Source organism: Ruegeria sp. PrR005 (assembly GCF_010500245.1).
Taxonomy (GTDB): domain Bacteria; phylum Pseudomonadota; class Alphaproteobacteria; order Rhodobacterales; family Rhodobacteraceae; genus Ruegeria_B; species Ruegeria_B marisflavi.
The window spans coordinates 1-53,929 of the sequence record NZ_JAAGOX010000003.1; the positions used below are offsets into that span (position 1 = coordinate 1).

Annotated in this window: 62 protein-coding genes, 1 tRNA gene and 2 pseudogenes; 25 read left to right on the forward strand and 40 right to left on the reverse strand. The window is 62.3% G+C overall.

The features are described 5' to 3' along the window. Positions 1-416: 416 nt before the first annotated feature. Positions 417-491, reverse strand: a tRNA-Phe gene (locus G0P99_RS01940). Between the two features lie 298 nt (positions 492-789). Further along, positions 790-933 (reverse strand): annotated as a pseudogene (locus G0P99_RS25015) (DDE-type integrase/transposase/recombinase); the annotation flags it as partial. On the opposite strand from G0P99_RS25015, the pseudogene G0P99_RS24400 reads away from it, so the two are divergent. The 3 genes and pseudogenes from G0P99_RS24400 to G0P99_RS01960 all read left to right on the forward strand — a co-directional run. Beyond that, positions 932-1,030 (forward strand): annotated as a pseudogene (locus G0P99_RS24400) (integrase core domain-containing protein); the annotation flags it as partial. The pseudogenes G0P99_RS25015 and G0P99_RS24400 sit on opposite strands and share 2 nt — an antisense overlap. Before the next feature lie 244 nt (positions 1,031-1,274). Further along, the gene (locus G0P99_RS01955; RefSeq protein WP_164127178.1) at positions 1,275-1,991 is read left to right on the forward strand and encodes a sulfite exporter TauE/SafE family protein; all 717 of its coding nucleotides are present in this window, start codon (positions 1,275-1,277) and stop codon (positions 1,989-1,991) included. Positions 1,992-2,538: 547 nt separating this feature from the next. After that, positions 2,539-3,102 carry a hypothetical protein gene (locus G0P99_RS01960; protein ID WP_239059641.1) on the forward strand — a complete coding sequence of 188 codons (564 nt, stop codon included), beginning with the start codon at positions 2,539-2,541 and terminating at the stop codon, positions 3,100-3,102. Between the two features lie 72 nt (positions 3,103-3,174). Here G0P99_RS01960 and G0P99_RS01965 read toward each other — a convergent pair whose 3' ends face one another. After that, the gene (locus G0P99_RS01965) at positions 3,175-3,942 is read right to left on the reverse strand and encodes a sulfite exporter TauE/SafE family protein (RefSeq protein ID WP_164127179.1); all 768 of its coding nucleotides are present in this window, start codon (positions 3,940-3,942) and stop codon (positions 3,175-3,177) included. A gap of 143 nt (positions 3,943-4,085) precedes the next feature. Here G0P99_RS01965 and G0P99_RS01970 point away from each other — a divergent pair, with 143 nt between their 5' ends. Beyond that, on the forward strand, positions 4,086-5,780 hold the full coding sequence (locus G0P99_RS01970; RefSeq protein WP_164127180.1) for an acyl-CoA dehydrogenase family protein: 1,695 nt from the start codon (positions 4,086-4,088) through the stop codon (positions 5,778-5,780). A 53-nt stretch (positions 5,781-5,833) separates the two neighbouring features. Here G0P99_RS01970 and G0P99_RS01975 read toward each other — a convergent pair whose 3' ends face one another. Next, positions 5,834-7,219: a multicopper oxidase family protein gene (locus G0P99_RS01975; RefSeq protein WP_164127181.1), complete on the reverse strand. Its 1,386-nt coding sequence runs from the start codon at positions 7,217-7,219 to the stop codon at positions 5,834-5,836. 183 nt (positions 7,220-7,402) lie between these two features. Here G0P99_RS01975 and era point away from each other — a divergent pair, with 183 nt between their 5' ends. Genes era through recO form a run of 3 tightly spaced genes read left to right on the forward strand, consistent with a single transcriptional unit; the run spans position 7,403 to position 9,448 of the window. Next, on the forward strand, positions 7,403-8,308 hold the full coding sequence (gene era / locus G0P99_RS01980) for a GTPase Era (protein WP_164127182.1): 906 nt from the start codon (positions 7,403-7,405) through the stop codon (positions 8,306-8,308). Between the two features lie 25 nt (positions 8,309-8,333). Further along, positions 8,334-8,663 carry a DUF1491 family protein gene (locus tag G0P99_RS01985; RefSeq protein WP_164127183.1) on the forward strand — a complete coding sequence of 110 codons (330 nt, stop codon included), beginning with the start codon at positions 8,334-8,336 and terminating at the stop codon, positions 8,661-8,663. 59 nt (positions 8,664-8,722) lie between these two features. Next, positions 8,723-9,448, forward strand: coding sequence for a DNA repair protein RecO (gene recO / locus G0P99_RS01990; protein ID WP_164127184.1), 726 nt, complete (start codon positions 8,723-8,725; stop codon positions 9,446-9,448). Here recO and G0P99_RS01995 read toward each other — a convergent pair. From G0P99_RS01995 to folK, 10 genes are all read right to left on the reverse strand, one after another. Then, positions 9,432-9,824, reverse strand: a complete 393-nt coding sequence (locus G0P99_RS01995; protein ID WP_164127185.1) for an META domain-containing protein — start codon at positions 9,822-9,824, stop codon at positions 9,432-9,434. The two genes, recO and G0P99_RS01995, sit on opposite strands and share 17 nt — an antisense overlap. Next, on the reverse strand, positions 9,824-10,513 hold the full coding sequence (rnc, locus tag G0P99_RS02000) for a ribonuclease III (protein ID WP_164127187.1): 690 nt from the start codon (positions 10,511-10,513) through the stop codon (positions 9,824-9,826). The genes G0P99_RS01995 and rnc overlap by 1 nt, the downstream gene beginning before the upstream one ends. Further along, positions 10,510-11,346 carry a signal peptidase I gene (gene lepB, locus G0P99_RS02005; protein WP_164127189.1) on the reverse strand — a complete coding sequence of 279 codons (837 nt, stop codon included), beginning with the start codon at positions 11,344-11,346 and terminating at the stop codon, positions 10,510-10,512. The genes rnc and lepB overlap by 4 nt, the downstream gene beginning before the upstream one ends. A 34-nt stretch (positions 11,347-11,380) precedes the next feature. Next, positions 11,381-11,827 (reverse strand): holo-ACP synthase, encoded by a 447-nt coding sequence (gene acpS, locus G0P99_RS02010; protein WP_164127192.1) that lies wholly within the window; start codon positions 11,825-11,827, stop codon positions 11,381-11,383. Continuing rightward, on the reverse strand, positions 11,824-12,444 hold the full coding sequence (locus tag G0P99_RS02015) for a LysE family translocator (protein WP_164127194.1): 621 nt from the start codon (positions 12,442-12,444) through the stop codon (positions 11,824-11,826). The genes acpS and G0P99_RS02015 overlap by 4 nt, the downstream gene beginning before the upstream one ends. Beyond that, complete coding sequence (locus G0P99_RS02020) at positions 12,441-13,187, reverse strand: pyridoxine 5'-phosphate synthase (protein WP_164127196.1); 747 nt, start codon at positions 13,185-13,187, stop codon at positions 12,441-12,443. The genes G0P99_RS02015 and G0P99_RS02020 overlap by 4 nt, the downstream gene beginning before the upstream one ends. A gap of 37 nt (positions 13,188-13,224) precedes the next feature. Further along, positions 13,225-13,881 carry a DUF2062 domain-containing protein gene (locus tag G0P99_RS02025; protein ID WP_164127198.1) on the reverse strand — a complete coding sequence of 219 codons (657 nt, stop codon included), beginning with the start codon at positions 13,879-13,881 and terminating at the stop codon, positions 13,225-13,227. Between the two features lie 31 nt (positions 13,882-13,912). Continuing rightward, positions 13,913-16,045, reverse strand: a complete 2,133-nt coding sequence (locus G0P99_RS02030; protein WP_164127200.1) for a bifunctional (p)ppGpp synthetase/guanosine-3',5'-bis(diphosphate) 3'-pyrophosphohydrolase — start codon at positions 16,043-16,045, stop codon at positions 13,913-13,915. A gap of 28 nt (positions 16,046-16,073) precedes the next feature. Beyond that, a complete protein-coding gene (rpoZ, locus tag G0P99_RS02035; protein ID WP_164127202.1) occupies positions 16,074-16,427 on the reverse strand; it encodes a DNA-directed RNA polymerase subunit omega in 354 nt (117 codons plus the stop codon). 85 nt (positions 16,428-16,512) lie between these two features. Next, a complete protein-coding gene (gene folK / locus G0P99_RS02040) occupies positions 16,513-17,088 on the reverse strand; it encodes a 2-amino-4-hydroxy-6-hydroxymethyldihydropteridine diphosphokinase (protein WP_164127204.1) in 576 nt (191 codons plus the stop codon). Positions 17,089-17,222: 134 nt separating this feature from the next. Here folK and G0P99_RS02045 point away from each other — a divergent pair, with 134 nt between their 5' ends. From G0P99_RS02045 to G0P99_RS02075, 7 genes are all read left to right on the forward strand, one after another. Next, entirely contained in the window at positions 17,223-17,795 is a 573-nt protein-coding gene (locus G0P99_RS02045) for an NYN domain-containing protein (protein ID WP_164127206.1), read from the forward strand. A 205-nt stretch (positions 17,796-18,000) separates the two neighbouring features. After that, on the forward strand, positions 18,001-18,951 hold the full coding sequence (ispH, locus tag G0P99_RS02050) for a 4-hydroxy-3-methylbut-2-enyl diphosphate reductase (RefSeq protein WP_164127208.1): 951 nt from the start codon (positions 18,001-18,003) through the stop codon (positions 18,949-18,951). Beyond that, positions 18,948-19,595 (forward strand): glutathione S-transferase family protein, encoded by a 648-nt coding sequence (locus tag G0P99_RS02055; protein ID WP_164127210.1) that lies wholly within the window; start codon positions 18,948-18,950, stop codon positions 19,593-19,595. The genes ispH and G0P99_RS02055 overlap by 4 nt, the downstream gene beginning before the upstream one ends. Before the next feature lie 122 nt (positions 19,596-19,717). Then, positions 19,718-20,170 (forward strand): DUF3429 domain-containing protein, encoded by a 453-nt coding sequence (locus tag G0P99_RS02060; RefSeq protein ID WP_164127212.1) that lies wholly within the window; start codon positions 19,718-19,720, stop codon positions 20,168-20,170. Continuing rightward, positions 20,167-20,760, forward strand: coding sequence for a class I SAM-dependent methyltransferase (locus G0P99_RS02065; RefSeq protein ID WP_164127214.1), 594 nt, complete (start codon positions 20,167-20,169; stop codon positions 20,758-20,760). The genes G0P99_RS02060 and G0P99_RS02065 overlap by 4 nt, the downstream gene beginning before the upstream one ends. Beyond that, positions 20,753-21,220 carry a ribonuclease HI gene (gene rnhA / locus G0P99_RS02070; protein ID WP_164127216.1) on the forward strand — a complete coding sequence of 156 codons (468 nt, stop codon included), beginning with the start codon at positions 20,753-20,755 and terminating at the stop codon, positions 21,218-21,220. The genes G0P99_RS02065 and rnhA overlap by 8 nt, the downstream gene beginning before the upstream one ends. Next, the gene (locus G0P99_RS02075) at positions 21,217-21,846 is read left to right on the forward strand and encodes a trimeric intracellular cation channel family protein (RefSeq protein ID WP_164127218.1); all 630 of its coding nucleotides are present in this window, start codon (positions 21,217-21,219) and stop codon (positions 21,844-21,846) included. The genes rnhA and G0P99_RS02075 overlap by 4 nt, the downstream gene beginning before the upstream one ends. A 65-nt stretch (positions 21,847-21,911) precedes the next feature. On the opposite strand, the gene G0P99_RS02080 is transcribed toward G0P99_RS02075, so the two are convergent. From G0P99_RS02080 to def (G0P99_RS02105), 6 genes are read right to left on the reverse strand one after another with little or no spacing between them, the layout of a single operon-like run. Beyond that, complete coding sequence (locus tag G0P99_RS02080; protein WP_164127220.1) at positions 21,912-22,151, reverse strand: GlsB/YeaQ/YmgE family stress response membrane protein; 240 nt, start codon at positions 22,149-22,151, stop codon at positions 21,912-21,914. A 1-nt stretch (position 22,152) separates the two neighbouring features. Further along, positions 22,153-22,389 (reverse strand): hypothetical protein, encoded by a 237-nt coding sequence (locus G0P99_RS02085; RefSeq protein WP_164127222.1) that lies wholly within the window; start codon positions 22,387-22,389, stop codon positions 22,153-22,155. Positions 22,390-22,403: 14 nt separating this feature from the next. Continuing rightward, positions 22,404-23,309 (reverse strand): methionyl-tRNA formyltransferase, encoded by a 906-nt coding sequence (gene fmt / locus G0P99_RS02090; protein ID WP_164127224.1) that lies wholly within the window; start codon positions 23,307-23,309, stop codon positions 22,404-22,406. A 4-nt stretch (positions 23,310-23,313) separates the two neighbouring features. Continuing rightward, entirely contained in the window at positions 23,314-23,811 is a 498-nt protein-coding gene (gene def, locus G0P99_RS02095; protein ID WP_164127226.1) for a peptide deformylase, read from the reverse strand. After that, positions 23,808-24,305: a peptide deformylase gene (gene def / locus G0P99_RS02100; protein WP_164127228.1), complete on the reverse strand. Its 498-nt coding sequence runs from the start codon at positions 24,303-24,305 to the stop codon at positions 23,808-23,810. Before def (G0P99_RS02100) ends, def (G0P99_RS02095) begins: the two co-directional genes overlap by 4 nt. After that, positions 24,302-24,820 carry a peptide deformylase gene (gene def / locus G0P99_RS02105; protein ID WP_164127230.1) on the reverse strand — a complete coding sequence of 173 codons (519 nt, stop codon included), beginning with the start codon at positions 24,818-24,820 and terminating at the stop codon, positions 24,302-24,304. The genes def (G0P99_RS02100) and def (G0P99_RS02105) overlap by 4 nt, the downstream gene beginning before the upstream one ends. Before the next feature lie 99 nt (positions 24,821-24,919). On the opposite strand from def (G0P99_RS02105), the gene G0P99_RS02110 reads away from it, so the two are divergent. Next, a complete protein-coding gene (locus G0P99_RS02110) occupies positions 24,920-26,092 on the forward strand; it encodes a MalY/PatB family protein (RefSeq protein ID WP_164127232.1) in 1,173 nt (390 codons plus the stop codon). A 50-nt stretch (positions 26,093-26,142) separates the two neighbouring features. Here G0P99_RS02110 and G0P99_RS02115 read toward each other — a convergent pair whose 3' ends face one another. Beyond that, entirely contained in the window at positions 26,143-26,493 is a 351-nt protein-coding gene (locus G0P99_RS02115; protein ID WP_164127234.1) for a hypothetical protein, read from the reverse strand. Between the two features lie 205 nt (positions 26,494-26,698). Between G0P99_RS02115 and G0P99_RS02120 the strand changes: the two genes are divergently transcribed. After that, a complete protein-coding gene (locus G0P99_RS02120) occupies positions 26,699-27,688 on the forward strand; it encodes a glutathione S-transferase family protein (protein WP_164127236.1) in 990 nt (329 codons plus the stop codon). Here the strand turns inward: G0P99_RS02120 and G0P99_RS02125 are convergent. Continuing rightward, positions 27,670-28,032, reverse strand: a complete 363-nt coding sequence (locus tag G0P99_RS02125; protein WP_164127493.1) for a response regulator transcription factor — start codon at positions 28,030-28,032, stop codon at positions 27,670-27,672. The genes G0P99_RS02120 and G0P99_RS02125 overlap by 19 nt on opposite strands. Positions 28,033-28,213: 181 nt before the next feature. On the opposite strand from G0P99_RS02125, the gene G0P99_RS02130 reads away from it, so the two are divergent. From G0P99_RS02130 to G0P99_RS02140, 3 genes are read left to right on the forward strand one after another with little or no spacing between them, the layout of a single operon-like run. After that, a complete protein-coding gene (locus G0P99_RS02130; RefSeq protein ID WP_164127238.1) occupies positions 28,214-29,203 on the forward strand; it encodes a threonine-phosphate decarboxylase in 990 nt (329 codons plus the stop codon). Beyond that, a complete protein-coding gene (cbiB, locus tag G0P99_RS02135; protein WP_164127240.1) occupies positions 29,200-30,120 on the forward strand; it encodes an adenosylcobinamide-phosphate synthase CbiB in 921 nt (306 codons plus the stop codon). The genes G0P99_RS02130 and cbiB overlap by 4 nt, the downstream gene beginning before the upstream one ends. 30 nt (positions 30,121-30,150) lie before the next feature. After that, positions 30,151-31,314, forward strand: coding sequence for a lytic murein transglycosylase (locus tag G0P99_RS02140; protein ID WP_164127243.1), 1,164 nt, complete (start codon positions 30,151-30,153; stop codon positions 31,312-31,314). A gap of 9 nt (positions 31,315-31,323) precedes the next feature. On the opposite strand, the gene G0P99_RS02145 is transcribed toward G0P99_RS02140, so the two are convergent. The 4 genes from G0P99_RS02145 to G0P99_RS02160 form a co-directional block, all read right to left on the reverse strand. Then, positions 31,324-31,686, reverse strand: coding sequence for a hypothetical protein (locus G0P99_RS02145; protein WP_164127245.1), 363 nt, complete (start codon positions 31,684-31,686; stop codon positions 31,324-31,326). A gap of 56 nt (positions 31,687-31,742) precedes the next feature. Continuing rightward, a complete protein-coding gene (locus G0P99_RS02150) occupies positions 31,743-35,198 on the reverse strand; it encodes a chromosome segregation SMC family protein (RefSeq protein WP_164127247.1) in 3,456 nt (1,151 codons plus the stop codon). Positions 35,199-35,321: 123 nt separating this feature from the next. Beyond that, positions 35,322-35,726 (reverse strand): hypothetical protein, encoded by a 405-nt coding sequence (locus G0P99_RS02155; protein ID WP_164127249.1) that lies wholly within the window; start codon positions 35,724-35,726, stop codon positions 35,322-35,324. A 37-nt stretch (positions 35,727-35,763) separates the two neighbouring features. Beyond that, complete coding sequence (locus tag G0P99_RS02160) at positions 35,764-36,984, reverse strand: PLP-dependent aminotransferase family protein (RefSeq protein ID WP_164127251.1); 1,221 nt, start codon at positions 36,982-36,984, stop codon at positions 35,764-35,766. 145 nt (positions 36,985-37,129) lie between these two features. Here G0P99_RS02160 and G0P99_RS02165 point away from each other — a divergent pair, with 145 nt between their 5' ends. Next, positions 37,130-37,900 carry a FadR/GntR family transcriptional regulator gene (locus G0P99_RS02165; RefSeq protein WP_164127253.1) on the forward strand — a complete coding sequence of 257 codons (771 nt, stop codon included), beginning with the start codon at positions 37,130-37,132 and terminating at the stop codon, positions 37,898-37,900. Positions 37,901-37,966: 66 nt separating this feature from the next. Here G0P99_RS02165 and G0P99_RS02170 read toward each other — a convergent pair whose 3' ends face one another. The 5 genes from G0P99_RS02170 to G0P99_RS02190 form a co-directional block, all read right to left on the reverse strand. Beyond that, entirely contained in the window at positions 37,967-38,527 is a 561-nt protein-coding gene (locus G0P99_RS02170) for a F0F1 ATP synthase subunit B (protein ID WP_164127255.1), read from the reverse strand. Between the two features lie 5 nt (positions 38,528-38,532). Next, entirely contained in the window at positions 38,533-39,078 is a 546-nt protein-coding gene (locus tag G0P99_RS02175) for a F0F1 ATP synthase subunit B' (protein ID WP_164127257.1), read from the reverse strand. A gap of 86 nt (positions 39,079-39,164) precedes the next feature. After that, complete coding sequence (locus G0P99_RS02180; protein WP_011048925.1) at positions 39,165-39,389, reverse strand: F0F1 ATP synthase subunit C; 225 nt, start codon at positions 39,387-39,389, stop codon at positions 39,165-39,167. Positions 39,390-39,466: 77 nt separating this feature from the next. After that, a complete protein-coding gene (locus G0P99_RS02185) occupies positions 39,467-40,174 on the reverse strand; it encodes a F0F1 ATP synthase subunit A (protein ID WP_164127495.1) in 708 nt (235 codons plus the stop codon). A gap of 65 nt (positions 40,175-40,239) precedes the next feature. Continuing rightward, positions 40,240-40,584, reverse strand: coding sequence for an AtpZ/AtpI family protein (locus tag G0P99_RS02190; protein WP_164127259.1), 345 nt, complete (start codon positions 40,582-40,584; stop codon positions 40,240-40,242). Between the two features lie 230 nt (positions 40,585-40,814). On the opposite strand from G0P99_RS02190, the gene G0P99_RS02195 reads away from it, so the two are divergent. Further along, positions 40,815-41,156 (forward strand): metalloregulator ArsR/SmtB family transcription factor, encoded by a 342-nt coding sequence (locus tag G0P99_RS02195; protein ID WP_164127497.1) that lies wholly within the window; start codon positions 40,815-40,817, stop codon positions 41,154-41,156. A gap of 13 nt (positions 41,157-41,169) precedes the next feature. Here G0P99_RS02195 and G0P99_RS02200 read toward each other — a convergent pair whose 3' ends face one another. Continuing rightward, entirely contained in the window at positions 41,170-42,075 is a 906-nt protein-coding gene (locus G0P99_RS02200; RefSeq protein ID WP_370462680.1) for a DMT family transporter, read from the reverse strand. Next, a complete protein-coding gene (locus tag G0P99_RS02205) occupies positions 42,063-42,941 on the reverse strand; it encodes a LysR family transcriptional regulator (protein ID WP_164127261.1) in 879 nt (292 codons plus the stop codon). Before G0P99_RS02205 ends, G0P99_RS02200 begins: the two co-directional genes overlap by 13 nt. 116 nt (positions 42,942-43,057) lie before the next feature. Between G0P99_RS02205 and G0P99_RS02210 the strand changes: the two genes are divergently transcribed. Together G0P99_RS02210 and G0P99_RS02215 are read left to right on the forward strand one after the other, a co-directional pair. Continuing rightward, entirely contained in the window at positions 43,058-43,639 is a 582-nt protein-coding gene (locus G0P99_RS02210) for an FMN-dependent NADH-azoreductase (protein WP_164127263.1), read from the forward strand. A 69-nt stretch (positions 43,640-43,708) separates the two neighbouring features. Next, positions 43,709-44,455, forward strand: coding sequence for an aspartate/glutamate racemase family protein (locus G0P99_RS02215; protein ID WP_164127266.1), 747 nt, complete (start codon positions 43,709-43,711; stop codon positions 44,453-44,455). A gap of 4 nt (positions 44,456-44,459) precedes the next feature. Here G0P99_RS02215 and G0P99_RS02220 read toward each other — a convergent pair whose 3' ends face one another. After that, complete coding sequence (locus G0P99_RS02220; protein ID WP_164127502.1) at positions 44,460-45,014, reverse strand: YqgE/AlgH family protein; 555 nt, start codon at positions 45,012-45,014, stop codon at positions 44,460-44,462. 144 nt (positions 45,015-45,158) lie between these two features. On the opposite strand from G0P99_RS02220, the gene G0P99_RS02225 reads away from it, so the two are divergent. Both G0P99_RS02225 and G0P99_RS02230 read left to right on the forward strand, forming a co-directional pair. Next, positions 45,159-45,971: a protein-disulfide reductase DsbD domain-containing protein gene (locus G0P99_RS02225; protein ID WP_164127268.1), complete on the forward strand. Its 813-nt coding sequence runs from the start codon at positions 45,159-45,161 to the stop codon at positions 45,969-45,971. 3 nt (positions 45,972-45,974) lie between these two features. Next, positions 45,975-46,394, forward strand: a complete 420-nt coding sequence (locus tag G0P99_RS02230; protein WP_164127270.1) for an NUDIX hydrolase — start codon at positions 45,975-45,977, stop codon at positions 46,392-46,394. Between the two features lie 9 nt (positions 46,395-46,403). Here G0P99_RS02230 and G0P99_RS02235 read toward each other — a convergent pair whose 3' ends face one another. The 6 genes from G0P99_RS02235 to G0P99_RS02260 form a co-directional block, all read right to left on the reverse strand. Further along, positions 46,404-49,805 carry an efflux RND transporter permease subunit gene (locus G0P99_RS02235; protein WP_164127272.1) on the reverse strand — a complete coding sequence of 1,134 codons (3,402 nt, stop codon included), beginning with the start codon at positions 49,803-49,805 and terminating at the stop codon, positions 46,404-46,406. 6 nt (positions 49,806-49,811) lie between these two features. Further along, positions 49,812-51,269, reverse strand: a complete 1,458-nt coding sequence (locus G0P99_RS02240; RefSeq protein ID WP_164127273.1) for an efflux RND transporter periplasmic adaptor subunit — start codon at positions 51,267-51,269, stop codon at positions 49,812-49,814. 96 nt (positions 51,270-51,365) lie between these two features. Further along, a complete protein-coding gene (gene moaB / locus G0P99_RS02245) occupies positions 51,366-51,908 on the reverse strand; it encodes a molybdenum cofactor biosynthesis protein B (RefSeq protein ID WP_164127275.1) in 543 nt (180 codons plus the stop codon). Between the two features lie 6 nt (positions 51,909-51,914). Further along, positions 51,915-52,535 (reverse strand): LysE family translocator, encoded by a 621-nt coding sequence (locus tag G0P99_RS02250; protein WP_164127278.1) that lies wholly within the window; start codon positions 52,533-52,535, stop codon positions 51,915-51,917. Next, positions 52,532-53,131 carry a metallophosphoesterase gene (locus G0P99_RS02255; protein ID WP_164127280.1) on the reverse strand — a complete coding sequence of 200 codons (600 nt, stop codon included), beginning with the start codon at positions 53,129-53,131 and terminating at the stop codon, positions 52,532-52,534. Before G0P99_RS02255 ends, G0P99_RS02250 begins: the two co-directional genes overlap by 4 nt. Beyond that, positions 53,131-53,907: a uracil-DNA glycosylase family protein gene (locus G0P99_RS02260; RefSeq protein ID WP_164127282.1), complete on the reverse strand. Its 777-nt coding sequence runs from the start codon at positions 53,905-53,907 to the stop codon at positions 53,131-53,133. The genes G0P99_RS02255 and G0P99_RS02260 overlap by 1 nt, the downstream gene beginning before the upstream one ends. Positions 53,908-53,929: the final 22 nt, after the last annotated feature.

The following is a 53,929-nucleotide window of genomic DNA, read 5'->3' on the forward strand; positions in this document are numbered from 1 at the left end:
CGGGGAAAGGTTCACATGGCTCAGTTCTCAGTGGAAATTATCCGCCGGCCCGGCTCACTTCTGGGTGGAAATCAACAATCGGGACTTCTCGGCAGCGTGCGAAGTGTTCTGCTCGACTTGTAGTCAGCGAGAATTTCTTCCGCGACCTCGGCAGCGTCCAAGCGACTGGTTTCTTAGGTCTATTTGCCAACATACTGGCACTTCACGGAATCATAGAGGAGCGCATGCCAGAACGGCGACCGACCCGACTTGTAGATGCTGAGTCCGCGCCGCAGGTGCTTGATCTGTTTCTTCGCGTTCGGTGATTTTCCGGTCAAACCAAAGACTTACCCCGAGTGTCCAACTTTGTCTAGGTATAGAGCACGCAGATAGCGTCGGCGAAACGATAATAGTATCGGTTTTTTGTCAGTATGTTGTGGTGCCCGGGGGCGGAATCGAACCACCGACACGAGGATTTTCAATCCACTGCTCTACCCCTGAGCTACCCGGGCACGGGAACGGCTTATCCGTTGGGTGCTGGCCTTCTAAGCCGAGAAAAAAGTAGTGTCCAGAGGGTTCTTCAAGTTTTTCAGCCATGCAGTGATTGATCCCCTTAACGCTGGATACTGAGGGACCTTACACTGCTCTGCCCTCTGGAAGCTGGATCGTTTGAAGCTGGAGCTTTCCGCTAGGAATCCTTGGGTGGGAGAAGAGAGAAATTAGATGAAAGTTTCGAACTTCACGGAGGCGCAGAAGGCGTTCATTCTGAAGCAGGGCGAGCAGGGAGCACAGGCAGCCGAGATAAGGAGGATGGATCAACTTGTCCGTCTCTGATAGCGCCCGCTGGCAGATAGCTTGGTTCAGAGCATCAAGGACGAAACCGGTGGTTATTGAGGTCGAGACGCACCAGCCGACAATCTTGCGGGCGAAGACGTCGATGATGAAGGCCACATATGCCAACAACGTCATGCTGGGCTTCTCGCAGCCCTGGAAACCCACGGACAACGGCTTCATCGAGGCGTTCAACTGCAAGTTCAGGGCGGAATGTCTTTTGCTGGACCGAAGTTTCAAAAAAACGGGTTTGGCTCATCAACCTTGAAGCGCCAGCGCAAAAGTTGGAGGCTCAGCGCGACGTCGAGGCCGAGGTGGCACGGCACTGCGTCAAGATAAACAAGGCAGAGACTGTGAGGCAGGGCATCCTTGTCCCAAACCCAAGAGCCTCGGTAAATGCCGTGGTGCATTGATAGCACAGCTGTTTGAAAACAAGGGGCACGCGTGTGGAAGAAGGACTTGTAATGGCCTTTGTGGCCTTTGCGGCCGGCGGGTTGCTGAAAGGCGCGATAGGAGCGGGCACTCCGGTGATCGCAGTGCCTATCATGTCGATTTACTACGGAGTCCCGTTTGCCGTCGCGGTGTTCGCACTGCCCGCCTTTCTGTCCAACCTGTGGCAACTCTGGCGATATCGTACCCAGTTGCCATCGCGCCGCTTTGTTCTGACCATGATGGTGGCCGCCTCGACAGGAGCGGCAGTAGGCAGCCTGGCTCTGGCCAGCCTGCCGTCGCGATTGCTGATGGGCTGCGTCGCAGCAATGGCGCTTGTTTATGTAGTTTTCCGTCTTGCGCGGCCTTCGTGGCATCTGCCCTGGCAAACGGCCGAAAGGGTTGTTGGCCCGGTGGCTTTGGCCTCGGGTGTTTTGCAGGGGGCTGCGGGCATTTCGGCCCCGCTTTCGTTGACCTTCGTCAGTTCATTGGGACTGGAACGGACCGCATTCATCGCCACCATATCGGCCTTTTTCCTGTCGATGTCGGTACTTCAACTCCCCACCCTTTGGACATTGGGCATTTTAACCCCGGAGAGGTTCCTCATCAGCGCGGTCGCGTGTTTGCCCTTGTTCGGAGCCATGCCGATCGGGGCTTGGCTGGCGCGTTTTGTCGATCGACGCAGTTTTGACCGGATCGTGTTGGTGTTGCTGACAGGTGTGGCCTTGCGGCTTTTAGCCGAAGTCTTGTGAAGAAAAGCCCGGCACCATCTCTGGCACCGGGCGTTAGAATTTGAAAACGCTTTTCAGCTGCCACCACTCACACTAAATCGCAGCCATATCGTACTGAGATTTTACGAGTTTGACCACGAGTGTCAACATGATACCAGCAAGCGGATATCAGTAAGTTGAAGCGGTAAAGGTTGCGCAAAACTGCAAACTTGGTAATCAGCCAACCGGTAATCGAGAAACATCTTTGAGCCTGAAAACGAACATTCTATGTACAAAATATCCAAACTGGCGGAACTCCGAAAACTCGTGCACGGCATGGAGCGGTCTCTTGGGTTGCAGGAGTTAAGCCCGGTGGAACGGGACTTGTACTATGCGGCGAGCGAGCTTTCCGAAGACTTCAGACAAGTCCGTACCGTTGGTCTGATCGAGCATTCCTTGTTGACGGACGTCTCGCGCCCCACTTTCTTTAGGGCCCTCAGGTCACTTGTCAGCAAAGGGTACCTGTCGCAATGCTCGTCGGCAAATCGCGGGTGCTATGTTGTAAACCAACCCAAGTCATGAGCGAGTGATGCGGCTGCACACGGGTCGCATGCACGACTTCCTTTTAGAAACGACGATTGCCTCGTCGGTTTATTTCTTCACCGTAGTGATCACATTTCTGATCGTGATCCCGGTGCAGAACATCTTGTTCCCCGAGTATCCCAGCCGCGCCAGCCTGCTTTTCCTTCCGCATGGTGTACGGGTTCTAAGCGCGTGGCTGATGGGATGGAGGGCAATTCCGGCCCTGCTGCCCGGTGTGATCGCCGCGTTTGTCTATGTGGCCGGTTGGGACGCGTTCCTGCCAAGTCGCCTGGTGGCAATTGTTGTGGCGGTAAGTGTCGCCCCCTTCACTTTCCTGGCCCTGAAAGCTGTCGGATACAACCTGTTTCCCTCAGTCGGGCGATCGCCCTGCTGGATCTGCATTCTGGCGGTTGGCGCGATAACATCCATTCTGATATCGGCCCTGACCAACCTTGCCTTCGGCACCAGCACCGTTGAATTCGTGGCCTACCTGATCGGCGATGTGTCGGGGTTGTTCTTTGGATTGCTGGCGCTGATCTACCTGTTTCGTTTTCTTGATCGGGTCCGATAAGTTAACTTGTCATTATTCTGACCAAATGGACATTCATGCAAAGGTAGGCGCAACCGCTTGCCGGTCTGTTGACTATCCTGACAATGCCCGCCGCAAGAGGTTGAGACCCGCAACCAAAAGCACCAGCAACGTGATCTTGCGGAACATGACCTGGTCGATCCGGTCCTGGGCCAGTCCCCCAATCCACATGCCAATGACAGCGGGAACCACCAGAAAACACGAAAACAACACCGTTTCGACCCGCAGAATTCCGGATACCAGATGAGCCCCGACCAGTCCCAGCGCGCCCAGGCCATATATAACGCCCTGGATCCGCATCTGATCCCTCTTTTCCGTGTTCAACGCGGTCAGATAAGCGACCGTGGGCGGCCCCCAGACACCGGACATGCCACCAACCGCCCCGGCCACCGCGCCGACAATAGCTTCGACAGGAAGCGATTGCTGGGACAGGGTGAACCCCAGACCCAGCAGTTGCATCCCCGCAAACAGGACCACGGGAACTGCGATCATCAACAAGAAGGTCTCGGGCGCGACCCGCGTTACCAGTTGGGCACTGATCACAAGGAAAACGAAGCCTACGATCAGGAACACCCGAAAACGCTTTACCGAGTCGATTGCCGCCGACGTGCCTTGCCGCAGGGCCTGCATGCCATTGGTCACAAGGGTCGGCATGATCAAACCTGCCAGCGCCCAGTCCGGCGGAAGCACCATGCTGAGCCCCGAAATCGAGATCATCGGCATGGCAAAACCGACCATGCCCTTGATGCAACCGGCCAACAGCACGATCACAATGGCAAGGATCCAGTTTTCCGGCGAAAGCAGGTCGAGAAAGCTCATCATGCCTTCTCATAGCACTCTCAAGCGGCGCTGCACTGCAAAAGTTTGAGCGCAACATTGAAACGTTTTCAGAGCAAATCACGCATTTTTGTTGCGCTGCATGTGCAAAATGATATGACCGGGCGGACCACGAGAGGATGTGATTCATGGCCCATGACGGACAGGACCCGATGACGATGACCACGCAACCCGTTCTATTGCCCGACCTTCTGCGCCTGACCGGCGCAGCACTTGCCCCAGTGGATGCGCTGTTCGAGCGCGCCCGCGACTCCGTGCGCGAGATGGTGAGCGAAGGCGGCCGCGTGTCCGGGGCCCTGATCGACGCCAATCAGACCGCCGCGCATGGCCTGTCCTGGCTGGCCACCTATCAGCAATCGCTGCGCCAGATGCAGCGCTGGGCCGAGGCGTTGCAGGCCGAGGGCAAGTTCGGCGAGATCGAACAGCTGATCCACCAGATCGCTTTTGGCGAATACCTGCACCAGATGGCCGGTGGCATTCCGATGAACCAGGGCGAGGTGGTCCGGCTTCAGGATCTGGGCCTGGGTTGGGACGCCCTGTCGGGTTTCCAGGCCGCCGAAGTGCAGACCCTGATGGCGAAGGCCAATACACAGGCCGCCCGCACCCGTCTGGTCGAGCTGATGCAGGACCAGGCCGGCGCCACCATGTTCGGCGCCTCGGGTCTGGACGAAGAGTTGGAGATGATCCGCGACCAGTTCCGCCGTTACGCGGTGGAAAAGGTCGAGCCCTTTGCCCATGACTGGCACCTCAAGGACGAGCTGATCCCGATGGAAGTGATCGAGGAACTGGCCGAGATGGGCGTGTTCGGCCTGACCATCCCCGAGGAGTTCGGCGGCTTTGGCCTCTCCAAGGCCTCGATGGTGGTGGTGTCCGAGGAACTCAGCCGTGGTTACATCGGCGTCGGCTCGCTGGGCACCCGATCCGAGATTGCAGCCGAGCTTATCATCGCGGGCGGCACCGACGAACAAAAGGCCAGCTGGCTGCCGCGCATCGCCAGCGCCGAGATCCTGCCCACTGCCGTCTTTACCGAGCCGAACACCGGTTCGGACCTTGGCAGCCTGCGCACCCGCGCGGTCAAGGGCGAAAACGGCGATTACAAGGTCACCGGCAACAAGACCTGGATCACCCACGCCGCGCGCACCCATGTGATGACGCTTTTGGCGCGCACCGATCCCAACACCACGGATTATCGCGGCCTCAGCATGTTCCTGGCCGAAAAAACACCCGGCACCGATGCCGAGCCCTTCCCCACCCCCGGCATGACCGGCGGTGAGATCGAGGTTCTGGGCTATCGCGGCATGAAGGAATATGAGCTGGGCTTTGACGGGTTCCACGTCAAGGGCGAGAACCTGCTGGGCGGCGAAGAGGGCAAAGGCTTCAAACAACTGATGGAGACCTTTGAAAGCGCCCGCATCCAGACCGCCGCCCGCGCCATCGGCGTGGCGCAATCGGCGCTGGATATAGCCATGCAATATGCGCAGGACCGCAAGCAGTTCGGCCGCGCCCTGATCGCGTTTCCCCGCGTCTCCAGCAAGCTGGCGATGATGGCGGTCGAGATCATGATCGCACGCCAGCTGACCTATTTCAGTGCCTGGGAGAAGGATCACGGCCACCGCTGCGATCTCGAGGCCGGGATGGCCAAGCTGCTGGGCGCCCGCGTGGCTTGGGCTGCGGCCGACAATGGGTTGCAGATCCATGGCGGCAACGGGTTTGCGCTGGAATACAAGATCAGCCGCGTGCTTTGCGATGCGCGCATCCTGAATATTTTTGAAGGGGCCGCCGAGATTCAGGCCCAGGTGATCGCCCGCCGCCTGCTGGGCTGATCAATCTTCAAAGGTTTGAATAGCCCGGCCTTACGCCGGGCTTTTTCTTGGCTTCAGGTCACCCGCAGGAACCCGGTCAACCCGGTCTTCTGATGCTCGATCACATGGCAATGGAACGCCCAGTCGCCCGGATTGTCGGCCACCAGCGCGATGTCGATCACCTCGTCCTTCAACAGCAGCATCGTATCGGTCCAGAGCGGCGGCAGGCTGCGCCGGTTCGACGCGATCGGCACGAAGGCCAGCCCGTGCAGGTGGATCGGATGAAGGTTGGGCGATTCGTTGCGCAGCCGCAGAACATAGCTCTTGCCGCGTTCCAGCACCGCCAGCGGCGCCGTGCCCGTCGCCGCATCACCAGCCCAGGCTGCGCGATTGATCGACCAGAACGTATAGCCCAGCGTGCCGCAAAACCCATCATTGGGCGCATTCCCCTCTGGCGTCCAGCCAAAGACGAATTCGTGCATCTCGGCCCGATCCAGATCGGGCTGGGTCAACGGGTTGCGCGGCAGCGGTTTCAATTCGGCCAGATCGCGCGCGGGACCGTTGCCCGTGGCACGCAGCCCGGCCATCAACCGGGGCGGCTGCCCAGGCAGGTCGGCCATCAATCCAACCTGCCGCCCCTCCTCCACCGGCATCGCCACCGCCAGATCGACCCTCTGGCCGGGCGCCAGCAGCAGCGGCGCGCCTGTGCGCGGCACCGGCATCTCGATGCTGACTGGGTGCCCGTCCCAGGCAATGATCCGCGCCACCCCGCCATCGAGATAGAGTTTGTAGATCCGCGTCGTGTCGGTATTGACCACCCGCAGCCGCACCAGCGATCCGGCGCTGTGGTCATAGACCGGCCCCTGCCGCCAGTTTGCGGTCTGCACATTGCCCATGGTGCCGCCGCGCGCCGCGCCACGCGCGGTATAGGCCGGCAGGAAGGCATCTGCTGCATCCAGCCGGAAATCGCGCAGATTGATCACCTCTTCGCTGTCGAACCCCGGATCCTCGGCCTCGGCGATGACCATCACCCCGGTCAGGCCATGGGCCATTTGCTCCATCGTCATGCAATGGGGGTGATACCAATACGTGCCCGCATCGGGCGGGGTATAGGCATAGGCGAAGCCCTCTCCGGGGCCAATCGGCATCTGGGTCAGATAGGGTACCCCGTCCATCGCATTCGCGATCCTCAGCCCGTGCCAATGCATCGCGGTATACTCATCCAGAGTGTTGCGGACAGTGAACCGCATCTCTTGCCCCTGCCGCCCGTACAGAACCGGCGGCGGCGCGTTGGGCGACAGGCTGACCATGCCCTCCGTCCGCTGATGGCGCAGCTGGAACGTGGCGGCCTGGACGACCAACTCCTGCGCCCCGGGCGGGGCCATCGCGGACCCCAGACGCGCCAATCCGGCGGCCCCCAGCAGGGCGGCACCTCCAAACAACAGATCGCGACGAAACATGCGACACCTCATTTCTTAAGATTGGGAAAGAGGCCGGGCTGTCGGTTGGCTGGACCTGTGCGGCAGGGTGGCATGGGGCGGTACCGCCCGCAATGCGCCCTCTGGTCGCTGACATGGCTTTTGCCTCTGGCGAGAGCCGGCAAAACCTTGTAGAGGATGCGACTTGCAACCAGGACCCGCCCCATGACTACACGCGCCGGATTTGTCGCCCTGATCGGAGAGCCCAATGCGGGCAAATCGACCCTGTTGAACCGCATGGTCGGGGCCAAAGTCTCGATCGTCACGCACAAGGTACAGACCACACGCGCCCGTATTCGCGGCGTGGCGATGGAAGGCGAGGCGCAGATCGTCTTTGTCGACACGCCGGGCCTGTTCCAGCCGCGCCGCCGACTGGACCGCGCCATGGTCGCCGCAGCCTGGGGCGGTGCGGCGGATGCCGATATCGTGGTTCTGATGGTCGAGGCACATCGCGGCATAACCGAAGGGGTGGAGCGCATCCTCGAAGGTCTGACCGAGATCGCCAAGGGCCGCACCGTGGCGCTGGCCATCAACAAGATCGACCGGGTACCCGCGGAAAAACTGCTGGGCCTGTCCGAGGCGCTGAACGCGCGTTTCGAGTTTGCCCGCACTTTCATGATTTCGGCCGAGCGCGGCCACGGGGTTGCGGACCTGCGCAAATGGCTGGCGGCGGAACTGCCCGAAGGCCCCTGGCTCTATCCCGAGGATCAGATCGCCGATCTGCCGATGCGGATGATCGCAGCCGAGATCACCCGCGAGAAACTGACCCTGCGCCTGCATCAGGAACTGCCCTATCAGCTGACCGTCGAGACCGAGAATTGGGAAGAGCGCAAGGATGGCTCGGCCCGGATCGACCAAGTGATCTATGTCATGCGCGACGGCCACAAGGGCATCGTGCTGGGCAAGCGCGGCGAGACCGTCAAGGCGGTGGGACAGGCGGCGCGGGCCGAGCTGGAAGAGTTCCTGGACCGAAAGATCCACCTCTTCCTTCAGGTCAAGGTGCGGCCCAACTGGCTGGAAGAGGCCGAGCGCTATTCCGAGATGGGCCTTGATTTCAAGGACGGCAACTGACGGCTTCGGGTCGAAAGGGCAGCGCATGGTAAGGCTGACAGCGGAATTCTGGGTCCACGCCTACCTCGCCCGGCTCAGGCTCAACGACATCCCGGCCTTTGTCACCGCCCATGGCGATAACACCGCCGGTGCCGTTCTAGTCAAGCTGAACACGCTCGATGGGCGTGCAACCGCGCTACACCGGGAATACGACCTGATGACCGGTCTCCGGAAATGGACCGAACTGGCCGCTGGCGACGAGGCAGACGTGGATGCCGCCATCGCCCGCCAACGCGGTTTTGACCCTGACCTTTGGGTGATCGAGGTAGAGGACCGGAAGGGTCGCCACCTGTTGGGTGAAGACGGACTGGAATAACCGGTCTTGCGGCCACCGCCCGCTTGCGGTCAGTCTGTCGCAATGTTCAGGGGGGCCAAATGGACTGGCGCGATCAGGGGATATTGCTGGCAGTGCGCCATCATGGAGAGACCTCGGTCATCATCGAGGTCTTTACTCAGGAACATGGGCGACACGCCGGGGTGGTGCGGGGCGGAACCAGCCGCAAGATCGCACCGATCCTGCAACCCGGCGCCCAACTGGATGTAACCTGGCGTGCGCGGCTCGAGGATCACATCGGCAGTTTCGCGGTCGAACCGCTCAGGTCACGCGCGGCGGCGGCCATGTCCGGGCGGATCGCCCTCGCCGGCCTCAATTCTGTGACCGCGCTTTTGTCCTTTTGCCTGCCCGAACGGGAGCCGCATCCAAATCTTTACCACCACAGCGAGCGCCTGCTCGACCTGCTGGGACAGGACGAGATCTGGCCCCTGGCCTATCTGCGCTGGGAACTCGGTCTGCTGGAGGAGCTTGGCTTCGGCCTTGATCTGAGCGCTTGCGCGGTGACCGGGGCAACGGAGGATCTCGCATATGTCTCGCCACGTACCGGCCGTGCGGTCAGTTCTGCCGCGGCGGGGGATTGGGCGGACCGCTTGCTGCCACTGCCCCCGTGTCTGCGTGGGCAGGGTCCGGCCCCCGATGCCGAGATTGCCGAAGCCTTGCGTACCACCGGATTTTTCATGGAGAACCGGCTTGCCCCGTCACTGGGCAACCGCCCCCTGCCCGAGGCGCGCGGCCGGTTTGTCGATCTCGTCAGTCGGCCGCGTTGAACAGCATTTCGTGCCCTGCCTCGTTCCGCAGGATCAGAATGTTACCCGAAACCTCGGACTGCTCCATCGCCATCAATGCAGCAAAGAAGGTGCCTTCGGCCTCCAGATCGGGACAGGCCGCGCGTGTTGCCACAAGGTCCCGGACTTCGAACCAGGGATAAGGGACGTCCAGCGTGGCGGAATAACCGTTGCAAGGCCCCTGCCCCGCGACACGCCCGGCTTCGGGGAAATCAAGCGTGGCGGAAGCCGGAAAATCAATACCGTCGATACTGTGCAGAACCCAAGCCCGCCCACCGGCGCCATAGGCAGCCACTGTTTCATCCTGCCCACATTGCGACAGCGACAACAGCGGCAGAAACAGCGCCGCGCGGAGCATCAGCCCGCCTCGCCTTCAAGCCGGTCCAGCAGGGCGCGCGCAGCGGACTGTTCGGCCTGGCGTTTCGAACCGGCGGTTGCCCGGGCCTCCCGGCCATCTGTCAGGCGCACCACGATGGTAAAAACCGGGGCGTGATCGGGTCCGGATCGGGAGGCGAGTTCGTAAGCGGGTGGTTTCTGCCCGCGTGCCTGCGCCCATTCCTGAAGCGCAGTCTTGGCGTCCCGGGCATCGGCCTCGACCTGATGGATACGCGCGCCCCAGAGCCGCAGTATGACCTCTTGCGCGGCGTCAAAGCCGCCGTCGCGATAGATCGCGGCGATAACGGCCTCCATCGCGTCGCCCAGGAGCGCCTGTTTGCGTCGGCCGCCCGACATCATCTCGGACCGGCCGAGCTTCAGCACTGTGCCCAGATCAACCTGCCGGGCAACATCGGCGCAGGTTTCCTTGCGCACCAGCGCGTTGAAGCGCGGTGCAAGCTGGCCTTCGGTTGCGTCTTTATCTGCCTCCAGCAAGGCGGAGGCCATCACCAACCCCAGCACCCGGTCGCCCAGAAACTCCAACCGCTGATTGTCGGCCCGCGTGGACGAGGATATCGAGCCATGCGTCAGCGCCCGCACCAACAGTTCCGGCCGGGCGAAGACATAGCCGAGCCGATCCTGAAAGGCAGACATGTCCGCTGATAGTCTCACTCAACCCCCTTGAAGAAGCGGTCACTGCGCCAGGTCCAGAAGAACAGCATCGAGCGGCCAGCGGAGGAGAACATGATGCGATCGGCCCGGCCGATCAGGTTCTCGTAAGGCACATACCCGACGCCACCCGCAGATTGTGGCAAACGGCTGTCGCTGGAATTGTCGCGGTTGTCACCCATGAAGAAGTAATACCCTTCGGGCACTGTATAGACACCGGTATGATCTGACGCCTGATTGCCGATGTTCAGGATCGCGTGGCTTACACCGTTCGGCAGGGTTTCGATCTGACGAGACTTCTGGCAGATGCCGCCATCGCCCACAGGTCCGTTTTCGCACCGCGGCCGCAACCGCTGCGGCCCCTGCGCCTCGGCCGTTTCCTCGAATATCCCGCCATCCTCAAGCTTGACCGCCACGTCATTGATATAAAGCACGCCATCCTTGACCTGGATCCGGTCGCCGGGCAGGCCGATCAGTCGCTTGATGAAATCGCGCCCTGAAACCGGGTGGCGGAAAACCACGACGTCACCTCGTTCGGGTGTGCCGCCCAGAATGCGGGTATTGTCTCCTTTCAGCCAGCCACAGACATCCTCGGCGTCGATGTCGATACCAAAGCGCGGGATCATCAAGCTGGGGCACGAAGCATAGGAATATCCGTAGGCCATCTTGTTGACGAACAGGAAATCGCCGATCAGCAGCGTTTCCTTCATCGAGCCCGACGGGATCCAGAATGGCTGGAAGAACAGGGTGCGGAACACACCCGCGATCAGCAGGGCGTAAACGATCGTCTTGATCGTCTCGACAAAGGAATTTCCGGACTTGGCTTTGCTGGCCATTCGGCTCTCCAGTTTCAGCGGGTGTTTCGTGGGGCTACATGCGGGGCGGGGTCGGGTAAGTCAAGCTTGCCCCGTCTGTATCGGCGCGCGGGCGCGCCTCGATAACGACAAAGGCCTGCGCCCAGGGGTGGTCGTCGGTCAGGGTGACGTGGATGATCGCCTCGTGCCCATCGGGTGTCATCTCGCGCAGGCGTTCCGCCGCCCAGCCCGTGACGTGCATGACCGGCTGGCCGCTGCGCAAATTGGTGACCGCCATGTCACGCCAACTGATGCCCATCCGCAGACCCGTGCCCAATGCCTTGGAGCAGGCCTCTTTCGCCGCCCAACGTTTGGCATAGGTGCCGGCAGTGTCAGCGCGACGCTCGGCCTTGCGCTGTTCGGTTTCGGTAAAGACACGGTTGCGAAACCGATCACCGAACCGGTCGAGCGTACGCTCAATCCGCTCGATATTCGCCAGATCGGTGCCGATGCCCAAAATCATTGCAGCCGCGCCGTCAGCAGTTTCAACGCAGCGCCACCAAAAAGCAGCGCAAAGCTCAACTCGAACCAGCGGCGCAGGCGGCGGTACCCCTCACCGATAGTGCGGGTCGAAAACAGCAGCGCATAGCCCAGAAACAGGCCGGTCGAGGCGGTGATGAGCACGCCGAACAACGTGAACACGCTGCTCAGAGACGCAGCGGGCGGCAACGCGATGGCAAAGACCGCACCCCAGCTCAGGATCGCCTTGGGATTGGTCAGGTGAATCAGATAGCCGCGAAGGAACAGACGCTTGACGCCGCCCGTAGCGGATCTGAAGGGTTTGGCACTGGCCGGGGCCAGACCTGCTCGCAAGGATTTCACCGCCAGCCACAGCAGATAGAGCGCCCCTGCATAACGGACCGTCTCGACAATCCAGACATTCGTCAGCATCAGCGCGCTCATACCCAGCGCAGCGGCCAGTCCCCAACTGGCCGAACCTGCCACGATGCCCAGCGCCACCGCCAGCGCGGCCGCGCGCCCCTCGGCCATGCCGGTTCCGGCAATGGTCAGGGTGGCAGGACCGGGACTGCCCCCCGCCACCAGCCAGGCAAGGACAACGAGGCCGAGCCCGGGTGTCATGCCCGCGCCTCGTCCATCAGGCGGCGCATCTCGGCGATGGCAGGCGTGAGTCCGCGAAAAATCGCCTCGCCGATCAGGAAATGGCCGATATTCAGCTCCACCACCTCGGGAAAGGCCGCAACCGGCTGCACCGTGTCATAGGTCAACCCGTGGCCCGCGTGCACCTCAAGACCCAGCGAATGAGCAAAGGCCGACATCTCGCGCAGAGTCTCCAGCTCGCGGTCGCGGGTGGCAAAATCTCCCTCGGCATGGGCATCGCAATAGGCGCCAGTATGCAGTTCTATCACCTGCGCGCCGATCCGGTGGGCGGCCTCGATCTGTTTCATGTCGGCGGCGATGAAGATCGACACCCGGCAACCGACCTCACGCAGGGGTGCGATGAAATGGGCCAAACGGTTCTCTTCGCGCGCGACTTCAAGACCGCCTTCGGTGGTACGCTCCTCGCGCTTTTCGGGCACGATGCAGACCGCGTGCGGCTTGTGGCGCAGGGCGATCTTCTGCATCTCGTCGGTGGCGGCCATCTCGAAGTTCAGGGGCACGCTCAGCGCCGCCATCAAACCGTCGATATCGGCATCCGTGATATGACGGCGATCCTCGCGCAAATGCGCGGTAATACCGTCCGCCCCCGCCTGTTCGGCGATTTTGGCGGCGCGGATCGGATCCGGATACACACCGCCGCGCGCGTTGCGCACGGTTGCCACATGGTCGATGTTCACGCCAAGACGCAGATATTCAGCAGACATGACAAAGGGTTCCTTTCCGACTCGCTTGCGGCCGACCCTATCCGGGATTTTCCGGGTTTGGCAGGGCGGCCTCTGCCTTTTTCTTGATCGCCTGGAACTTGGCCTTGATCTTGCTGCGGCGACGCTGCTGGTAGGTCCGGATCAGCGGCAGGCTGAGGTAATAGCAGACAACAGCGGTTACGATTCCGGGCAGTATGCCGCCGATCATGTAAGGATAGAAAACCTCTTGAAAGAAAACCTTCAAGGCGTGCCAATCGGCGTTCCTATCTGTGAACAGGGCAATGGAGTTATTCTTGAGATCGCCCGCCGCACTGGCGAACTTGCCCATGAGACCGTGTTCCGAACCTTCCTCGAAATGAGTTCCAAGAATGAAATGCCCGGTTTGCAGCGAGATGACGCCAATTGGCACATACGTCAACGGATTGCCAAAGAAAGTCCCACTGAGGCTTGCCAGGATGTTGCCGTTGATCACCCGCGCCAAAATCACTGCGATGACAAAGTGCATCCCGTAGAACGGGGTGAAAGAGGCAAAGACCCCTGCCCCTATGCCACGGGCGATTCGTTCAGGGCTGTCCGGCAGCCGACGGACCCTGTGTTTTACGTAGTGAAAAGCCCGGGTCCAACCGCCACGCGGCCAGATCAGTTCCCACAGCACCTGCAATGGGGACCGTCGATCTCGGCGCTTGAAAACCACGCGTGGACGTCCTTTCCGTACCCTCTGACCTCTAACTCGCCGCGGCGCCTGCCTTGGCCTTTTCCCTGTAGCGTTCGACCGAGGCCACATCGCTTTCCGCTTCGAGGGTCAGCATCAGCGAGTGCAACTGTTCGACATCACGCAATTCGACACTGATCATCAGCCGATAAAAATCCGGTTTGCGGTCAACAAATTCCAGGTTGGAAATATTCGCCTTCTTCTCGCCAATCAATGTGCAAATCCGTCCCAGTACACCGGCATCGTTGCCGATGGTCAGTTCCAGCGTTGCGCCATAGACTGCCGGATGAGTGCCCGAGTGCCAATGGAGATCGACCCAACGACCTGGCTGATCTTCGAACTCGCTCAGCTTTTCGCAATCGATGGCGTGTACGACCACGCCTTTACCGCGATAGGTAATCCCGACGATGCGTTCGCCCGGCAACGGTTGGCAACAGGACGCGCGATCAAAGCTTTGTCCAGGCTCCAGGCCGATAACGGCCCGCCTGGGTGGGATGGCGTCGCCCTGGTCCGGGGCCAGATCCGGATAGACCGCCTGCACCACGTCATGCGCTGTCAACTCGGCCGACCCGAGCCGGGCCAGCAACTCGTCCCGGTTCTTGAGCCTCAGGTGCTTGGCTGCGGTGTCGAGCGCCTTGTCGGTCGCCTTGCGCCCGACATGTTCAAAAGCCGAGCGTGCCAGCTCGTGCCCAAGTTTGATGAACCGCTCGCGGTCCACCTCACGCAGGGCGCGACGGATCGCGGTCTTGGCCTTGCCGGTGACGGCGATTTCAAGCCAACTCACTTGCGGGGTCTGGCCTTCGGCGGTGATCACCTCGACCGACTGGCCGTTTTTCAACCGCGTCCACAGCGGCACCCGGATTCCGTCCACCTTGGCCCCGACGCAGGCATGGCCGATTCGCGTATGAATGGCGTAGGCATAGTCGATCGGTGTCGCCCCGCGCGGCAGCTTGACCACGTCGCCCTTGGGCGAAAAGCAGAACACCTGGTCCGAATACATCTCAAGCTTGACAGCTTCGAGGAAATCCTCGTGATCTTCCTCGTTGTCGAACTGTTCCGTCAGGCCCGCGATCCATTTGGCCGGATCGACGGCAAAGGGGTTCTGGGTGCGCACCCCGTCACGATAGGACCAATGCGCCGCCACGCCGGTTTCGGCCACGTCATGCATCTGGCGGGTGCGGATCTGCACCTCGACCCGTTTGCCGTCGCGCCCCGAGACGGTGGTGTGGATCGAGCGATAGCCGTTCGATTTCGGCTGGCTGATGTAATCCTTGAACCGCCCCGGCACAGCGCGCCAGCGCTGGTGGATAGCGCCCAGCGTGCGGTAACAATCCTCTTCGGACAGGGTGATGATGCGGAAGCCGTAGATGTCGGACAGGCGCGAGAAGCCCTGATCCTTTTCCTGCATCTTGCGCCAGATCGAATAGGGTTTCTTGGCGCGTCCGAACACCTCGGCTTCGATACCCGCCTTGTCCAGCTCGTGCCGCATGTCGCCGGTGATCCGGTGGATCACGTCGCCGGTTTCGCGTTGCAGCGTAATGAAGCGGCGGATGATCGACTGGCGCCCCTCGGGGTTGAGCACGCGAAAGGCCAGATCCTCCAGCTCTTCACGCATCCACTGCATGCCCATGCGCCCGGCGAGCGGCGCATAGATATCCATGGTCTCGCGCGCCTTGACGGCCTGCTTCTCCGGCCGCATCGCCTTGATGGTGCGCATGTTGTGCAACCGGTCGGCCAGCTTGACCAGGATCACACGCAGGTCCTTGGACATGGCCATGAACAGCTTGCGGAAGTTCTCGGCCTGCTTTGTCTCGCGCGACGACAGTTGCAGATTGGTCAGCTTGGTCACACCATCGACCAGCATCGCCACCTCTTCGCCGAACAGCTCGGACACCTGGCCATAGCTGGCCTTGGTATCCTCGATGGTATCGTGCAGTAGCGCGGTAATGATAGTCGCATCGTCCAGCCGTTGTTCGGTCAGGATGGCCGCAACGGCGACAGGATGAGTGAAATAAGGTTCGCCCGAGTGGCGGAACTGGCCGTCGTGCATTTTTTGCCCGAACTCATAGGCCCGGGCAATGCGTTCGACATTGGTTTTCGGGTTGTAGTTGCGGACCAGCGCAATCAGATCGTCAACAGAAATCATCCTGTCCGCATCCTTTCGCGCGGCGCGCTCAGCCCTGCCCCTGCGCCTCCATCAAGGCACGCAGCAGACGCTCTTCCGACATATCGTCTTCAGCAGGGCGATCCGATTCGGCACCCATCAACAGCGCCATCTGATCGTCCTCGGGTTCGTCGACTTCGATCTGCGTCTGGTTGGCCTCGATCAGGCGCTCACGCAGGCTGTCGGCGCTCTGTGTCTCGTCGGCGATCTCGCGCAGCGAAACGACGGGGTTCTTGTCGTTGTCCCGATCAATCGTGATCGGCGCGCCGGCGGAGATTTCGCGCGCGCGGTGAGCGGCGAGCAATACCAGCTCGAACCGGTTCGGAACCTTGTCTACGCAGTCTTCTACCGTTACGCGGGCCATAAGCGACTCTCCAAAGTGCAACCTTGTCCAGAAAGGACGTATCTAGGCGCGTTTCCCGCGGTTGACAAGCAGGAAATCCCCAGTTTCACAGCGTCAAAGGCTTAACTTCGGCCACGTCCTCCGGGGGCAGGTCGGCAAGCATCTCGACCACGGTCTTGCCCAGAACCGGATGACGCCAATCCGGCGCCACATCGGCCATCGGAACCAGAACAAAGGCGCGGTCCTGCAAGCGCGGGTGGGGGAGGATCAATTCTGATGGTGCGGTTTTCGCCTGTGTTTCGGGCGCGAGGCACCGCCAACTCTCGAACTCTTTGAGGCTCGGCAGAACTCTCTCGCCGTGACAGATCAGGTCGAGATCCAGCGTGCGCATCCCCCATCTCTGCTCGCGCTGTCGTCCGAACAATTCCTCGACACTGTGAAGAACCGCCAGGACATCAACCTCTGATAGATTTCCATTGATGGATATCGCCGCATTGACGTAGTCTGGTCCTGCGCCCGGGGGAAAACAGGGCGTCGAATAGAATCGGCTCTCGGCAGTGGCAATCAAACCCTGTCGTGCGAGTTCCTGGATAGCGTGCCGTAACGTCAGAGCGGGGGGAGTTTGATCAAAACTTAGATTTGCGCCCAAGGCGATAACGGATGTTTGCTGTATTTTGATCATCTTATGTTTCCGTTCACGTCAAGTGCACCCTTGCCATAAATGGCGTTTCACTTACATTGGGAAGACCATTTCGCCGTTTTTTTAGCACTCACTCACGGACACAGGCGAAACGGTCCACACCGGAAGGAACAATTATGTTTTATAAAGACGAACGGCTTGCGCTGTTCATCGACGGTTCGAATCTTTATGCGGCTGCAAAGGCTCTTGGTTTTGACATCGACTATAAGTTGCTTCGCCAAGAGTTTATGCGACGCGGCAAGATGTTGAGAGCCTTCTACTACACGGCGCTGCTGGAGAATGACGAATACTCACCGATCCGTCCACTCGTTGATTGGTTGCACTACAATGGCTTCACCATGGTGACAAAGCCGGCGAAGGAATACACCGACAGCATGGGGCGCCGTAAGGTCAAGGGGAACATGGACATCGAACTGACCGTCGATGCCATGGAATTGGCTCCGCGCGTCGACCATATTGTCCTGTTTTCAGGCGATGGCGATTTCCGGCCGCTGGTGGCCAGCCTCCAGCGCCAAGGGGTTCGTGTCTCGGTCGTTTCGACGATTCGCAGCCAACCCCCGATGATTTCGGACGAATTGCGCCGCCAGGCCGACAACTTCATCGAACTCGAAGAATTGCGTGACGTGATCGGTCGCCCCCCGCGCGACGTTCCGATGGAACCGAGATCGGTCGCGGCGAACGCGCAGTAAAAGCCACGCGCCAAAGCGCAAAGCTCTAATCGCAAAAATAGGACGGCCGGGCGAGCGATCACCCGGCCGTTCTGCGTACTGAAAAATGGACTTCGGACCAATGCCCGTTTTCTAGGCCCGTCACGTGACGGTTTCGTGACGTCATGGCCCGGACTGGACGTTCGTCAGCCAAAGCCTTACCTGTTCCGGGCAAGGAGAAGCCGCCATGACCAAACCGCCCCTTACCCTGTACCTTGCCGCGCCGCGCGGATTTTGCGCCGGCGTCGACCGCGCCATAAAGATTGTCGAAATGGCCATCGAGAAATGGGGCGCGCCAGTCTATGTCCGGCACGAAATCGTGCACAACAAATTCGTGGTCGACGTATTGCGCGCCAAGGGCGCGGTATTCGTCGAGGAACTGGATGAATGCCCCGATGACCGGCCGGTCATCTTCTCGGCTCATGGCGTCCCCAAATCCATTCCGGCCGAGGCCGAGCGCCGCCAGATGGTCTTTGTCGATGCCACCTGCCCGCTGGTGTCCAAGGTTCATATCGAGGCAGAGCGTCACGCCGAAAACGGCCTACAAATCATCATGATCGGCCATCGCGGCCACCCCGAAACCATTGGTACCATGGGGCAATTGCCCGAAGGCGAGGTGCTGCTGGTGGAAACGGTCGAGGACGTGGCCCGCATCGTGGTGCGCGACCCCCAACATCTCGCCTTTGTGACCCAGACCACCCTGTCGGTGGACGATACCCGCGACATCGTCGCGGCTCTTCAGGCGCGGTTCCCGCACATCGTCGGCCCTCACAAGGAAGACATCTGTTACGCCACCACGAATCGGCAGGAAGCGGTCAAGGCGGTTGCTCCCGTGTCCGATGCCCTGCTGGTTGTGGGCGCGCCGAATTCGTCGAATTCGCGCAGGCTGGTCGAGGTCGCGGCCAAGGCAGGGTGCGGATATGCTCAGCTGGTACAACGAGCCGGAGAAATCGACTGGCGTGCTCTGGACGGTATCCGAAGTGTCGCCGTCAGCGCCGGGGCCTCTGCCCCCGAACTACTGGTCAACGAAGTGATCGACGCCTTTCGCGACCGCTTTGCCGTGACAGTCGAAGTGGTCGAGACCGCGATCGAACACGTCGAATTCAAGGTGCCCAGGGTGTTGCGGCAACCCGCATGACCCCGCCCCGACCGGTTCTGACCGGCTACAGCCACAGCATCTATACCCGGATCATCCGCCTGATCCTGTTGGAGAAAGGCATAGCATTCGACTACGTGGAGCATGATCCGTTTGCTCAGGGCACGCTTGGTCCGCACCCATTCGGCCGTGTACCCTTCCTTTGCCATGGGGATTTTGCGATTTACGAAACCGCAGCGATTTCGGCCTATCTGGACGCCGCGTTCGACGGGCCGCCTATGATGCCAGACAGCCCACAGGCAGCCGCCCGGGCGATACAAGTGGTCTGTATTGCCGATGCTTACGCCTATTGGCCGATGGTTCGCCAGATCTACGAACATGCGGTTTTCCGCCCCGCCTACGGCGAACCGAGTGATCCTGCGGAAGTCCAGGACAGCTTGCGCCGCACGCCCAAAGTCCTGGCCGCGCTGGACGAGATTGCACGCGAGGGCCTGGTGTTATCCCAGGGTTTTGGTCGGGCGGAATGCCATCTGGCCCCCATGATAGCCGCGCTCGTACATGCGCCCGAAGGGGCCGACCTGCTGGCCCGCTACCCCGGCCTGTATGAATGGTGGCTGCGGACAGCGCCCCGACCCAGCCTGCGCGAGACTGAAACCTCGCTTCCAAGTGGTAACGTTCAAAGCTAGGCTGGACAGGCTCGAAAACCCCCTCCTCCACGCGTGACGCCAGGGCGAACTATGACAAAAAATGAATACATCGTGGTCGTGAAGAACACCGAGACAACCGCACAATCGTCGGAGAAAAGCTTATGAGCGGTATTCCTCGCGTGCCGCTTTTCCTGGGCCTGGCCGGGCTGCTGCCCTTTATCTGGGGGGCGGCTACCTACCTGCTTCCCGCCTTGCAGGCGTGGGGCGCAGGAATTCTTGGGCCGCGGTTCATCGGCCCCTATGTCCAGATCGCCTACGGCCAAATCATTCTCGCCTTCATGTCGGGGGTTCTCTGGGGATTTGCCACCAAAGCTGACGGCGGGCAGGCCGCGACCGGTTATGTCTTGTCCGTAATCCCTGCTCTTTGGGCGTTCTTCATGACCGGCGGCGGACCGACAAGCGCGGCCGTGAACCTGATTTTCGGCTTCCTGGGCCTTTTGATGCTGGATGCAGCCTTTGCCGCATGGGGGCTGGCGCCAGTGTGGTGGATGCGGTTGCGCCTGGTGCTGACCTTTGTAGTTGTGTCCTGCCTGTCTGCCGGAGTTTTCCTGTGAGCGACCCGGAAACCATTCGCGTTTACCAGAGCCGGGCCGCTGACTACGCGGCCATGACCGACGAACATAACGCAACCGATCCAGAGCTGACGGCTTTTGTCGCAAACCTGCCGCAGGGCTCTCATGTTCTAGATCTGGGCTGTGGCCCGGGAACATCGGCCGCCGCACTGGTACGCGCGGGAATGCGGGTCACCGCCATGGATGCGTCCGCCGAAATGGTGAAACTGGCGGCCCGACATCCCGGCGTCACCGTCCGGCAGGCAACTTTCGATGACGTGGTCGAAATAGCAGAGTTTGACGGCATATGGGCCAATTTCAGTCTCTTGCATGCGCCACGCCACGCCTTTCCCGGACATCTGGCCGTCTTGCACAGGGCCTTGAAACCCGGCGGGCTTTTCCATATCGCCCTAAAGCTCGGCACTGGCGAGGCGCGCGACGCGCTTGGCCGGTTCTACAGCTATTACACGGAAGACGAACTGGAGACGCGGATGCAAGTGGCAGGCTTTACAATCATTGACCGGGCCTTTGGTGCCGGACCTGGATTGAGTGGCGAGGTCTCCGACTGGATCGCGGTGCGCGCCCGTGCCTGAACTTTTTGCCTATACCGACGGTGCCTGTTCGGGAAACCCCGGTCCGGGTGGCTGGGGCGTCTTGCTGCGAGCGGTTGAAGGGGAAACCATCCTCAAGGAACGCGAACTGAATGGTGGAGAAGGCGATACCACCAACAACAGGATGGAACTTCTGGCCGCCATCAACGCGCTGGAAACACTGGAACGCCCCTCGCAGATTACAGTTGTCACTGACAGCGCCTATGTAAAAAACGGCGTGACCGGCTGGATCTTTGGCTGGAAACGCAACGGCTGGAAAACCGCCGACCGCAAGCCGGTCAAGAATGTGGAACTCTGGCAGCGGCTGGACGCGGCACAGGCGCGTCACGACGTGACCTGGAAATGGGTCAAGGGACATGCCGGTCATCCCGAGAACGAGCGCGCCGACGAACTGGCACGCGAGGGAATGAAGCCCTTCAAACCGGCCAAGGCCAAGCCATGAGCCTGCTCGCCCTGCTCGACTATGCTTCGGTCCTGGTCTTTGCCCTGACCGGGGCGCTGGTGGCCAGCCGGGCGCAACTCGATCTGGTAGGGTTTGCCTTTGTCGCCTGCCTGACGGCGGTGGGCGGCGGTACCATGCGTGACCTGCTATTGGATCGCGACCCGGTGTTCTGGGTGGGCCAGCCCGCCTATATCCTGATCGCCTCGGGTGCCGCCGCGCTGGTCTTCTTCACTGCCCATCTGGTCGAAAGCCGCTATCGCCTGCTGATTTGGCTCGACAGTTTCGCGCTGTCCATCGCGGTGGCGGCAGGCACCGGGGTGGCGCTGGCGCAGGCACAACCGCCGGTGATCGTGGTGCTGATGGGCATGATGACCGGCTGTCTGGGCGGGTTGATGCGCGATGTGGTCTGCAACGAAGTGCCACTAGTCCTGAAACAAGGCGAGCTATACGTCTCCTGTGCGCTGGCGGGAGCGGTGGCGGCGGTGATCGCCACCGGGCTGGGGCTCGCCACCCTGACCGCGCTGGGCCTTTGCGCGATTGTCTGCTGGGGTCTGCGCGCCGGCTCGCTGATCTTTGGCTGGCGCCTGCCGGTCTATAAAAGCCGCCCGCCGCGCACGCGCGGCTGACACCCCTTCATTTCGCCAAAATACTCCGGTGCGCGAGGCAGAGCCTCGCATCCGCCCTGCCAGTCTCAGCGCCGCCGCAAATAGGTCTGCCAGAGCCAGACCACGAGAAGCGCCCCCAGCACCGCGCCGACAAAGCCTGACAGCCATCCCATCATGGTCAAGAGGCCGCGCAGGATCAGCCCGCCGATCAGCGCGCCCACGATGCCAATCAGCATGGTGGTGGGAATATCCGCCTCGACCCGCATCAGACGGGTGGCCAGGAAACCGGCTGCGGCGCCGATGATGATCAGGGCAACTACATGCATCTCATTTCCTCCAGTGGAACGGCACGATGATCAGCGCCCCGATGGACGAAAGAATGGCGTTCATCCCCGGAGAGGCAAACCCGATCCCGAACATGATCCGCACAAAGTAAAACAGGAACGCCCCGCCGACGCAGATGATGATGGATTGCAGATAGCCGTTATGGGTGAACCCCGATTTTTCGGAGATGTAGCCGACAATCCCGGCGATAACGACCGTTCCCATCAGAACCATGAACATGCGCAAAGCCCCTTCTACAGGCGGGTTCCCCTTGGCACGGGCCAGCCGCGCAGGAAGATGTCGGCATCCTGCGCCCCTTTGCCCGCTCGTTGCAAGCGGGTGAGTGACACTGCACCCGTGCCGCAAGCCACGGTCAACGCATCATCCAGTACCTCACCCGGGGTGCCCTGCCCCATGGTCAGGCGCGAGGCGAGCAGCTTCACCCGTTCACCCGCGATCTCGGTCCAGGCGCCGGGAAAGGGCGAGAGACCCCGGATCTGCCGGTCGATCTCGACCGCCGGGCGGGTCCAGTCCACCCGCGCCTCAGCCTTGTCGATCTTGGCGGCATAGGTGACGCCCACCTCGGGCTGCGGCTCGGGCGTCAATTCGGGCAGGCACGCCAGCGCTTCGACGACCAGATCGGCGCCCATTGCTGACAGTCGGTCATGCAAGGCGCCGGTGTTTTCCTCCGCCCCGATGGATATCGCGGCGCGCAGCAGCACCGGACCGGTATCCAAGCCTGCCTCCATTTGCATGATGCAGATACCGGTCTGATCATCCCCCGCCATAATCGCCCGGTGAATCGGCGCCGCGCCACGCCAGCGGGGCAACAGGCTGGCGTGGATATTGAGGCAGCCGTGGCGCGGCGCGTCCAGCACCGGCTGCGGCAGGATCAGCCCATAGGCCACCACCACCGCCACATCGGCGCCCAGCGCCACGAAATCCGCCTGCGCCTCGGCCTCTTTCAGCGAAACCGGGTGGCGCACCTCCAGCCCTAGCTCCAGCGCGCGGGCATGGACGGGCGTCGGGCGGTCCTTTTTGCCGCGCCCCGCCGGGCGGGGCGGCTGGCAATAGACGGCGGCGATCTCATGCCCGGCCTCTACCAGCGCATCTAGCACTGGGACCGAGAAATCGGGGGTTCCCATGAACACGACGCGCATCGCCTCAGCCCCCCATCTTGCGCGCCTTGCGCAGCAGCATGTCGCGTTTCACCTTGCTGAGATTGTCGAAATACATCCGCCCGTTCAGGTGGTCGATCTGATGCTGCACGCTGGTCGCCTCGATGCCGACAAAATCCCGCCGGTCGACCTGACCCTGTTCGTTCAGGAACCGCACCGTCACCGCACGCGGGCGCTTCAGCCTGGCAGAGACGCCGGGCAGGTTGGGGCTGGCCTCGTCATGTTCGCGCAACTCGACCGAGGCATGCAGGATCTCAGGGTTCGCCAGACGCACCGCACGGCCCCGCTCGGACGAGCCATCGACCACCGCCAGCCGCAGCATCACCCCGATCTGCGGCGCGGCCAGGCCCACACCCGGCATCGCCTCCATCGTGTCGATCATGTCGTCCCAGATGGCGCGGATCTCGTCGGTGATTTCACTCACTTCGGCGGCGCGGGTGCGCAAATGCTTGTCGGGCCAGGGCAGGCAACGGCGGACGGTCATGGATGGTTTCCCTCATAAGCGGACAGCATGGCGGCGCGGGCCTGCGGGTCCAGATGATCCAGCGTGACGACCCCGTTGAGATGATCGAACTCATGCTGGATGCAACGCGCCTCGAACCCGTCGAAATCGGCCATGTGAATGTCGCCCTCGGGCGCGGTCCATTGCACGGTTACCGCCTTGGGCCGAGTGACGGGCACCGAGAGGCCTGGGATCGAGAGGCACACCTCCTCCATCTCGACCGGCACCCGCTCGGCGGCCATGATCACCGGGTTGATCATGGCCATCGGGCTGGAGGTGCCCTCTTTCCAGCCCACATCCATGACAAAGAACCGCTGCATCACCCCCACCTGCGGCGCGGCCAGCCCGCGCCCTTTGGCGGCATACATGGTGTCGAACATGTCGCGGATCAGATCGTCGGGCACGATCCCCTCGACCGGGTCACAGCGTTGCGACAGGCGTGCATCGGGCCATGTCAGGATCGGCAGGACACTCACGCCCTCGCCCGCTCGCGCTTCAGCTTCTGCATCTTGCGGGTGATCATCTGGCGTTTCAGCGGCTTGAGATAGTCGATGAACAGCTTGCCATCCAGATGGTCGATCTCGTGCTGCACGCAGGTAGCCCAGAGCCCATCAAAGGTCTCGCTTTGCAACTTGCCGTCGCGGTCGATCCATTCCACATCCACCACCTTGGGGCGGGTCACCTCGGCATATTGCTCGGGGATGGACAGGCAGCCTTCCTCGTAAACATTCGTCTCGTCCGAGCTGGCCAGGATACGCGGGTTGAACATAACAAGCGGGCGGGCGGGCGCGCTTTCTTCCTTGACGCAATCCAGCACGATCAAACGGTCGAGTACGCCGATCTGCGGCGCCGCCAGACCGATGCCCGGCGCGTCATACATGGTTTCCAGCATGTCGTCGGCCAGTGCACGCAGTTCGTCCGAGATATCGGCAACGGGCGCGCAGACCTTTTTCAGGCGCGGATCGGGATGAATGAGAATAGCACGTTTCATGGCCCCGATTTAGGCGATTGCCCGCCCTGCTGCAACGCCCCTTGCACGTGGCGGCAAACAGGCTAGCCTCTGGCCGACCAGATGACCCCGGAGACAGACATGAGCTTTGACGACCTGATCGACCGCCACGGTACCTTTTGTTCGAAATGGGACATGATGGAACCCATCTATGGTGTGCCCGCCCAGGACGGTCTGGCCATGTGGGTCGCCGACATGGATTTCCGCGCGCCCGATCATGTGCTGGCTAAGCTGCGCGAGATGACCGACCACGGCGTGCTGGGCTATGTCAACTATGACAAACCCTATACCGACGCGATCCGCTGGTGGATGCGCAACCGCCACGACTGGGATGTGGCGCCCGAGGCAATCTTTACCACCACCGGGTTGGTGAACGGGGTCGGCATGTGCCTCGATACCTTTACCCAGCCGGGCGACGGGATCGTGCTGTTCACCCCGGTCTATCATGCCTTTGCAAAGGTGATCCGCAATGCGGGCCGGCAGGTGGTGGAATGCCAGATGGTCAACACCGATGGCCGGTACGAGATGGACTTTGCTGCCTATGACGCGCAGATGACCGGCAACGAGCGCATGGTGATCCTGTGCTCGCCGCACAATCCGGGCGGCCGGGTCTGGACGCGGGAGGAGCTGCGCGCGGTGGCAGATTTTGCCAAGCGGCACGACCTCTTGTTGTTGTCGGACGAAATCCACCATGACCTGGTCTATCCCGGCCACACCCATATCCCGATGCCCAACGCGGCGCCCGACATCGTCGACCGGCTGTTGATGCTGACCGCGCCGTCCAAGACCTTCAACATCGCAGGACTGCATACCGGCCAGGTGATCATACCCGATCCCGAGCTGCGCGGTCGCTTTGCCAAACGGATGGCAGCGCTGTCGCTGGCACCGAACTCGACCGGTCAGATGGCGACGCTGACCGCCTATTCGCCGGAGGGGGCCGAATGGGTTGATGGGTTGCTAGCCTATCTGGACGAGAACCGACGCCTGTTCGACAGCGCCATCGCGGCGATCCCAGGCCTGCGATCGATGCCGCTCGAAGCGACCTATCTCGCATGGGTGGATTTTTCGGGCACCGGGATGGACCGGGCCGAATTCACCGAACGGGTCGAACAGCAGGCCAAGATCGCGGTCAACCACGGCACCAGCTTCGGCACTGGCGGCGAGAGTTTCCTGCGCTTCAACCTGGGCACCCAACGGGCCCGGATCGAAGAGGCGATCGACCGGCTGAACCAAGCCTTCGGCGATTTGCAATAGCGCTTCCTTGGTTCTGTGCTGCGCTTTACCCAACGCAGTACAGGGCGCGGTCAATCCTTGCCGATCAGACCGGCAGGCGCATCCGGCGACCGTGCGAAGTCGAGCGGCGCCCGATCCATCGCTAACGTGTGACGCTTGAACTCATAGACCATCTCACCGCCCTCGCCCCCCGAGGCCACGATCAGGCATTGATAAAGCAGGTTCGACCCCTCGTAGATATCGACAAGCCCACGCAGCGGCGGCGTAGTCTCGGCCTCGACAGCAAACCCGTCGCGCCAGAGACGAAGCACGGTATAAAGCATTCCATCCTGCTCGACACGCAGGCGGCTCATCTTCTTCAGCCCGGAAATCCGGGCTGCGGCAAGACCTTCGCTGATCTCCTTGGACACGTAGGTACTCATTCGATCCTCCTCGCGCTTGGGAGAAGGGTGCCTCGACAAATGTAAAAAACAAGCAAAGTTTTTGCCGCCAAGCCATTGTTTTCCGTTGTGGGTGGCGGCGGGGCATCAGGGGATGTGCGTCAGTGCATAGTGCCTGCGCGTCTTTGGCGTGGCCAATCCACCGGGTCGATCCTAGATTTTGAGTACAGTAAAGGTGGAGGCAGAAATGGGACGGCTGGTTGACGGAGTTTGGCAGGATGTCTGGTACGACACCAAGTCCACTGGCGGATCCTTCCGTCGGAGCGAGGCCGGATTCCGGAACTGGATCATCCCCGACGGTTCGGCCGGCCCGACAGGTTCAGGCGGTTTTGCCGCCGCCTCGGGACGCTATCACCTCTATGTCAGCCTTGCTTGCCCCTGGGCCCACAGAACGCTGATTTTCCGAGCAATCAAAGACTTGGGTGAACATGTCGGTGTCTCGGTGGTTCACCCCGATATGCTGGAAAACGGCTGGTCCTTTGACAAGGACCACGATGGGGCAACCGGCGACCGGCTCTATGGGCTTGAATTCGCACATCAACTCTATACGCGCGCTGACCCGACCTATTCAGGCCGGGTGACGGTCCCGATCCTGTGGGATACAGAGCGCCAGACCATCGTGTCCAACGAGAGCTCGGAAATCATCCGGATGTTCAACTCTGCCTTCGACGGGATCACCGGAAACACCGACGATTACTGGCCCGAAAGCTTGCGGGGCGAGATCGAAGAGATCAACACGCGGGTTTACGATACGGTCAACAATGGCGTCTACAAATGTGGATTTTCCACGACTCAGACGGCATATGACGCTGCCGTTCATCCGTTGTTCGACACGCTCGACTGGCTAGAGACGCGGCTCTCGCAGCATCGGTATCTGATGGGCGACCGCTTGACCGAGGCTGATTGGCGGCTGTTTACCACTTTGATCCGGTTTGACCCGGTGTATCACCTGCATTTCAAATGCAACCGCCGCCGGTTGATCGACTATCCCAACCTGTGGGCCTATACCCGCGAGCTCTATCAATGGCCCGGCGTCTCGGAGACGGTCAACTTGGACCATATCGTGCGCCACTATCATTTCAGCCACGACAGCATCAATCCGCATAGGATCATCCCGATCAACCCGCAACTCGACTATCTCGCGCCGCATTGCCGCGGTCAGCGTCCCGCCGCATAGTGTTCGACCATTGCCGCAAGATCCTCGGGCGGGGTGTCGCCGTGGACGTAAGCGCATGCATTGGGGCTGTGAGCAAAAATTGAGCCGTCGGAAAAGAAAGTCGTGTTGGTCACGAAAATGACCCGCGCCTTCGGTTGACGATAGCTCGCAAAATCCGCAACCGCCAACGCGCTACCCTGTGCAAGAACGAGATCCAGAACGATGATCTCGAAATCGCTGCGGTACAGCGCCAGAATTGCATCTTCTTGCGATTGGACGAGCCTCACTTCGGCCCCATGCCGCTGCAAGTGGCGTTGCCAGAGTTCTCCCAACTCCGGGTTACTTTCTACAATAAGCACATTCATAACAGCTAACCTGGCACGTATTTTGTTGTCATACATGGTGCCGTCCCCAAGCACCGTGATCTGATCAAATGTTTTACAAATTATTAACATTCGACAACCCGCCTTGGAAGGCCTGCAACGATCTTGAGCTTTGCCGGGAAATCCGCTTCAAGCTGAATGCCAAGCCGGGACGACGTGAAGAATGATACCTGAACTTGCTGTACCGCCACAGGCGGGTCAAGATTTAACCGATCCGCGCTCGCGCCGTGACCATGGCGGCGGCTTGGATCATGCCATCAGACGCTTCGGAGGCGCCCGCCACGAATGGATCGACCTTTCCACCGGCATCAACCCCGAGCCCTATCCAATCGGGCCGCTTGAAACCGCAGATTGGGCCGCGCTGCCCGATCACGGCGCTTTCGCAGAACTTACCGCAGCCGCCCGCAGATTCTGGGGTGTCCCCGATGGCGCAGAAATCCTGCCTGCGCCCGGTGCCTCGGCGCTGATCGCGCGCATTCCGGCCCTCGTGAACCCTGGCGAGGTCCACATCTCGACGCCGACCTACAATGAACACGCCGCCGCCTTCTCGGCGCATGGCTGGCAAGTCACCGACAGGGGTAATGGTGACGCAAGAGTCGTCGTGCATCCGAACAATCCCGACGGGCATCTGTGGTCGCCCGCCGACACAGATGCCCGGCTGAGCGTGATCGACGAAAGCTTCTGCGATGTCACCCCGGACGCAACGATGATCCACCTGGTCGAACGGCCCGGCACCATCGTGTTGAAAAGCTTTGGAAAGTTCTGGGGTTTGGCGGGATTGCGACTGGGATTTGCGATCGCCCGCCCCGACATCATCGCAAGACTGAACGACATGACCGGCCCCTGGGCCGTTTCGGGACCAGCCCTGCGCATCGGCGCCCGCGCGCTGAACGATCTGGATTGGGCCAGGGAAACCCGGCAGCGGCTGATCCGTGATGCCGACCGCCTCGATATGGCGATGACCGCGCGTGGCGCGGCCTTGGTCGGCGGAACCAGCCTCTTTCGCCTGTACCATGTCGACAAAGCCGCAGAGTGGCAGGAACGGCTGGCCCAGGTCCGGATCTGGAGCCGCATCTTTCCCTATTCCGACCATTTTCTGCGCCTCGGTCTACCTCCAGCCAACGGCTGGCAACAATTGGAGAGCGCATTGTGACAACCCCGATGCTCCTCGGCTTTGCCATGTTGCTGGACGCCGCATTCGGCGAACCAGAGTGGCTTTGGTCACGGGTCAAGCATCCGGCAGTCCTGATCGGCAACATCATCTCGACCTTGGATCAGGAGTTGAATGAGGGACAGCACAAGCGGCTGAAGGGTCTGGCCCTTACCATCATACTCTCACTGGGCGCATTGTCGGTCGGGGCGATCCTGTCGCTGCTGGGGCCATTTGCCGAGCTTTTGATTTGCGCCATCCTTCTGGCGCAGAAATCGCTGGCGACGCATGTGGCCGATGTGGCCGACGCATTGCGCCTATCCTTGCCCGAAGCCCGCCGCAGCGTTGCGCGTATCGTATCCCGGGACACCGCGGCAATGTCCGAAGCCCAGGTGGCGCGTTCCGCCATCGAAAGCGCGGCCGAAAACCTCAGCGACGGCGTGATCGCGCCTGCGTTCTGGTTTCTCATCGGTGGTTTGCCGGGTCTTCTTTTCTACAAAACCATCAACACCGCAGACAGCATGATCGGCTACATGAACGAGCGATACATCCAGTTCGGGTGGGCCGCTGCAAAGCTCGACGATCTGCTGAACCTGATCCCCGCGCGGCTGACTTGCCTTATGATCATGGGGTTGTCGAACAACTGGCGCCAGTGGCGCGGCATCGTCGAGGACGCCGAGCGCCACGTCTCGCCAAACGCGGGCTGGCCCGAAGCCGCCATGGCCCGCGCCCTGGGTGTCGCCCTTGCCGGTCCACGCAGCTATCACGGCCAGATCCGCCATCTTGCCTGGGTCAACGAGGAAGGGCGCAAGGACATCGGTGCGCGCGAGATCGAGCGCGCCGTTGGTCTCCTGTGGCAAGTCTGGACCTTGGCCTTGGGTCTGGTCTTGACCTTGCTGGCGGCCACGTTGATCCTTTGAACGAGTTATTGCCACAATCAGCAGGTCAAAATGCGTTTCATTTCTTTCTTTCTGGCCAGCTTCGCTTTGGCCAGTCCCGCAGCCTCGGAATGCGGGGGATCGTTTCCCGAGTTCGTTCAGGGCCTCAAGGCCGAGGCCATTTCACTTGGACATGAACCGTCAACGGTTGACGCCTTTTTCCAAGGCGCGGCTCAGGACGCCAAGGTGCTCAAGGCTGACCGCGCCCAGGGCGTGTTCCAGAAACCCTTTGTCGAGTTCTCGCGCCGTCTGATCTCGCAAAATCGGCTTGATACCGGCAAGGCGATGGGGCGCAAATACGATGCGGTTTTCGACCGGATCGAGGCGGAATATGGTGTCTCTCGCGGGGTGCTTTTGGCGTTCTGGGCATTCGAAACCGATTTCGGCGGCTATCAGGGCGATTTCAACACCCGCAACGCCCTGATCACGCTAGCGCATGACTGCCGCCGGCCCGAACTGTTCCGGCCGCAGATCTTCGCCGCGATCGAGCTTTACAGCCATGGCGACTTCGACCCCGCCCGCACCACCGGCGCCTGGGCGGGCGAGATCGGCATGGTGCAGATGCTACCGCGCGATATCCTAGAAAACGGCGTCGATGGCGATGGCGACGGGAATGTGACCCTCAAGACCTCGGCGCCTGATGCGCTATTGTCGGGGGGGAGGATGCTATCGCATCTCGGCTGGCGCGCGGGCGAGCCCTGGCTGCAAGAGGTCACCCTGCCCGCCCGGATGGACTGGTCGCTGAGCGGGCCGGGCAAGCCGCGTTCAGCGGCGGAGTGGCAAGCAATGGGCGTGCGCCCGCGCGCAGGCAGCCTAGCCGACCTGCCTGCCTCGCTGATCTTGCCGCAGGGCCACAAAGGGCCTGCCTTTCTCGCCTATCCCAATTTCGACGTCTATTTCGAATGGAACCAGAGCTTTGTCTATGTACTGACGGCGGCCTATTTCGCCACACGGCTGGAGGGCGGGCAGGTCTATGATGCTGGCAATCCCGCGTCCGGGCTGGACGGTGCCGAAATGAAGGCGCTGCAACAGAAGTTGCAGGCGCGCGGCCATGACGTGGGCAAGATCGACGGCATTTTGGGCGCAGGCACACGTGCCGCCGTACAGGCCGAACAGGCCCGGCTGGGCCTGCCTGCCGATGCCTGGCCCACGGCGGAACTGCTGGACCGGTTGTGAGAGGATAGCTCACTCTGGCCGGACCGGATACCGCTCACCTTTCTCGGTGATCAGCAGCAGTCGGGTGCCATTCCAGACATAAAGATCGCAGCGGCTGAGCCCGTTGCGGAATAGGGTGCAGATGCTGCCATCCTCGGTGATCGTGTATGTGCCGAATGCGGTACCGCCGCCATTGGCCGGGGAATAGGAATAAGAGAATGACCCGCCCGCCGAATAGGTCGAGCGGCCATCGTCGTAGAAGGTCAGCGTGCGCCCGGCCAGCGCCTCCAGCTCCGCAGCATTCAGGGGGCGATCGCCCTCTTTCAGGCGCCATTCGGTGGCCATCAGTGGGGTCGCGACAAGAGAAAAGGCAAGGGCAAGGCGCAGGATCATGCGCCAAACCTAGCCCGGCAGCCCCTGCATCCCCAGTCACGTTGCGGTGAGGCGGATCAGGCGACCAGCGCCTCGGCCTTTTTCAGGTCGACCGAGACCAGCTGGCTGACGCCCTTTTCCTGCATGGTCACGCCGAACAGCCGGTCCATCCGGGCCATGGTCACCGCGTGGTGGGTGATGATCAGGAACCTTGTGTCGGTCTGGCGGCACATCTCGTCCAAGAGGTCGCAGAACCGCGTCACGTTGGCATCGTCAAGCGGTGCGTCGACCTCGTCGAGCACGCAGATCGGCGCCGGATTGGCCAGAAACACGGCAAAGATCAGCGCCATCGCGGTCAGAGTTTGTTCGCCACCCGACAAAAGCGACAGGGTCGACAGTTTCTTGCCGGGCGGCTGGCACATGATCTCCAGCCCCGCATCCAGCGGATCTTCGCTTTCCACCATGACCAGATTGGCCTCGCCGCCGCCAAACAGGTGGCGGAACAGCATGGCAAAGTTCGAATTGACCTGCTCAAACGCGGTGAGCAGCCGCTCGCGCCCCTCGCGGTTGAGGCTGGCAATGCCGCTGCGCAGGGTCTTGACCGCCTCTTCCAGATCGCTCTTTTCCTTGGACAGCGAGTCGAATTCCTCCTGCACCTCGCGCGCGTCTTCCTCGGCACGCAGGTTGACCGCGCCCATAGCGTCGCGCTGGCGCTTGTGCCGGTTGACCTCGGCCTCGAGCGCATCGCTGTCGGGCATGGCATCAGGTTCCACGCCCAGCTTGGACAACAACTGGTTCGGGGTTACCTGCTGTTCCTCGGCGATGCGTTCGGCGGCGGCCTGCATGGTCTCACGCGCGGCCTCGGCCCGCGCCTCGGCGGCTGCCCGGCCCTCGCGGGCCTCGGACGCCAGACGTGCCGCCTCGCGTTCGGCCAACGCCGCTTCACGGTGGTTCGTCTCGCCCGCGGCGAGCCGATCCGCGGCCTCGGCCCTTCGGGCCTCGGCCGTTTCGGTCTGTTCCGCCAGTTCCTCGCGCGCCTCGGCGATCTCGCCGGGCACCTGCATTGCCTCGGTCAGCTCTTCTTCCGAGGCGGCCTTGCGCTCTTCCAGCTCGGCGATGCGCTTGCCTGCGGTTTCCAAGCGGTGGCGCCAACCGCTGAGATCCTTGGTCACCTCCTGGGCACGTTTGGTGCGGGCCTCGCCCTCGCGGCGCACCTCGTCATGGCTGGAACGGTGCGTCAGCATTGTGATCCGCGCCGCCTCGACCGCGTGGCGGATATCCTCGACCGAGGCACGCGCTGTACCAAGGTCACCCAGTTCCGCCAACCCGGCCTCGGCCTCGCGCAATTGCGCGCGGGCGGCCATCGCGTCTTCCTTGTGGCGAGTGACGGCAAGACCCAGCGTTTCCAACCTCCCCTGGGCCAGGTTACGCTCGGCTTCGGCCCGGCTTTGGGCGCGGGCGGCGTCTGCCATCCGCTGATCTGCGGCACGGCGGGCCTCGCGGGCCTGACGGTCGGCCTCGGTCACCTCGCGCAGGCGCTGCGACAGGCGGTCATGGGCGGCGCGCGCGCCTTCGGCGCGGGCGCTGACCTGCGCCAATTCCTGCTTCAGCGCCTCTAGCCGGTTGAGCTGTTCCAGCCGCATGGCCGCCGCGCTGGGGGCATCCTCGGCCCAGGCGCGGAACCCGTCCCAGCGCCATAGGTCGCCGTCCAGGCTCACCAGCCGCTGACCGGGCTTCAGCGCCGATTGCAGGCGGGCCCCAGTGGCGGCATCGACCAGACCGATCTGCGCGATGCGGCGGCTCAGCCGGTCGGGACCGGAGACATGCAGCGCCAGCGGATCTGCGCCCTCTGGCAAAGGCTGACCCTGGTCGTAATCGGGCAGGTCGAGCCAGCCCGACGGCCCTTCGCCCTCGACCAACGGCGCGCGCAGGTCATCGGCCAATGCCGCGCCCAGCGCTTTTTCATAGCCCGGCTGCACCCGCATAAGGTCAAGCACCTGACCGCCCTCGGCGGTGTCGCGTTCGACCAGTTTGGCCAGCGCGCCGGTCTCGGCGCGGATGGCGCCCAGCTCGCCCTCGGCCTCGGAGAGCTGCGCCCGGGCCTCGGCCTCGCGGGCCTGGGTCTCGCCGCGTAGCTCGTCGGCGGCGGCCAGCGCCTCTTCCGCAGCCTCGGCTGCCTCGGCGGCCTCTTCGGCGGCACTCTCGGCCCCCTCATAGGCCTCACCCGCGCAGTCCAGCGCCGCGTGGGCCTCTTCGACCGCGCTTCGGGCGCGGGTCTCCTCGGCCTCCGAGCGGGCCAGCGTCTTGCGGCTGTCCTCGACCAGGCGCTGCGCCGACTGGTGGCGGGCGGCCAGCCGGGCCACATCCTCGGTCACCTGGCTCAGATGATCCTCGCGCTCTTGCAGGACAGCAGCCGCCTCGCGGGCCAGTTCCGCCGCCTCGGCCAGCCGGTCGGCATGGCCGGCGCCAGCCTTGGCCAGTTCGCGCGCTTCCCATTCCAGCCGCTCGATCGTGTCGCCCGCGTCGCGGTTCAGCCCTGTCTCACGCTCGATATCGCGGCCCAGCTGGGCGATCCGCGCAGTCAGAACCTCGATCTGCTGGCGGGCGCGCTGCTCCTGATCATTGAGCGTGTCGCGCTGCACATGCAGACGCTGGAGCACCGCTCCGGCAATCGCCTCTTCCTCGCGCAGCGCAGGCAGCGCCGCCTCGGTCTCTGAGCGCAGTGTCTCGGCCTGCCGGACCGCCGCCTCGGCGCGCGCAGCATCCAGGGTGCGGTGGCGCAACACCTCCTCGGCCCGGGCGCGCGCCTCGTCGGCATCTCGCCAGCGGCGATAGAGCAGCTGACCCTCGGCCAGGCGCAGTTGTTCACCGATCTCGCGATAGCGCGCCGCCTGCCGGGCCTGCCGCGCCAGCTGCGCCAGCTGAGTGCCCAACTGTTCCAGCACGTCGTCGACGCGGGTCAGGTTGGTTTCGGTGCCCTTCAGCTTCAACTCGGCCTCGTGCCGGCGTTGGTAGAGGCCAGAGATCCCCGCCGCCTCTTCCAGGATACGGCGGCGAGAGGTGGGTTTGGCATTGATCAGTTCCGCGATCTGCCCCTGCCGCACAAGCGCCGGGGAATGCGCCCCGGTCGATGCATCGGCAAACAGGATCTGGATGTCACGGGCGCGCACATCCTTGCCGTTGACCTTATAGGCACTGCCCACGTCACGGGTGATGCGGCGCACGATTTCCAGTTGGTCGGAATCGTTGAACCCCGAGGGCGCCAGCCGCTCGGAGTTGTCCAGCAACAGCGTCACCTCGGCAAAGTTGCGCGCCGGGCGCGAGGAGGCCCCGGCAAAGATCACATCCTCCATGCCGCCGCCGCGCATCGCCTTGGGGCGATTCTCGCCCATCACCCAGCGCAGCGCCTCCAGCAAGTTGGATTTCCCGCACCCGTTCGGGCCCACAACGCCAGTCAACCCGTCCGCGATGATCAGATCGGTCGGGTCAACAAAGCTCTTGAAGCCGTTCAGTTTGAGGCGCGTGAAACGCAAAGGCGTGCTTTCGTGATTCCTGTGTCGGATCAGACTGCATGCCCCAGTTACCCTCTGTCAACGCAAGACCCCTGCATCTGGATGATTCTCAGAGGTTATCCACAATATCTGGCGGCACACTGCTCAGTATGGCGTGCATTCGAAGTCGACATAACGGGTTTGCGTCGGTCGCTGCGCCCATAGGTCGATCTCGATACAATCGAAGCGAAGGACAGACACAGGCAACACCCGGTCCAAAGACCGCGTACCGCAGTCCAGAATGCCCAGGGCCACCGATTGATCCCCCAGCACGCCTTCGACCCGACAGCCCGAGACCTGGGCCATCGCAAAAGCCGCCCGGTCCCGGATCGGGCCGAAACGTGGCGCGTACTGCGGGTTCAGGCGGATCGCTTCCGCCAGATTGCCCCGCACTCGAACGTCGAACAGACTGCCGCCCACGTCCACGCGCGTAGCGGGCAGACCACGAAACTCCCGACCCGGCTGAGAGCACCCGACCAGAACGATTAGAAGCAGAGACAAGCGGATCATGCCAGAGACTGGCACGACAAGCCTTAAGCATTCGTTGTCAGCTGGCGAGTTGCCCTTCTCGCAACAGCACTCCCAAACGCTTCATCCCCTCCTCGATCATCGGCTCAGACGCGCAAGAGAAACTGAGACGCAAGCTGTTCGCCCCGGACCCATCGGCGAAAAAGGCGCGGCCCGGCACAAAAGCAACCTTGACCGTTTCCAGCGACCGCGCCAACAGAGCGGCTCCGTCGTGTCCCTCTGGCAAGGTAAGCCAGACAAACATACCGCCTTCGGGCCGGGTCCAGGTGACACCGTCCGGCATGTGACGGGCCAGCGCATCCAGCATCGCGTCGCGCCTGCGCTGGTAGACGGAACGCAATTCGGCGACATGGCTGTCGAACAGGCGTTCGGCTACGGTATGAATGGCAATCTGGTTGATGCTGGACGAATGCAGGTCTGCTGCCTGTTTCAACAGGACCAGTTGCCGGATTACCGGCTGGGGGGCAACCACCCATCCCACGCGCAATCCCGGTGACAATGTCTTGGAGAAGGACCCGCAATAGATCGTTCGGCAAGCCTCGATCGTCCCCTTGCGCGCGATCTCGAGCGCCAGGATCGGTGGCACCGGCGCGCCGTCATAACGCAGCGCCTGATAGGCCGCGTCTTCGATTACCGCGCAATCCATCGTCTCGGCCTGATCCAACAAACGTTCCCGCCCGGCGTGGTCGACAGTCTCACCGGTTGGATTGGCGAAATCCGCCGAGAGATAGGCGAACTTGACGCGCCCACCGGTTGCCTTGGCCGCAGCCATGTAATCGGCCGGCGCGCGATTTGTACCGATAGTCAAGCGGTCATAGACCGGTTCATACGCGTTGAAGGCCGCCAGGGCCCCCAGATAGGTGGGCCAGCCCACCAGCGCTGTATCGCCAGGCGAAAGGAACAGCTTGCCAAAGTAATCCAAAGCCTGCTGCGAGCCCGAGGTGATCAGGATGTTGTCCGTCGTGCAAGGCACACCGATGGTCCCCATGTGAACGACCAGCCAGCGGCGCAACGGCAGGTATCCCTCGCTGACCGAATATTGCAGCGCCTGCGCCTGGCGCGACGGTGTCAACGCCTCGGAGAACGCCTGGGCAAAAGCCTCGGCGGGAAACAGCGACGGATCGGGGATGCCACCGGCGAAGGACAGGATGTCGGGCTGATCCAGCAGCTTCAACAACTCGCGTATCTCTGACGCTTTCAACCGCGCGGCGCGGGTTGCGAATATCTGTTCAAGGGTCATGGTCACTCCTCCACCGTCGCCGCGACCGTAAGACAGCCCAAAACAAAGTCAATATTACTGACCATTATTACAAGAGACGTGAACTTGCGCCGATCACCCACCAGCAATATGTTTTCCAACACAGATAAAGGGACATTCGAAGTAAATGCCGTTTCAAAAGGTCCAGTCCGAGAAACTCTCGACTTCGGTGGTGCGCCAGATCGAACAATTGATCCTCCGGGGCATCCTGCGGCCGGGCGAACGCCTGCCTGCCGAACGCGACCTGGCCGAGCGGCTGGGAGTGTCGCGTCCGTCATTGCGCGACGCGGTGGCCGAGTTGCAATGCGAAGGTCTTCTGACCACCAGGGCTGGCTCGGGGATCTACGTGGCCGAAGTGCTGGGGAATGCTTTTTCACCCGCGTTGACCCGCCTGTTTGCGTCCCATGACGAAGCGATGTTCGACTACCTCTCGTTCCGTCGAGATATGGAAGGGCTGGCGGCAGAGCGCGCCGCCCGGCTGGGATCGGAAAGTGACCTGAAAGTGATCCAGGCCATTTTCGACAAGATGGTCGAGGCCCACAAACGCAGCAAGGGTGATGAAGAAGCGCGCCTGGATGCCGAATTCCACATGGCGATCATCGAAGCCAGCCACAATGTGGTGATGTTGCACATGCTGCGCTCGATGTTCGACCTGCTCCGGCAGGGGGTTTTCTACAACAGGCAGATCATGTTCCACCAGCGCACGACGCGTGAAGCGATCCTGGATCAGCACCGGGTGATCAACAACGCACTTCAAGAGCGTGATCCAGCGGGTGCCCGAGCCGCGGTCGAAGCGCATCTGAGTTATGTCGAGATATGTCTCGCCGACCAGAAAAAGGCGGAAAAGAACGAGGCCATTGCCCGCCAACGCCTGGAACACGAAAACGCAAGACTCTGATCCCGCTGTCCCAAAAAGAAACCCGGCTCGACGAGCCGGGTTTCTTCAATACAGATCTTTCAGCGTTCAGTGCAGCTTTGAGCCAACGTCGGAGATCGAAGCCTCGATCAGCTTGTTCGCTTCGGCGGCGGTCATCTGCTTGGCGATCACGTCACCCGCAGCGGCGACAGCCACCGCGATGGCGCGGTCGCGCACATCGCGGATCGCGGCCGCCTCGGCCGAGGCGATCTGGTCCTGAGCGGCAGCCAACCGACGGGCGATCGACGCTTCAAGGTCCACCTTGGCTTGCTCGGCCGCACGCATGGCTTCGTCCTTGGCAGCGGCAACGATGGCGTTGGCCTGCCCCTGGACTTCCTTCTGCTTGCGCTCGTACGACGCCAGCAGGGCCTGAGCCTCTTCCCGCAGTTTACGGGCTTCTTCCAGGTCCGACTTGATGCCTTCGGAGCGCTTGTCCAGTGCCCCGCCGATCATCGACGGTACCTTGAAATAGAACAGGACCGCAATAAAGACGAGGAATGCGATGGTCACCACGAAATCGGTGTTCTTCAGTGAAAAGAACGGACCGCTTGCGGCTAGCGCCGGGCTGGCGAAACCTGCTGTCAGGACAAGGGCGAGAATGTTACGCATGTCGCTTATCCTTTCATCCGGGCTTCGACGGCACCGGCGACGGTCGCGTCATCGGCCTGGCCACCCAGCACGTTCACCAATTCGCCAGCGGTATCCTTGGCAACCGCCTCGATGCTTTCCAGCGCCCCTGCCCGGATCTCGGCAATCGCCTTCTCCGATTCAGCGGCTTTGGCGGCAATTTCCGCGTCTGCCTTGGCGATGGCCTCGTTCAGCTCCGCCTGAATCTCGGCGCGGGCTTCACCGGCGATACGCTGTGCTTCAGCGCGGGCTTCGGCCAGTGCCTTGGTATAGGCTTCTTCCGCTGCAAGCGCCTTGGCCTTCAGGTCTTCGGCAGCGGCGAGGTCGTTTGTGATGGTCCCCTGCCGTTCGGCCAGGATTGCCGCGATACGCGGCAGGGCCACGCGCGACAGGACCAGAAAGACGACGACCAGCGTGATGACAAGCCAGAAGATCTGGTTCGGGAACCAGTCGAAACAGAGCTGCGGCATACCAATGGCAGAGCCATGGGAATCGACGCAGGTGCTGACAGCTCCGGTATGTTCAGTCGCCATGTTGTCCTCCGTCGGAACGTTGTCTTTACAACAGGTGGGCCGCTATGGCTTGGGCCCACCTGCGCGTAAGGATCAGGTTCCGCGAATTAGACGGCGAACATCAGCAACAGAGCGACGAGGAACGCGAAGATCCCCAGAGCTTCTGCGAATGCGATGCCGATGAACAGGGTCGCGGTTTGCGACGCGGCGGCCGAAGGGTTGCGCAGGGCGCCGGCCAGGAAGTTGCCGGCCACGTTGCCCACACCGATTGCGGCTGCGCCGGAACCGATTGCTGCCAGGCCTGCGCCGATATGTGCGAGATCGCCTTCCATGATGTGTCTCCTTACGATTGGAAGTTGAATGTCAGGGTTATCAGGTGCGTAGGGTGGGCAGTTTGCCCACCGCTGCATTAGTGATGCGGGTGCAGCGCGTCCTTGAGGTACACGCAGGTCAGGATGGTGAACACGTAGGCCTGGATAAAGGCCACCAGCACCTCGAGACCGTACATCGCAGTGATCGCCAGGACCGAAACCGGGCTGATCGCGGCGATAGCGGCAAAGCCTGCGAACACCTTGATCACCGCGTGGCCCGCCATGACGTTACCGGCAAGACGAATGGAGTGGCTGACCGGACGCACGAAGTAGGAAATCAGTTCGATGATCGCCAGAACCGGGCGCAGCGCCAGAGGCGCGCTCGATACCCAGAACAGGCTCAGGAAGCCGGCACCGTTCTTGACGAAACCCAGGATGGTCACGGTCAGGAACACCGCCAGCGCCAGCACCACGGTCACCGCAAAATGCGAGGTGGTGGTAAACGACTTGGGCAGCAGGCCCAGGAAGTTGGCGGTCACGATGAACATGAACAGCGTCATGACATAGGGGAAGTATTTCACCCCGTCCTTGCCGCAGATGTCCTCGACCATCTTGTAGATGAAGCCATAGGCCAGCTCCGCGATCGACTGCATGCGCCCCGGAACGATGGCGCGCTTGGAGGTGCTGAGCACCAGCAGGCCGATGATCGCCAGCACCGCCAGACCCATCCACAGGGTCGAGTTGGTAATGGTGAACATGCCCACCGCGCCGTCGCCGAACAGCGGCTTGACGATGAACTGATCCATCGGGTGGAAGACCAGGCTACCACCCTCTGCTGCCTTGTCTGCGGCCTGTGCTTCGCTTGCCACGTCTAGTCCCTCTCGTCTCTCTCGGCCTTTGCCTTCGCGGCTTCAGCCTCTGTCTTCGCCTGAATTTCGCGCGCACTGCGGAGCATGACATTCACCCCGGCGGCAAGACCCAGCAATGTGAACAGCACCAGGAAGATCGGGATCGTCCCGAACAGGCTGTCCAGCCCGTACCCAATGCCAAATCCGATCCCCAGACCGGAAACCATCTCGATCACCATGCGCCAGGCCAATTCGCCCTGTGCATGGCTTGCATCTGCGCGTTTCTCGGCCTTGCTTCCGGCCTTCTTGGCCGCCGCGATCCGCGCCTCCAGCTGCGTCAGCCGCTGCTTTTGGTCGTCTTCGGTCACGGGCGGAGCTCCCACGCAGTGTTGGCACTCTGCTAAGGGGCAAGCGCCTCGGAGTCAACGCCGCAGTGCCGAGCTGTACAACCCAAGCAAGCGACTGTTTTTATTGAAAAACACATACGCTCAAACTCGCCGCGCGAATGCGCCGCATCCGCTGTTAGCGCCAAAAGGGCCAAATGGGCATATTCAACCAAATGGTTGACGATCGTTTCGCCATATGTTTCTGGCAAGACATGCCTGAACCGCTTGACGACGTCTTTGCCGCCCTCGCCGACCCTACAAGGCGCGCCATCCTCGCAATGCTGCTTGAGGATGACATGGCCGTGACCGACGTCGCCGAACCCTTTGAGATGTCCTTGGCCGCGATCTCGAAGCATCTGGTCATACTGACCCGCGCCGGGCTGATCAGCCAGGAAAAGCGGGGCCGGGTGAAATGGTGCAAGCTGGAGCCGGACTCGCTGCGCGCGGCCAGCGTCTGGATGCAGGGGTTCGGCCAGTTCGAACCGGTGAACCTGGATGCGTTCGAGCGGTTCCTGGAAACCGAGTTGGGCGAGGATGCCCAGCCCGACAGCTAGGTGGTGGCACCGGTCAGGCCGCCGCCCTTCGAACCGGGCTTTCCAGAAGCATAAGCAGCGCGATTGCCGTCATGGCGATGCCAATCAGGACCAGACCCGTCGGCACACCATTGCCCAGCGCGATTTCCCAGCAGATCACCCAGCTTGGCGTCAGATAGGTATAGGCCATCACCTTGGCCGAAGGCAGCCGGAGCGTTGCGTATTGCAACAGCACAAACGTCATAGCGCTGGCACAGATCGCCACATAGAGAAGTCCGATCCAGACGATCGGGGGCAAATGCATCCAGTCGGTCGCGCGAATATCCTGCCAGCCATAGATCGTCAGGATCACGCAACCTGCCAGCAGCATCCCAAGAGTAAAGACAACTGTCGGCTCACCCCGATTCAGCTTGCGCACCATCGGTGTATAAACGGCGTGCGCGATACACCCGTAGAAATAGATGATCTCGCCCCGACCGATCTCGAATGCACGAAACGCGGACCAATCGGCGCGAAAGATCACCCAAAGCGCCCCTGTCGCCCCGATGGCAAGCGCCAGTGCCATCCGCGTTGTCGTGACCTGCTTCAACAGGAACCACCCGGCCAGCGCCGACAGGATCGGGGTCAGGGTAAAGACCGCCGCCGCACTGACCGGCGGCGCGGTCTTCAGCCCTTCGAACATCATCACGAAATAAGCAGCAAAAAGGCCGCCCAGAACGAAATACCGCCAGGGCGCATGCAGCGCGCTGCGCGGCACTCCGGTGGTGACCGAGGCTACGCCCGCAATCACCATAGCGGCCAGGGCGAACCGGGCCGCGTTCAAGGCCGCCGGTGCTATCTCGTTGGCGACAAGGGATCCCAGCGAAAAACTGCCCGCCACCAACGCCGAAAAGCACAGCATCGCAAGATGCCCGCGCCCTTCGGGGCTCAGCCCACCCATGTTTGCGCTTCCTGTTTCAGAAACTTGAGGAAGCTCTGCACCTTGGGCGTCCTGTGCAGGTCGACATGTGTCACCAGCCAAAGCTTGCCCGCCCATTCGTCCTGGGGCGGCATCATCTCTATCAACTCGGGATGCCGCGCCGCCTCCCAGCGCGGCACAAAACCGATACCCGCTCCGGCAAGAACGGCCTGCTGGATCGATGCATTGTCCGAGCACCGGAACACGATCTTGTCCGCCGGAGCGTTCTGCCTTAACCAGATATGAAAGGGCGCCCGGCTGTTTTCATCGTCGGTTCCGACAAAGACATGGTTCTTCATGTCTTCCACTCCGCCAAGGCTGCCGTGCTTCTCGACATAGTCCTTGCTGGCATAGAGTCCCGCTTCCTGAGAGACGAAGGGCTGAACCACATTATCCGGCTGGTCCGGCACGCGCCCGGCCCGGATCGCCACATGTGCTTCGCCATATTCCAGCCGGAAAAGACGGGCCCCCGTCAGAAACCGCACGATCAATCCGGGGTGCTGGCGCTGAAACGCGGTCAGCACCGGCACCACCAATGGCGCCAGCGACTCGAGCGATGTCAGGACCAGTTCGCCCGAGACATCGTCTCCGACCCCTTTCAATCGGCCGACCAGCTGATTGAACTGGTCATCCGTGGCCTGCGCCACCCGCAACAGATCCAGACCGGCCTCCGTCGGCGTGTAACCACGGGCATGCCGCTGGAACAGCTTCACGCTCAATCGCGCCTCCAGCGCATCAATATGGCGGATGACGGTGGCGTGATGCACCCCCAACACCTCTGCCGCACCGCTTACCGTCCCCATCCGGGCCACCTGATAAGCGGTGCGAACCTCGTCCCAGTTTTCCATTCGACAATCAATCCATCTGTGCGCACGTCAACATTTGATGTGATTTTTCCAGCGTTGCGTTCACATTTGCAATGACCAATTTCACCCCACCGCATACAAATCTCAAAGGGGTTCCAATGACTCAGACCGTTCTGCATATCGACGCATCCGCCCGCCGCCAGGGTTCGACGACCCGAGATCTTTCGGCCGACATCGTCAGTCGGCTTACCCCGGCGCGCATCATCCGCCGCGATTTGTCCACGCCCCTGCCCCTGCTGACCGAAGCCTGGGTCGATGCCAACTTTACCCCACCGAACAGCCGGACCGACGAGCAGCGCAAGACACTCGCCCTGTCGGATCAACTGGTGCAGGAGCTGAAGGACGCCGACACGATCGTTATCGGCCTGCCGATCTACAACTTCTCGGTGCCTGCCGCGTTCAAGGCCTGGATCGACCTTGTCGCCCGTGCGGGTGTGACCTTTGCCTATTCCGAAAACGGGCCCCGGGGTCTGCTGACCGGGAAACGGGCCATCCTCGCGGTGGCGTCCGGGGGGACAGCTGTGGATTCCGACATCGACTTTGCCACGGGCTATGCCCGTCATGTGCTGGGCTTCATCGGGATCACCGATGTCAGCGTGATCGCCGCAGACCGCATGGCCGTCGATCCCGAGGCCGCTCTGACCGCAGCCCGGACCCAGATCGGCCAAATCGCCGCCTAACCGCTCTGGCAATTGTCCGCGCCGCGCGCAATGATCGCGTGCGGCGCAGATGATCCGAGAGGGAGTGGTATGAAGAAGATCGGGATTTTGGGCGGCGTCGGCTGGCCCTCGACCATAGACTACTATCGCGCCATCGCCGAGGGCGCCGGTCGGTTCTTTGCCAGCCGCGGTCACACCTCGCCGCTGCCCATCCCGCGCATGACTATCGAATCGGTGACACAGTCCCAGACACGCGCGCTGCGTGGCCGGGCTGGTGATGAGCGCAGCTGGTCCGGCTTTGACGCCGTATTCCGCGATGCCTTGCTTACCCTTCAGAATGCCGGCTGCGATTTCGCCATCATCGCTTCCAACACGCCCCACGCGCGGCTGCACGCGATCCGGCTGGGCGTCTCCATGCCGATCCTGTCGATATTCGACGCAACTGCCGAGGCCACGGCCCAAACCGGGCTGACCCGCGCGCTGGTTCTGGGAACGACCGTGACCATGCAGGCCCGCGACTATGCCAATACCCTGTCAGGCTTCGGCATTACGGCCAATGACCCGCTAAGCGACGCCGAGATTGCCGAGATGCAGGCCCTGATCGACGAAGATCTCTATGCCGGTGTTTCACCACACGCGCGGGACAGGCTCCTTGCCTATTGCGACCGCAATGCCACCCCGGGCACGGCGATCCTGCTGGCCTGTACCGAATTGCCGCTCGCCTTTCCTGAACATGTCGATGATGTGACCTTCAACACAGGCGGGCACCTTTTCGTCAATCCATCGGCGGCACATGTCGCTGCGGCCCTGAAACTGGCGTTGGAGGAAGAAGCCTAAGGGCTCAGGCGTGCCCGGCGCTGGCAGACAGCAGCAGCGCGTCTATTCCCAGGGACTTCAACGCCGCCTCCCATTTGTCCTCGTCCGGTGTGTTGAAAACCAGATCGCTGTCGGCTTCGGCCGTCAGCCACCCGTTGTCCGAGATCTCGGCCTCCAACTGCCCCGGCCCCCAGCCGGAATAGCCAAGCATCAGCGCCTTGCGCGCCGGCCCCCGGGCATTGGCAATGTCTTCGAGGATGTCGAGCGTCGCGGTCATGCTGAACTTGTCGGTGACTTTCAAAGAATGCAGGTTTGCGGAATAATCCGACGAGTGCAGGACAAAGCCCCGACCGGTCTCGACCGGGCCGCCAAACCGCACCGCGGCCTGCGCCACAGCGGGGTCCTCGCAAGCCATATCCATCTGCGCCAGAAGGTCGCCAAGGCGCAGATCGGCAGGTTTGTTGACAATCAGACCCATCGCGCCGTCCGTGCCGTGGCTACACATGAAGATGACGGAACGATCAAAACGAGGGTCGCCCATGCCGGGCATGGCGATCAGCAGTTTTCCGGTCAGGTCCAGCATTGATGGTCATGTCTCCTTACCACTTAACAATGGGGTTCGGCGCTGCGCGGCGCAAGCAGTTGCCCGCCAGCCGCGCGGAAATTGCGCAGTCTGAACCGATCGTGACTTGGCAAATGCCGGACGCGGGGCCATCTTTACCGCATGAACCGCACATTGCTCGGCGCACTCGCCATCGTCTCTCTCAGCTTTGGGTTGGCTGGCCAGTCCAGGGCCGCTGGCCTTGATGATCTTGTACAGGTCGATATCCTCGACGGCGGCATGACAGCGCGCGGCACCGTTCTGGGCGCGATCCGGCTGACCCTCGCCGACGGGTGGAAAACCTATTGGCGCGCACCGGGCGAGGCGGGAATTCCGCCCAGTTTCAACTGGAGCGGATCGCGCAATGTCGGCGAACTGACAATCACATGGCCGGCACCGCATGTGTTCGAGCAAAGCGGTCTGCGCTCAATCGGGTACAAGGATCAGGTGGTCCTGCCGATCGAGATTACCCCCCGGAAAGCCGGACAACCGGTCCGGCTCAAGGGCGCGATGGATTTTGGCGTGTGCAAGGATATTTGCGTGCCTGCAAGCCGGAACATCGACCATACGCTGGACGCCAACGCCCCCCGCAACCCGGCGATTGCCGCTGCGCTGGCGCAACGGCCCTACTCGGCCAGCGAGGCCGGGGTACGCTCGGCGACCTGCCGGCTGATGCCCACCGGCAATGGCATGCAGATAGAGGCCGAGATCACTTTGCCCTATACCGGCGGCAGCGAACTGGCCGTTTTCGAACCCAGCGACCCAACCCTTTGGGCCACCGAGGCCGAGACGCGCCGTCAGGGAAACACATTGTACGCCCGGTCCGAGATCCTGAACGCCGCCGGCGGCGCCTTCGCGCTGGACCGGTCGCAGATGCGGATCACCGTTCTCGGCAGCAAGCACGCGGTCGACATCTTGGGCTGTCTGCCGGGGTAACGCATGGAGCAACGGCCGCTTGTCGGCGCCCTCGCCGTTGTCCTTCACGACAACCATGTTCTTCTGGCCCAACGCGGCAAGGATCCGGGCCGTGGCCTGTGGGGGTTCCCCGGCGGCCATGTGGAATGGGGCGAAACCGTGCGCGATGCCGTCATTCGCGAGCTGTTCGAGGAAACCGGCATCAGCGCCCGCCCGCAACGTTACCTTACACATTTCGACCTGATCCGGCGCAGCGACAGCGGGGAAACCCTGGTGCATTACCTGTTGGTCAGTGTTCTGTGCCGCTATGTCGAGGGCGAGCCGCGCGGCGGAGATGACGCGTTGGATGCCAGATGGGTGCACATTGACGATGTCCGGCAAGGCACATTGCCTCTGCTTGACCGGGTCGCAGAGCTTTTGATCATCGCCCTTCGCGACGGTTGAGTCTGCAGCCTACTGCGGCTGGCGTCGGCCTCGCCGGGCCAGCACCAGGCTCGAGACCGCCATTGCCAACAGGGTCAACGCAAATGCCCCTGCGACGAACAGGGCCATGCCCGCGACCATGGGGGGCCTGTCCGCGATTTGCGGCACGATCTCGACAAGGCGCGGGGGCAAAGACCCAAAGACCGCTGGCCAGAAAACCGTCACGCCAAGCCAGCCAAGCGTCGATATTCCGCATGTGACAACTGCCCAGCGCGCCAACCTGTCCGGCCCGCGCAGCGCACGTTTCAGCGCGGTCAGCGGCCGCACCACATCATTCTGAATTGCAAGCAGGGCCGGCACAACCAGCAGTACGAGCAGCACACCAAACCCCAACCCGTAAACCAGGGTGATCACGGTCGGCTTCAGGAACTGCGCCTGCTGCGAGCTCTCATAAAGCAGCGGCGCAAGACCCAGCACCGTCGTGAGAGAGGTCAGCAGAACCGGCCGCAACCGATCCGCTGTGCCGTCGATGATCGAGGGGAGCAGTCCGCGCGTTTCGGCATATTCGTCAATCGTCGTCACCAGAACGATCGAGTCGTTGATGATGATCCCGGTCATCCCCAGAAGCCCCACAACCGTGAACATGCTGAGCGGCACTTCCCAGATGTAGTGGCCCCAGATCGTTCCCACCAGCCCGAACGGAATGATCGCCATCACCACCAAGGGCCGGGTCCAACTGGCAAAGACCCAGGCCAGTACCAGGTAGATGCCGGTCAGGCAAAGGATCACGCCCGAGGCCGCCTCAGTCAGGAAGGTGTCCTCTTGTTCGCTCAGCCCCGCCAGCCTCCATTCGACCTGACGTTCGCTGGCGATCCGTGGCAGGATCTCGGTTTCCAGCGCCGTCGAAATCTCTGCCGCCCGCGCCGGATCGTCTTCGGAGATATCCCCGGTGACCGAGACGACCCGAATGCCGTTTTCCCGTTTCACCGTGGAAAACCCGGTGCGCTGCGTGACCGAAACGATATCGGCCAGCGGAACATACGTGCCTTGCGGCGTCCGCATCAGCGTCCGCTCCAGGAAATCGGCGGTCAACTCGTTCTCTGGCAGCTCGACCCGGATCTGCGCGCTGCGCGGCCCGTCAGGATAGGTTGCCGCCTCGATCCCGTTCAGCCGCGCCCTCAGCGCCCGGCCCAGCGCATCGACGGTAAAGCCCAGCGCCTGACCCTGCGCGGTCAGGTCCAATACGATCTCTTCCTTGTCATAGCTCAGATCGTCCTCGACCCCCGAAACCTCCGGGTACCGCGACAGCGCGGTTTGCAGATCCTCAGCGGCCGATTTCAGCACCTGCGCCGAGGCGCCATAGAACTGTACGTCAAGCGCATCGCCACCCGGCCCCGACCGCCAGCCGCGAAAACTGAGCGTTTCGACCTTGGGATGCCGGTTCACGAAATCCTGCAACTCTCCGACAAAGGCAAAGCTGGAATAGGGGCGTTCATCCGCGTCGATCAACTCGATCGAGATTCCGCCCAGCAGATCCGCATCCTTGGTGTCGGAACCGGCAAGCCCGGGCCCTGCGTTTCCGCCGATCTCGGCCATCACAAAGTCGATCGGATTGCGGCCGTGGCGCTCTTCGTAGATGCGGCCAAGTTCCTCGGTGGCGCGCTGCAACTCGCGCATCATCGCCATCGTGTCGTCGCGGGTGGCGCCCTCGACCATGCTGAAATTGCCGGTGACCGAGCCGCGTTCGGGCGCATTGAAAAACCGCCATTGCACATCACCGGTGATGAACAGCGCCACCTGGCTGGCCAGAACCGTCACCGTCCCCGCCAGAACGACATAGCGCGCCCGCACGACCCAGCCCACGAAACGGCGAAACAGATGGTCGCGCAGCCAGCGAAACCCCTTGTTCACCACCCGGTTCGGCCAGTCATACCAATGTTCCTTGGCTGAATGCGCAATGGCATGGGACATGTGGTTGGGCAGGATCAGGAAACACTCAACCAGCGACGCGGCCAGCACGGCGATCACGGTGAACGGAATGTCCCCTATCAACTTTCCGAAATGCCCTCCGATTGCGGTAAGGCCGAAAAAGGCGATGATCGTGGTCAACGTCGCGGCAAAGACCGGCATCGCCATGCGTCTTGCTGCGGTTTCCGCGGCAACGACCGGGTGCTCCCCCAGCCGCCGCGCCCGGAAATCGGCATGCTCCCCAACAACGATGGCATCATCCACCACGATGCCCAGCGTGATGATCAGCCCGAACAGCGACACCATGTTGATCGTCAATCCAGCCGCATACATCAGGGCCACCGCAGCGAACATCGACGCCGGGATCCCCGCCGCCACCCAGAATGCCGTCCGAGCGTTCAGGAACAAAAACAGCAACAGAACGACCAGTCCCAGCCCGACAAGCCCGTTATCGACCAGAATGTTCAGACGGTCGGTGATCGCCTCGGCCCGGGTCCGGATCAGATCCATGGTCACGCCCTGGGGCAGGCCTGCCTCCATCACCTCGACCAACTCTTCGACCTGATGCTGAACCTTGATCGCATCGCCCTGATCCGACCGATCCACCCGGACCGACATTGCAGGCTGGTCCCCGACCCAATAGCTCCGGTTGCGCGTGACCCCTTCGACCCGGATCGTCGCCACATCCGAAACGCGCAGCTTGGACCCATCGGGGTTCGAGCGCAGGACGATCCCGCCGATCTCTTCGGGGCTGCGCTTCTCCGCCCCGGTGCGGATACGTGCATTTGCACCTGTCACGTCGCCCGCCGGATCACCTGTGACCTCGGCCGCAATCGCCGCCGCGATTTCGGACATGGATACATCATTGGCGATCAGCTTGGCCGATGGCACTTCGACCACCGTGCGCGGGGCGGCCAGGCCCCGGATCGTGGTCCGTGTCACCCCGATCTCGAACAGCCGGACGATCAGCTCGTCGGTAAATCGGGCCAGTTGCTCGGGCGAGACGGGTCCGGTGATCACAACGTCGGTCACCCGGTCCCGCCAGACCCCACGACGGACCGATGGCTCCTCGGCATCCTCCGGCAGGGTCGTTATCGCATCCACCGCCGCCTGCACGTCATCGGCGGCCTGTGCCATGTCCCAGCCGGGTTCGAATTCCAGCGACACATTGGCACGCCCCTCACGCGAGGTGGCGGTCGAGCTTTCCACCCCGTCTACGGCCAGCAAGGCCGGTTCCAGAACCTGCACGATGGCGCTGTCAACATCTTCGGGTCCGGCCCCTTCCCACTCGACATTGACCGTCACGTTCTGGACGATCACGTCGGGAAAAAACTGCGCCCGCATGTTCGGAATGGCCGCTGCCCCCAGCACCAGCAGGACCACAAGCAGCAGATTGGCGGCGGTCCGATGACGCGTGAAGTAGCTCAGAACTCCGCCAGCGGCTTTGGGGATATCGCGGACCATGACCGGTCAGCCCCCTGTGCGCTCTTCCAGCCGCTGCACCAGGCGTGCAGGCACGCGGGCTTCGGCAAGCTGGCCCAGCAGCCGCTGTTTCACATCCGCCGGCATCCGATCGTTCCCCTCGACAAAGGCCACAAGGCGCGCCCGGCGTTCATCGGACAGCTCCAGCAGCGAGACGTCCGGCTCACCTGCTCCGGCCTCGACCCGCAGCGGCCGGACCTTGATACCCGGCCCCAGCAATGGCGTGCGGCCGATCACCACCTCGCGCCCTTCCAGTCCGTCGCCACGGACGAGAACATGGTCGCCCTGACGCCGCAGCAGCGACACCGGCAACTCCTCCAGACGGTCTTCTGCACTCAGCACCAGCACCGTTCCCGACGCATCCAGCGCCGAGGCTGGCAGTTGCACCACATTCAATAGCGGGGGTTCCTCGACACTCACCGTTACGAAGTCGCCCGGCTTGAACCCCGGCGACGCATCCAGCCCGGCATAGATAAGGCGACCCGACTGACCGTCCCCTGCCGCCGCGCTGTCACGGCTGATGCTGCCCTGGGCGACCAAATCGGCCCCGGTAACGTCAAGCTTGACCGTAACAGGGGCGCCGATCAGCCGACCAGACGCGTCAAGCAGACGCGCATATTGCGCCGTCGAAATCCGAAAGGCCACTTCCAGAGCGGTCGGGTCGATCAGTTCGGCCAGTTTCTCGTTAACCGAGACCAGTCGCCCCTCGACCAGCGTTACCCCGCTCAGCGTGCCGTCAAAGCTCGCGAATACTTCGGTTTCTTCCAGATCCCGCTCGGCCAGTTCCAGCGCCAGACGCGCACGTGCCAGCCGGGTCACCGCCTGGTCCACCCGTGCCTCGGCCTGGGCCACCGCGATCTGGCGGGACAAAACCGCCTGGCGCGCCTGGGCATCCGCCAGTTCGGCGGTTTCCGCCGTGGCGGCGCTGCCTACCCCGCGCTCGACCAGATCCTGCTGACGTTGCATCGCCTGAGCGCGCAGGGTGGCCTGATCCTCCGCCGCCTGTAATTCGTGTCCCGCCAGAATCAAGGCCCGGGCGGCATCGCGTTCCTCGGCTTCGGCATCCATCAGATCCGAGCGCGCCCGGTCCAGTTCGGTCTGCGCCTTGGCAGGGTCTATCCGCACCAGAACCTCGCCCGCATGAACCGTGCCGCCGTCGACAAAGTTTTCCGAAAGCCCGATCACCCGTCCGCCCATGGCGCTGCGCAATTCGAGAGTGCGGCGGCTTTGTACCTTGCCAAATGCTTCCAGAACCGGCGTGACGGTGCCGGATTGTGCTGTTTGTACATTGACCGCGAACACCCGTTCACGCGCCGCAGGCGGTTTCTTGTCGGCGTTCATCCGGGATTGCACGGCGTCCAACACCAATTGCCCGGCCCAGACCAGCAGGGCCAGGGCAACTGAGGCAAGAAAGACACCAAGCAGGCTTTGCCGAAGAAATCGCATTGTTTACCGGGTTCCGGTCGCAGGTGACAGTATCATAGACAAGCTAGGAGGCCCGATAAAATTGCCAAGCCTCATATGCTTGAACGTGATCCTGACCTATTTCCGTCGCAGATGCTCATCCAATCGTGGCATGATCTCGACAAAGTTGCAGGGACGATGGCGGTAATCGAGCTGTTTTTCCAGAATACCGTCCCAGGCATCCTTGCAGGCGCCCGGACTGCCGGGCAGCGCAAACAGGTAAGTGCCCCCCGCAACCCCGCCCGTGGCGCGCGACTGCACCGCCGAGGTTCCGATCTTTTCCATCGAGATCAGGGTAAAGACGGTGGCGAAAGCCTCGATCTCTTTCTCGTAAACGTCGCGATGCGCCTCGACCGTCACGTCGCGCCCGGTCAGGCCGGTGCCGCCGGTCGAGATGATGACATCGACATCCGGATCGGCGACCCAGGCGCGCAGCTGGTCGGCGATCTGGGCGCGCTCGTCCTGAATGATGTGCCGGTCGGCCAGCACATGTCCTGCCCGTGCGATCCGGTCGACCAGGGTCTGGCCAGATCGGTCCTCTTCCAGCGAGCGGGTATCCGACACGGTGAGCACCGCGATACGGACAGGAATGAAATCGAGGCTTTCGTCGATGCGCGACATGGCGGATCAGGTCCTTTCAAGAATGGCGAGCCGCAGCGCCAATGCTGCAAAGATGCCCGCCGTCACGCGGCCCAGGATGCGGCCCAGGCGCGAGTCGGTGGTCAGGCGTCGGCCGAGGCCGCCCGCAAAAAGTCCCACCAACCCGTTGATGACAAACCCGCCCACCCCGATGATGGCACCAAAGACCAGAAACTGTGGCAGGATCGGGCCTGCCTCGGGCGAAACGAATTGAGGAATAAAGGCCAGCACGAACAGGATCACCTTGGGGTTGGTCAGATTCACCAGCATCCCGTCGCGAAACGCATGGCGCGCAGCGCGCGGCGGCGCATTGGCGGCAACGGCCCCTTGCCGCAGCGCCCCCCAAGCCAGCCACAGCAGATAGACCACGCCGACCCAGCGGATGGCGTCGAACAGCCAGGGCATCGCCTGCACCGCAGCGCCCAGACCCAGCCCTGCCACCGCGACATGCACCATGCCGCCCGCCGAGATACCGGCGCTGGCCGCCCAGGCGGCACGCGGACCAGATCGCAACCCTTGGCCGAGGCAGAACATCATATCGGCGCCCGGCGTCAGGTTCAGCGCCAGCGCGGCCGGCAAAAACGTCAAGAATGTGATGGGCTCGATCATTGCGGCCACTCGAACCAGTTGACGGTGGGACCCAGGTTTGCAAGCCGCGTCCGCCCCATGCTGCCCCGCGCGCCCCAGCTGTCATGGATATGACCGCATAGCGCCAGCTGCGGTTGCACCCGTTCGATGGCGTCGCGGATCGCGGTCGATCCGACCGACTTGCCATCCGAGGTGACATCGCCGAACCCCTTTGGCGGCGAATGGGTGATCAGGATATCGGTAGCGGTGCAGCGCGCCAACATCTCGGATGCCTCGCCCTCGGTCATGTCACAGGACCAGTCCCCAAAGGGCGTGGGCGGCACGCCATAGCCCAGCCCGAACATCCGTATCCCGTCCACCGTGGCCGAGGTGCCATGCAGCACATGCACGCCTTCGGGCGCGGCGGCCTCCAGCTCGGCGGCGCTTTCGGCGTTTCCGGGCACCAGCACCAGCGGCACCATGATCCCGGCCAGCATCGCCATCGCTTGATCCAACCCCTGGCGCCCGTTGCAGTAATCGCCTGCGCCGATCACGATATCGGCCTCCAGGCTTGCAGCGACCAGATCGGCGGCCCGGGCGCGCGCCATGTGGAGATCGGAAAAGGCCATTATGCGCATCACTGCTCCTTCAGCTTTGCCTTGAGTTCCAGAAGGTCGGCCCAGGCCTGCCGCTTCATCTGCGGCTGTCGCAGCAGATAGGCAGGGTGGAACATCGGCATGACCGGCAGGTTCATCGCCTGGGTCCATTGGCCCCTGAGCCGCGTGATACCCCGTTTTCCCAGCACCGCGTCACAGCTGATATTGCCCATCAGCACCAGAACCTGCGGCTGTGCCAGCGCCACATGCCGTTCCAGGAACGGTTTCATCATCCCGATCTCGACCGGCAGCGGGTCGCGGTTCTGCGGCGGCCGCCAGGGCAGGACATTGGTGATATAGACGTTTTTCTGCCGGTCGAGGCCAATGGCCGCCAGCATCCGGTCCAGAAGTTGACCGGCGCGGCCGACAAAGGGGCGCCCCTCGCGATCCTCGTCGCGGCCCGGCGCCTCGCCAATGATCATCACCCGCGATCCCGGCATCCCGTCGGCAAAGACAAGGTTGCGCGCGCCCTTCTTAAGCTCGCAATGGTCGAACTCCGCCAGTGCCTGGCGCAGCGACGGCAGCGCCGTCGCGCTGGCCGCAGCCTTACGCGCCTCTTGCACCGGATCCGTCTTTGGCACCACTTGCGGCGCGGCCGGAGCGGCAGACGTCGCGGCAGCGGTGCGATCCGGGCGCGGCGCGGTATCGGCCAAGGCATAGCGATCCACCGGCGCGTCGCCGATCGCTTCGGTTACGCCCAGTTCCACCTGCCATTCCAGCAGGGCCAGCGCCGCATGAGGATCAAGTGCCGATTCCATGCCCCCAATCTAACCGTCTGCG

Bases quoted from the DNA above. Each gene is read 5' to 3' on its own strand.
- G0P99_RS01955 (WP_164127178.1), top strand. From the start codon at position 1,275: ATGGCCTTTGTGGCCTTTGCGGCCGGCGGGTTGCTGAAAGGCGCGATA.
- G0P99_RS01960 (WP_239059641.1), top strand. From the start codon at position 2,539: ATGCGGCTGCACACGGGTCGCATGCACGACTTCCTTTTAGAAACGACG.
- G0P99_RS01965 (WP_164127179.1), bottom strand. From the start codon at position 3,942: ATGATGAGCTTTCTCGACCTGCTTTCGCCGGAAAACTGGATCCTTGCC.
- G0P99_RS01970 (WP_164127180.1), top strand. From the start codon at position 4,086: ATGGCCCATGACGGACAGGACCCGATGACGATGACCACGCAACCCGTT.
- G0P99_RS01975 (WP_164127181.1), bottom strand. From the start codon at position 7,219: ATGTTTCGTCGCGATCTGTTGTTTGGAGGTGCCGCCCTGCTGGGGGCC.
- era (WP_164127182.1), top strand. From the start codon at position 7,403: ATGACTACACGCGCCGGATTTGTCGCCCTGATCGGAGAGCCCAATGCG.
- G0P99_RS01985 (WP_164127183.1), top strand. From the start codon at position 8,334: ATGGTAAGGCTGACAGCGGAATTCTGGGTCCACGCCTACCTCGCCCGG.
- recO (WP_164127184.1), top strand. From the start codon at position 8,723: ATGGACTGGCGCGATCAGGGGATATTGCTGGCAGTGCGCCATCATGGA.
- G0P99_RS01995 (WP_164127185.1), bottom strand. From the start codon at position 9,824: ATGCTCCGCGCGGCGCTGTTTCTGCCGCTGTTGTCGCTGTCGCAATGT.
- lepB (WP_164127189.1), bottom strand. From the start codon at position 11,346: ATGGCCAGCAAAGCCAAGTCCGGAAATTCCTTTGTCGAGACGATCAAG.
- acpS (WP_164127192.1), bottom strand. From the start codon at position 11,827: ATGATTTTGGGCATCGGCACCGATCTGGCGAATATCGAGCGGATTGAG.
- G0P99_RS02015 (WP_164127194.1), bottom strand. From the start codon at position 12,444: ATGACACCCGGGCTCGGCCTCGTTGTCCTTGCCTGGCTGGTGGCGGGG.
- G0P99_RS02020 (WP_164127196.1), bottom strand. From the start codon at position 13,187: ATGTCTGCTGAATATCTGCGTCTTGGCGTGAACATCGACCATGTGGCA.
- G0P99_RS02030 (WP_164127200.1), bottom strand. From the start codon at position 16,045: ATGATTTCTGTTGACGATCTGATTGCGCTGGTCCGCAACTACAACCCG.
- rpoZ (WP_164127202.1), bottom strand. From the start codon at position 16,427: ATGGCCCGCGTAACGGTAGAAGACTGCGTAGACAAGGTTCCGAACCGG.
- folK (WP_164127204.1), bottom strand. From the start codon at position 17,088: ATGATCAAAATACAGCAAACATCCGTTATCGCCTTGGGCGCAAATCTA.
- G0P99_RS02045 (WP_164127206.1), top strand. From the start codon at position 17,223: ATGTTTTATAAAGACGAACGGCTTGCGCTGTTCATCGACGGTTCGAAT.
- ispH (WP_164127208.1), top strand. From the start codon at position 18,001: ATGACCAAACCGCCCCTTACCCTGTACCTTGCCGCGCCGCGCGGATTT.
- G0P99_RS02055 (WP_164127210.1), top strand. From the start codon at position 18,948: ATGACCCCGCCCCGACCGGTTCTGACCGGCTACAGCCACAGCATCTAT.
- G0P99_RS02060 (WP_164127212.1), top strand. From the start codon at position 19,718: ATGAGCGGTATTCCTCGCGTGCCGCTTTTCCTGGGCCTGGCCGGGCTG.
- G0P99_RS02075 (WP_164127218.1), top strand. From the start codon at position 21,217: ATGAGCCTGCTCGCCCTGCTCGACTATGCTTCGGTCCTGGTCTTTGCC.
- G0P99_RS02080 (WP_164127220.1), bottom strand. From the start codon at position 22,151: ATGCATGTAGTTGCCCTGATCATCATCGGCGCCGCAGCCGGTTTCCTG.
- G0P99_RS02085 (WP_164127222.1), bottom strand. From the start codon at position 22,389: ATGTTCATGGTTCTGATGGGAACGGTCGTTATCGCCGGGATTGTCGGC.
- fmt (WP_164127224.1), bottom strand. From the start codon at position 23,309: ATGCGCGTCGTGTTCATGGGAACCCCCGATTTCTCGGTCCCAGTGCTA.
- def (WP_164127226.1), bottom strand. From the start codon at position 23,811: ATGACCGTCCGCCGTTGCCTGCCCTGGCCCGACAAGCATTTGCGCACC.
- def (WP_164127230.1), bottom strand. From the start codon at position 24,820: ATGAAACGTGCTATTCTCATTCATCCCGATCCGCGCCTGAAAAAGGTC.
- G0P99_RS02110 (WP_164127232.1), top strand. From the start codon at position 24,920: ATGAGCTTTGACGACCTGATCGACCGCCACGGTACCTTTTGTTCGAAA.
- G0P99_RS02115 (WP_164127234.1), bottom strand. From the start codon at position 26,493: ATGAGTACCTACGTGTCCAAGGAGATCAGCGAAGGTCTTGCCGCAGCC.
- G0P99_RS02120 (WP_164127236.1), top strand. From the start codon at position 26,699: ATGGGACGGCTGGTTGACGGAGTTTGGCAGGATGTCTGGTACGACACC.
- G0P99_RS02125 (WP_164127493.1), bottom strand. From the start codon at position 28,032: ATGAATGTGCTTATTGTAGAAAGTAACCCGGAGTTGGGAGAACTCTGG.
- G0P99_RS02130 (WP_164127238.1), top strand. From the start codon at position 28,214: ATGATACCTGAACTTGCTGTACCGCCACAGGCGGGTCAAGATTTAACC.
- G0P99_RS02140 (WP_164127243.1), top strand. From the start codon at position 30,151: ATGCGTTTCATTTCTTTCTTTCTGGCCAGCTTCGCTTTGGCCAGTCCC.
- G0P99_RS02145 (WP_164127245.1), bottom strand. From the start codon at position 31,686: ATGATCCTGCGCCTTGCCCTTGCCTTTTCTCTTGTCGCGACCCCACTG.
- G0P99_RS02155 (WP_164127249.1), bottom strand. From the start codon at position 35,726: ATGATCCGCTTGTCTCTGCTTCTAATCGTTCTGGTCGGGTGCTCTCAG.
- G0P99_RS02160 (WP_164127251.1), bottom strand. From the start codon at position 36,984: ATGACCCTTGAACAGATATTCGCAACCCGCGCCGCGCGGTTGAAAGCG.
- G0P99_RS02165 (WP_164127253.1), top strand. From the start codon at position 37,130: ATGCCGTTTCAAAAGGTCCAGTCCGAGAAACTCTCGACTTCGGTGGTG.
- G0P99_RS02170 (WP_164127255.1), bottom strand. From the start codon at position 38,527: ATGCGTAACATTCTCGCCCTTGTCCTGACAGCAGGTTTCGCCAGCCCG.
- G0P99_RS02175 (WP_164127257.1), bottom strand. From the start codon at position 39,078: ATGGCGACTGAACATACCGGAGCTGTCAGCACCTGCGTCGATTCCCAT.
- G0P99_RS02180 (WP_011048925.1), bottom strand. From the start codon at position 39,389: ATGGAAGGCGATCTCGCACATATCGGCGCAGGCCTGGCAGCAATCGGT.
- G0P99_RS02185 (WP_164127495.1), bottom strand. From the start codon at position 40,174: ATGGATCAGTTCATCGTCAAGCCGCTGTTCGGCGACGGCGCGGTGGGC.
- G0P99_RS02195 (WP_164127497.1), top strand. From the start codon at position 40,815: ATGCCTGAACCGCTTGACGACGTCTTTGCCGCCCTCGCCGACCCTACA.
- G0P99_RS02200 (WP_370462680.1), bottom strand. From the start codon at position 42,075: ATGGGTGGGCTGAGCCCCGAAGGGCGCGGGCATCTTGCGATGCTGTGC.
- G0P99_RS02205 (WP_164127261.1), bottom strand. From the start codon at position 42,941: ATGGAAAACTGGGACGAGGTTCGCACCGCTTATCAGGTGGCCCGGATG.
- G0P99_RS02210 (WP_164127263.1), top strand. From the start codon at position 43,058: ATGACTCAGACCGTTCTGCATATCGACGCATCCGCCCGCCGCCAGGGT.
- G0P99_RS02215 (WP_164127266.1), top strand. From the start codon at position 43,709: ATGAAGAAGATCGGGATTTTGGGCGGCGTCGGCTGGCCCTCGACCATA.
- G0P99_RS02225 (WP_164127268.1), top strand. From the start codon at position 45,159: ATGAACCGCACATTGCTCGGCGCACTCGCCATCGTCTCTCTCAGCTTT.
- G0P99_RS02230 (WP_164127270.1), top strand. From the start codon at position 45,975: ATGGAGCAACGGCCGCTTGTCGGCGCCCTCGCCGTTGTCCTTCACGAC.
- G0P99_RS02235 (WP_164127272.1), bottom strand. From the start codon at position 49,805: ATGGTCCGCGATATCCCCAAAGCCGCTGGCGGAGTTCTGAGCTACTTC.
- G0P99_RS02240 (WP_164127273.1), bottom strand. From the start codon at position 51,269: ATGCGATTTCTTCGGCAAAGCCTGCTTGGTGTCTTTCTTGCCTCAGTT.
- moaB (WP_164127275.1), bottom strand. From the start codon at position 51,908: ATGTCGCGCATCGACGAAAGCCTCGATTTCATTCCTGTCCGTATCGCG.
- G0P99_RS02250 (WP_164127278.1), bottom strand. From the start codon at position 52,535: ATGATCGAGCCCATCACATTCTTGACGTTTTTGCCGGCCGCGCTGGCG.
- G0P99_RS02255 (WP_164127280.1), bottom strand. From the start codon at position 53,131: ATGCGCATAATGGCCTTTTCCGATCTCCACATGGCGCGCGCCCGGGCC.
- G0P99_RS02260 (WP_164127282.1), bottom strand. From the start codon at position 53,907: ATGGAATCGGCACTTGATCCTCATGCGGCGCTGGCCCTGCTGGAATGG.